This window comes from Flavobacterium silvaticum, from assembly GCF_012911565.1.
Lineage (GTDB): Bacteria > Bacteroidota > Bacteroidia > Flavobacteriales > Flavobacteriaceae > Flavobacterium > Flavobacterium silvaticum.
Window position 1 is genome coordinate 461,372 of the sequence record NZ_JAAMPU010000107.1, and the last position, 57,671, is coordinate 519,042.

At 44.6% G+C, this 57,671-nt stretch carries 45 protein-coding genes and 1 other RNA gene (2 of these 46 running past the window's edge); 21 read left to right on the forward strand and 25 right to left on the reverse strand.

The annotated features are described in order from the left end of the window. Positions 1-286, reverse strand: partial view of a 4-hydroxy-tetrahydrodipicolinate synthase gene (dapA, locus tag G6047_RS13890; protein WP_169528219.1) — the 5' end (the start) only. 617 nt of this gene lie to the left of the window's left edge; only the first 286 of its 903 coding nucleotides appear in the window; the start codon lies at positions 284-286; the stop codon falls past the left edge of the window. A 1-nt stretch (position 287) separates the two neighbouring features. Continuing rightward, complete coding sequence (locus tag G6047_RS13895) at positions 288-800, reverse strand: DUF6913 domain-containing protein (RefSeq protein ID WP_169528220.1); 513 nt, start codon at positions 798-800, stop codon at positions 288-290. 76 nt (positions 801-876) lie between these two features. On the opposite strand from G6047_RS13895, the gene G6047_RS13900 reads away from it, so the two are divergent. Further along, positions 877-1,626: a 5'-nucleotidase gene (locus G6047_RS13900; protein ID WP_317168289.1), complete on the forward strand. Its 750-nt coding sequence runs from the start codon at positions 877-879 to the stop codon at positions 1,624-1,626. A 4-nt stretch (positions 1,627-1,630) separates the two neighbouring features. Beyond that, positions 1,631-2,539: a bifunctional metallophosphatase/5'-nucleotidase gene (locus G6047_RS13905; protein ID WP_169528222.1), complete on the forward strand. Its 909-nt coding sequence runs from the start codon at positions 1,631-1,633 to the stop codon at positions 2,537-2,539. Here the strand turns inward: G6047_RS13905 and G6047_RS13910 are convergent. Genes G6047_RS13910 through ligA form a run of 3 tightly spaced genes read right to left on the reverse strand, consistent with a single transcriptional unit; the run spans position 2,510 to position 5,927 of the window. After that, a complete protein-coding gene (locus G6047_RS13910) occupies positions 2,510-3,211 on the reverse strand; it encodes a hypothetical protein (protein ID WP_169528223.1) in 702 nt (233 codons plus the stop codon). The genes G6047_RS13905 and G6047_RS13910 overlap by 30 nt on opposite strands. Positions 3,212-3,264: 53 nt before the next feature. Continuing rightward, positions 3,265-3,933, reverse strand: coding sequence for a lysoplasmalogenase family protein (locus G6047_RS13915; RefSeq protein WP_169528224.1), 669 nt, complete (start codon positions 3,931-3,933; stop codon positions 3,265-3,267). Then, positions 3,930-5,927 carry an NAD-dependent DNA ligase LigA gene (gene ligA, locus G6047_RS13920; protein WP_169528225.1) on the reverse strand — a complete coding sequence of 666 codons (1,998 nt, stop codon included), beginning with the start codon at positions 5,925-5,927 and terminating at the stop codon, positions 3,930-3,932. The genes G6047_RS13915 and ligA overlap by 4 nt, the downstream gene beginning before the upstream one ends. A 96-nt stretch (positions 5,928-6,023) precedes the next feature. Here ligA and G6047_RS13925 point away from each other — a divergent pair, with 96 nt between their 5' ends. Continuing rightward, on the forward strand, positions 6,024-7,007 hold the full coding sequence (locus G6047_RS13925; RefSeq protein WP_235946552.1) for an endo alpha-1,4 polygalactosaminidase: 984 nt from the start codon (positions 6,024-6,026) through the stop codon (positions 7,005-7,007). Here G6047_RS13925 and G6047_RS13930 read toward each other — a convergent pair. The 4 genes from G6047_RS13930 to rpsF all read right to left on the reverse strand — a co-directional run bounded on the left by G6047_RS13930 (position 7,004) and on the right by rpsF (position 9,307). Continuing rightward, positions 7,004-7,477, reverse strand: a complete 474-nt coding sequence (locus G6047_RS13930; RefSeq protein ID WP_169528226.1) for a DUF6495 family protein — start codon at positions 7,475-7,477, stop codon at positions 7,004-7,006. The two genes, G6047_RS13925 and G6047_RS13930, sit on opposite strands and share 4 nt — an antisense overlap. Before the next feature lie 656 nt (positions 7,478-8,133). Then, positions 8,134-8,583, reverse strand: a complete 450-nt coding sequence (gene rplI, locus G6047_RS13935; RefSeq protein WP_169528227.1) for a 50S ribosomal protein L9 — start codon at positions 8,581-8,583, stop codon at positions 8,134-8,136. Positions 8,584-8,654: 71 nt separating this feature from the next. Then, positions 8,655-8,951: a 30S ribosomal protein S18 gene (gene rpsR, locus G6047_RS13940; protein WP_169528228.1), complete on the reverse strand. Its 297-nt coding sequence runs from the start codon at positions 8,949-8,951 to the stop codon at positions 8,655-8,657. After that, positions 8,951-9,307, reverse strand: coding sequence for a 30S ribosomal protein S6 (gene rpsF / locus G6047_RS13945; protein ID WP_169528229.1), 357 nt, complete (start codon positions 9,305-9,307; stop codon positions 8,951-8,953). The genes rpsR and rpsF overlap by 1 nt, the downstream gene beginning before the upstream one ends. A 169-nt stretch (positions 9,308-9,476) precedes the next feature. On the opposite strand from rpsF, the gene G6047_RS13950 reads away from it, so the two are divergent. Beyond that, positions 9,477-10,172 carry a LytR/AlgR family response regulator transcription factor gene (locus tag G6047_RS13950; RefSeq protein ID WP_169528230.1) on the forward strand — a complete coding sequence of 232 codons (696 nt, stop codon included), beginning with the start codon at positions 9,477-9,479 and terminating at the stop codon, positions 10,170-10,172. Here the strand turns inward: G6047_RS13950 and priA are convergent. Further along, positions 10,169-12,622, reverse strand: a complete 2,454-nt coding sequence (gene priA / locus G6047_RS13955; protein WP_169528231.1) for a replication restart helicase PriA — start codon at positions 12,620-12,622, stop codon at positions 10,169-10,171. The genes G6047_RS13950 and priA overlap by 4 nt on opposite strands. 478 nt (positions 12,623-13,100) lie before the next feature. Further along, positions 13,101-13,413: RNase P RNA component class A (gene rnpB / locus G6047_RS13960), an RNA gene on the reverse strand. A gap of 152 nt (positions 13,414-13,565) precedes the next feature. Between rnpB and G6047_RS13965 the strand changes: the two genes are divergently transcribed. From G6047_RS13965 to G6047_RS16780, 5 genes are all read left to right on the forward strand, one after another. Beyond that, entirely contained in the window at positions 13,566-13,871 is a 306-nt protein-coding gene (locus tag G6047_RS13965; protein ID WP_169528232.1) for a hypothetical protein, read from the forward strand. A gap of 21 nt (positions 13,872-13,892) precedes the next feature. After that, the gene (locus G6047_RS13970; protein ID WP_169528233.1) at positions 13,893-14,966 is read left to right on the forward strand and encodes a DNA topoisomerase IB; all 1,074 of its coding nucleotides are present in this window, start codon (positions 13,893-13,895) and stop codon (positions 14,964-14,966) included. After that, a complete protein-coding gene (locus G6047_RS13975) occupies positions 14,963-15,610 on the forward strand; it encodes a hypothetical protein (protein ID WP_169528234.1) in 648 nt (215 codons plus the stop codon). The genes G6047_RS13970 and G6047_RS13975 overlap by 4 nt, the downstream gene beginning before the upstream one ends. 76 nt (positions 15,611-15,686) lie before the next feature. After that, positions 15,687-16,772 (forward strand): DNA polymerase III subunit gamma/tau, encoded by a 1,086-nt coding sequence (gene dnaX, locus G6047_RS13980; protein ID WP_169528235.1) that lies wholly within the window; start codon positions 15,687-15,689, stop codon positions 16,770-16,772. Between the two features lie 26 nt (positions 16,773-16,798). Next, positions 16,799-17,401 carry a DNA polymerase III subunit gamma/tau gene (locus G6047_RS16780; RefSeq protein ID WP_235946553.1) on the forward strand — a complete coding sequence of 201 codons (603 nt, stop codon included), beginning with the start codon at positions 16,799-16,801 and terminating at the stop codon, positions 17,399-17,401. Here G6047_RS16780 and G6047_RS13990 read toward each other — a convergent pair. The 4 genes from G6047_RS13990 to G6047_RS14005 are packed head-to-tail and all read right to left on the reverse strand — an operon-like array spanning position 17,398 to position 21,527. Beyond that, positions 17,398-18,006, reverse strand: a complete 609-nt coding sequence (locus G6047_RS13990; RefSeq protein WP_169528236.1) for a TMEM175 family protein — start codon at positions 18,004-18,006, stop codon at positions 17,398-17,400. The genes G6047_RS16780 and G6047_RS13990 overlap by 4 nt on opposite strands. Then, the gene (locus G6047_RS13995) at positions 18,003-18,893 is read right to left on the reverse strand and encodes a Ppx/GppA phosphatase family protein (RefSeq protein WP_169528237.1); all 891 of its coding nucleotides are present in this window, start codon (positions 18,891-18,893) and stop codon (positions 18,003-18,005) included. Before G6047_RS13995 ends, G6047_RS13990 begins: the two co-directional genes overlap by 4 nt. After that, positions 18,890-21,043, reverse strand: coding sequence for a polyphosphate kinase 1 (ppk1, locus tag G6047_RS14000; RefSeq protein ID WP_169528238.1), 2,154 nt, complete (start codon positions 21,041-21,043; stop codon positions 18,890-18,892). The genes G6047_RS13995 and ppk1 overlap by 4 nt, the downstream gene beginning before the upstream one ends. After that, positions 21,024-21,527 carry a SixA phosphatase family protein gene (locus G6047_RS14005; protein ID WP_169528239.1) on the reverse strand — a complete coding sequence of 168 codons (504 nt, stop codon included), beginning with the start codon at positions 21,525-21,527 and terminating at the stop codon, positions 21,024-21,026. The genes ppk1 and G6047_RS14005 overlap by 20 nt, the downstream gene beginning before the upstream one ends. 357 nt (positions 21,528-21,884) lie before the next feature. On the opposite strand from G6047_RS14005, the gene G6047_RS14010 reads away from it, so the two are divergent. From G6047_RS14010 to G6047_RS14025, 4 genes are read left to right on the forward strand one after another with little or no spacing between them, the layout of a single operon-like run. Next, positions 21,885-22,439, forward strand: a complete 555-nt coding sequence (locus G6047_RS14010) for a hypothetical protein (protein ID WP_169528240.1) — start codon at positions 21,885-21,887, stop codon at positions 22,437-22,439. 17 nt (positions 22,440-22,456) lie between these two features. Further along, positions 22,457-29,578, forward strand: coding sequence for a gliding motility-associated C-terminal domain-containing protein (locus G6047_RS14015; RefSeq protein ID WP_169528241.1), 7,122 nt, complete (start codon positions 22,457-22,459; stop codon positions 29,576-29,578). Positions 29,579-29,610: 32 nt separating this feature from the next. Then, positions 29,611-30,522, forward strand: a complete 912-nt coding sequence (locus G6047_RS14020) for a PorP/SprF family type IX secretion system membrane protein (RefSeq protein ID WP_169528242.1) — start codon at positions 29,611-29,613, stop codon at positions 30,520-30,522. Between the two features lie 12 nt (positions 30,523-30,534). After that, complete coding sequence (locus G6047_RS14025) at positions 30,535-32,478, forward strand: OmpA family protein (protein WP_169528243.1); 1,944 nt, start codon at positions 30,535-30,537, stop codon at positions 32,476-32,478. Between the two features lie 310 nt (positions 32,479-32,788). Here G6047_RS14025 and G6047_RS14030 read toward each other — a convergent pair whose 3' ends face one another. The 3 genes from G6047_RS14030 to G6047_RS16785 are packed head-to-tail and all read right to left on the reverse strand — an operon-like array spanning position 32,789 to position 34,504. Next, the gene (locus G6047_RS14030) at positions 32,789-33,205 is read right to left on the reverse strand and encodes a DoxX family protein (RefSeq protein WP_169528244.1); all 417 of its coding nucleotides are present in this window, start codon (positions 33,203-33,205) and stop codon (positions 32,789-32,791) included. 4 nt (positions 33,206-33,209) lie between these two features. Beyond that, positions 33,210-34,094 carry a sensor histidine kinase gene (locus tag G6047_RS14035; protein WP_235946554.1) on the reverse strand — a complete coding sequence of 295 codons (885 nt, stop codon included), beginning with the start codon at positions 34,092-34,094 and terminating at the stop codon, positions 33,210-33,212. 14 nt (positions 34,095-34,108) lie between these two features. After that, the gene (locus G6047_RS16785) at positions 34,109-34,504 is read right to left on the reverse strand and encodes a GAF domain-containing protein (RefSeq protein WP_235946555.1); all 396 of its coding nucleotides are present in this window, start codon (positions 34,502-34,504) and stop codon (positions 34,109-34,111) included. A 173-nt stretch (positions 34,505-34,677) separates the two neighbouring features. Between G6047_RS16785 and G6047_RS14040 the strand changes: the two genes are divergently transcribed. From G6047_RS14040 to G6047_RS14060, 5 genes are all read left to right on the forward strand, one after another. After that, positions 34,678-35,406 (forward strand): LOG family protein, encoded by a 729-nt coding sequence (locus G6047_RS14040; RefSeq protein WP_169528245.1) that lies wholly within the window; start codon positions 34,678-34,680, stop codon positions 35,404-35,406. 207 nt (positions 35,407-35,613) lie between these two features. Then, positions 35,614-38,430, forward strand: a complete 2,817-nt coding sequence (locus tag G6047_RS14045; RefSeq protein WP_235946556.1) for a gluzincin family metallopeptidase — start codon at positions 35,614-35,616, stop codon at positions 38,428-38,430. Between the two features lie 518 nt (positions 38,431-38,948). Beyond that, entirely contained in the window at positions 38,949-41,357 is a 2,409-nt protein-coding gene (locus G6047_RS14050) for an alpha-ketoacid dehydrogenase subunit alpha/beta (protein WP_169528246.1), read from the forward strand. Between the two features lie 99 nt (positions 41,358-41,456). Further along, positions 41,457-42,713 carry an NAD(P)/FAD-dependent oxidoreductase gene (locus tag G6047_RS14055; protein WP_169528247.1) on the forward strand — a complete coding sequence of 419 codons (1,257 nt, stop codon included), beginning with the start codon at positions 41,457-41,459 and terminating at the stop codon, positions 42,711-42,713. Positions 42,714-42,723: 10 nt separating this feature from the next. Then, positions 42,724-43,212 carry a hypothetical protein gene (locus tag G6047_RS14060; RefSeq protein WP_169528248.1) on the forward strand — a complete coding sequence of 163 codons (489 nt, stop codon included), beginning with the start codon at positions 42,724-42,726 and terminating at the stop codon, positions 43,210-43,212. 69 nt (positions 43,213-43,281) lie between these two features. On the opposite strand, the gene G6047_RS14065 is transcribed toward G6047_RS14060, so the two are convergent. Both G6047_RS14065 and rpsA read right to left on the reverse strand, forming a co-directional pair. Beyond that, positions 43,282-44,118, reverse strand: coding sequence for a CvfB family protein (locus G6047_RS14065; protein WP_169528249.1), 837 nt, complete (start codon positions 44,116-44,118; stop codon positions 43,282-43,284). A 380-nt stretch (positions 44,119-44,498) separates the two neighbouring features. Beyond that, positions 44,499-46,274, reverse strand: coding sequence for a 30S ribosomal protein S1 (gene rpsA / locus G6047_RS14070; protein ID WP_169528250.1), 1,776 nt, complete (start codon positions 46,272-46,274; stop codon positions 44,499-44,501). Between the two features lie 562 nt (positions 46,275-46,836). On the opposite strand from rpsA, the gene G6047_RS14075 reads away from it, so the two are divergent. Next, positions 46,837-50,196: a T9SS type B sorting domain-containing protein gene (locus G6047_RS14075; RefSeq protein ID WP_169528251.1), complete on the forward strand. Its 3,360-nt coding sequence runs from the start codon at positions 46,837-46,839 to the stop codon at positions 50,194-50,196. 62 nt (positions 50,197-50,258) lie between these two features. Here G6047_RS14075 and G6047_RS14080 read toward each other — a convergent pair whose 3' ends face one another. From G6047_RS14080 to G6047_RS14100, 5 genes are all read right to left on the reverse strand, one after another. Beyond that, positions 50,259-51,632 (reverse strand): nucleoside permease, encoded by a 1,374-nt coding sequence (locus G6047_RS14080; protein WP_169528252.1) that lies wholly within the window; start codon positions 51,630-51,632, stop codon positions 50,259-50,261. Between the two features lie 76 nt (positions 51,633-51,708). Continuing rightward, positions 51,709-52,392 carry a (d)CMP kinase gene (cmk, locus tag G6047_RS14085; protein WP_169528253.1) on the reverse strand — a complete coding sequence of 228 codons (684 nt, stop codon included), beginning with the start codon at positions 52,390-52,392 and terminating at the stop codon, positions 51,709-51,711. A gap of 3 nt (positions 52,393-52,395) precedes the next feature. Continuing rightward, the gene (gene porQ, locus G6047_RS14090; protein ID WP_169528254.1) at positions 52,396-53,427 is read right to left on the reverse strand and encodes a type IX secretion system protein PorQ; all 1,032 of its coding nucleotides are present in this window, start codon (positions 53,425-53,427) and stop codon (positions 52,396-52,398) included. A 127-nt stretch (positions 53,428-53,554) separates the two neighbouring features. Further along, on the reverse strand, positions 53,555-56,005 hold the full coding sequence (gene lon, locus G6047_RS14095) for an endopeptidase La (RefSeq protein WP_169528255.1): 2,451 nt from the start codon (positions 56,003-56,005) through the stop codon (positions 53,555-53,557). Positions 56,006-56,192: 187 nt separating this feature from the next. Further along, the gene (locus G6047_RS14100) at positions 56,193-56,963 is read right to left on the reverse strand and encodes a hypothetical protein (protein ID WP_169528256.1); all 771 of its coding nucleotides are present in this window, start codon (positions 56,961-56,963) and stop codon (positions 56,193-56,195) included. Positions 56,964-57,086: 123 nt separating this feature from the next. Here G6047_RS14100 and G6047_RS14105 point away from each other — a divergent pair, with 123 nt between their 5' ends. After that, on the forward strand, positions 57,087-57,641 hold the full coding sequence (locus tag G6047_RS14105; protein ID WP_169528257.1) for an RNA polymerase sigma factor: 555 nt from the start codon (positions 57,087-57,089) through the stop codon (positions 57,639-57,641). After that, positions 57,625-57,671, forward strand: partial view of a FecR family protein gene (locus tag G6047_RS14110; RefSeq protein WP_169528258.1) — the start only. 514 nt of this gene lie beyond the right edge of the window; only the first 47 of its 561 coding nucleotides appear in the window; its start codon is at positions 57,625-57,627; its stop codon lies beyond the right edge, outside the window. The genes G6047_RS14105 and G6047_RS14110 overlap by 17 nt, the downstream gene beginning before the upstream one ends.

Consider the following 57,671-nt stretch of genomic DNA (forward strand, 5'->3'; position numbering starts at 1 on the left):
AGTCGCGCGATTTCAATTCGTTTACGATCGATGCCGTATTGTTTCCGCCGACACCCAGCACCAAAGGCAACCTTCCGGTATTCGCGGATACGATCGTTTTGATGACCGCTTCTTTCTCTTCCGAAGTCAACGTGGCAGGCTCCCCCGTAGTTCCCAAAACCACGAGATAATCGATGTTGCCGTCAATCTGGAATTCGACGATTCGGGCGAGTGCTTCGTGGTCTACAGAACCGTCGGCTTTAAATGGAGTGACAAGCGCTACGCCTGTTCCGATAAGGGATTTCATATCAAATTCTATTAAGTATCTTCAAATATCGGAACAATTCCGACACAAAAAGCGATGGATTTTCAATTGGCGAATCGATTATCAGATGATTCAGTCTTTTATCTACCGAAGCAAAACCGACTTTGAACCTGGCTTTCGACGTTTCCGATGCTGCAATCAGCGAGGCCTTCTCATCAACGTAATAATTGATAAGTAAATCAAGATGCGGGCTCAATATAGGCTGCGAATTTTCTGAATCCAACGTCCCGTTCCAATTCAGGTCTTTTATGGAATAAGCCGGAAAACCAACATCGGCAGTCGCTTTTGAAACCAGTACCAAAGACCTGATGTTTGCCTGTTCGATACCGTATCTGGTCAATTCAGAAATCAACTGCGGCAATTTGTCTGCAAAAACTTCATCGGTTAAAATACCTATAATCCGAATCTTATCCACCGTTTGGGCAGCATAGGAATCAGATAACCGTTTTTTAACGATTTTTTTCGCAACAACGCCCTTCAGGTAATTTAAAAACATCCTAATTTTATGGCCTCCGCAAAGGTAAGAGATTACGTATTTGACTACCGCGGCAAACTTAAAAAACTATAACGTGGTGCTTAGGCGTTTTGTTTTATTCTTAACATTTGCTTCTTGTTGCATACTTTCTGGCTGCAGCAGTTCTGTTACCCAAATAAAAGGAAGCAATTTTGCGGTTACTGAAAAGGCGGGAAGTTCTTCCGAAATAGATAAATTCATCAAACCATATCGGGATAAGATCGATGCCGATATGAATACGGTTTTGGCTTTCGCGCCCCAAACCATTGACAAATCCGGCAAGCTGCAAACGCCAATCGGGAATTTATTTGCAGACATGACGCTTGAATCGGCCCGCTTCCTGTTGTCCAAAAGAGAAAACAAGACGGTTGATTTTTGCCTGCTGAATGCTGGCGGCGTGCGTTCCATCATCCCAAAAGGAAATGTAACGACGCGCGTGGCTTATGAAATCATGCCATTCGATAACAATCTGATCGTGGTCGAACTAAAAGGACAGCAAGTACAGGAATTACTGGAATACTTTGCTTCTGAAAAAAAGCCACACCCAATTGCCGGGATTCATTTCGACATCAAAGACGGCAAACCTGAAAATGTATTTATCGGATCTGTTCCTTTCGATAATAACCGGAATTATACGGTCGCTACAAGCGATTACTTGTATAACGGAGGCGACAATATGTTGTTTTTCAAAAAAGCGGTCGCCAAATACGATCTCGATTACAAACTGCGCAATGTGCTTATCGATTATTTCGAAAAGAACGATACGATTGTTCCCGATGCTTCGGAACGTGTCCACCTGATAAACTGATACTATGAAAAGACGGGATTTTTTACAACGTTCGATTGCCGGTTCTGCCGCGCTTACTTTGGGCGGGCTTTCATTGGAATCATTCACCGAGGCACCAAAACAACTGACGATACTTCATACGAATGACGTCCATAGTTATATCGATCCGTTCCCAATGGATCATCCGAAATTTCCCGGAAAAGGCGGCGTGGCCAGGCGAGCGGCAATCATAGAGCAAATCCGGGCGGAACAACCGAACGTGCTGTTGTTCGATGCAGGCGATATTTTCCAGGGAACGCCGTATTTCAATTATTACGGGGGCGAACTTGAAATGAAGCTTATGAGTATGATGAAATACGATCTCGGCACGCTCGGAAACCATGATTTCGACAATGGTGTCGAAGGATTTTACAAACAAATGCCCCACGCAGATTTTGGGTTCGTCAGCGCGAATTACGATTTTTCAAAAACGATATTGAAAGATTTGATCCCACCATATCATATCTTCAAAAGACACGGGATAAAGATTGGGGTATTCGGTCTTGGAGTTGCTTTCGAAGGTTTGGTCGATCCGAAAAATTACGGTCAGACGGTTTACATCGACCCACTTGGAGTGGCTAAAGAAATGGTATCGGAACTCAAAACGAACCAGAAATGCGATTTCATTATTTGTCTTTCACATTTGGGATATGACTACATAAACGAGCCGGCAAAAATATCAGATATTAAACTTGCCGCACAGACAAGCGGAATTGATTTGATAATCGGCGGACATACACATACGTTCCTCGAAAAACCGTCGATCGTGAAAAATCTCGAAGGCCACGATGTCGTCATCAACCAGACCGGATGTTATGGCGTAAACCTCGGACGCATCGATGTGTTTTTTGAAAAAGGGAAGAAATCAGTTCACGGACGAAGCATTATCGTCTGATTTTTCGGTAGAAATAACGAATTCATAAAACGTGTAGAACGCAAACACGTTAAGCCCCATTGCAATCGGCCGGAAAATGATAGGTGAATATTCCGATAGATAGAATTTTTCGACGAATACGATGAACTGGAGCGACCCGAAAAGAATCCCGCTGAGTAACAACCACGAATTGCGCTTGCTGTCATTCATGATATAGTGGGAAAAGGCGATTCCGCAAAAAATGGAAATCATCAGATTCTGCATGATGAGTAACAAGAAACTGCTTTCCGGTACTTCCGTCACCATAAAAAGATAGAAAAATACGATAAGGAAAGGGATCGTCGCAATAATCGTCGGAATGAAATCCCTGATTTTAAGCAGCAAAATCAAATAAATTATAATGAATACCCTGTGGATGAGAAAAACTTCAAGACCGTAATTCAGGGTTGTGATCGTTGAGGGTATAAATAACAGGTTCGTCAGCAATGAAAGCGTCATAATGACAAAATACAACCAACTGCGTCTTTCCGAAGCCAGGAAATAAATTGCCATCAGCGTAAAAGGCAATAGCGGTTTGAAAACGTAGATAAGCGGTTTGTACGCAAATAATTCCGCAATCACTTCAACTATCCCGATAAAAAAATAGATGACCGTGGTCCAATACACCGCCTTACTTCTTACATCTGAATTCATTTACTGGCGATTAGGTAAGTGTTAAAAATAAATTAAAATTAATAATTTTTAAATCACCTTTTTCTAAAAATGAAATATTTAATCACAAAATAATATGAAAAAACCTGGAGTGCTAAATCGACACCCAAATAGTGTTTGACGGATAATATCAGCGTAAACAACACATAGAAAATATCTGACACACAGTTAAATAAAGCCGTCATTGCCATATAAAAAGACATATTCGATGAACTGCCGTGAAAATGGTAGGCAGCCATAGCGCACTGAATTCCAAGGACCACACCATAACCGGCAACCGGAAGGACAAGCCCGGACCTACCTGGATCTAAGAACGATATAAGTGTGTAGGCGATAGCAACGATTAAAAAGAAAACGAATGTAGCCATGGCAAATCCGCCCCACCTGAATTTCAATCGGGCCACATCGCGCCCCATAAAAACCAACAACAGCGCATAAGACAGTACATAAGGCAGCATGATCACAAGAATTTCATTCTGGAAATGCATCAGGACTAACGTATCGCCAATGAACGTCAATAACAGGAAAACCCCATACCAAATATTGAACGGTTCTTTTTTCGCCGACAAATAATAAAACAAAATGGCTGGAATTATGACCGGTTTTGCGATGGTCATCAGTACATCATCATTCAAAAATCCGGCAAGTACCGTAAGGATACAAGCAGAGAAATAAAGCCATAATGCGGGTTTTCTTGCCCTCATGAAATCATATTTTGGAAATCGGTCTCAGACAGGATTGGAATATTCAGCTTTGTAGCTTTCTCCAATTTCGCAGGCCCCATATTATCGCCTGCAATCACGTAATCTGTTTTGGCCGATATGGAGCCGACAACTTTTCCTCCGTTATCTTCAATCGCGATCTTGATTCCGTCACGTGAGAAATGTTCAAATACGCCCGATACGACAAAGCTCTTGCCTTCCAATTTATTGGTCGCATTCGGATTGATGCGTTCCCGTATTTCGAGTTGGACTCCGTAATTTTTAAGCCTCTTGATGATTTCCAGGTTTTGGGGATTTTCAAAAAACGATACTACACTTTGGGCGATCCGCTCCCCTATTTCATCTACAAGGATCAAATCCATCAATGATGCGTGGGAAATGGCTTCGATGGATTTATAATGCCTGGCCAGTTTTTTTGCGACCGTTTCACCAACGTACCTGATTCCAAGGGCAAACAACACATTTTCAAACGGTATCGATTTGGACTTTTCGATTCCGTTGATCAGGTTTTCCGCAGATTTTTGCGCCATTCTCTCAAGCGGAATCACCTGACCGACTGTCAACTCATATAAATCGGCGTAATTGTGAACGAGGCCATTATTGAAAAGTAATGCGACGGTTTCGCCACCAAGGCCTTCGATATCCATTGCCTTCCGTGAAATATAATGCTGGATGCGCCCGATGATCTGAGACGGACAACCGTAAAAATTCGGGCAGTAATGCTGGGCTTCACCCTCAGACCGGACGAGCTCGGTTCCGCATTCCGGACAATGCGTCAGATAGACGACAGGTTCTGCATTTGCAGGACGCTTGGACAAATCGACAGCGATGATTTTAGGAATGATCTCGCCTCCTTTTTCTACAAAAACTTCATCACCAAGCCTTATATCGAGTTTCTCAATCTGGTCAGCATTGTGCAGGGACGCACGTTTGACGATTGTTCCGGCAAGTGAAACCGGCTCCAGATTCGCGACAGGCGTAATGGCTCCGGTTCGGCCTACCTGGTAGGAAATGGAATTCAGGCGGGTCGAAACCTGTTCGGCCTTGTATTTATAGGCGACGGCCCATCGTGGTGATTTTGCCGTGTAACCGAGTTCGTCCTGGTATTGGAATTCATTTACTTTGATTACCACACCGTCTGTTTCATACGGAAGGTTGTGCCTGTGTGTTTCCCAATAATCGACGAATTCGAAAACCTGATCCAAACCGGTACAAAGCTGTGTTTCTTTCGGTACTTTGAAACCCCAACCTCTTGCTGCTTCAAGGCTTTCGAATTGGGTTCGGAACGGAAGCCGGTCTGCGGCTATATTGTACAACAAACAATCAAGCGGACGTTTTGAGACTTCGGCACTATCCTGTAACTTGAGGCTTCCCGATGCCGTATTCCTTGGATTTGCATAAGGCGTCTCTCCTATTTCGATTAAAGCGGCATTCATTTTTTCAAAACCGGCAAGCGGCAATATGATTTCGCCTCTTATATCGAACTTATCAGGATAATCGCCTTTTAGTTTCAGCGGTACCGATTTTATGGTTTTGATATTCCGCGTTACGTTGTCGCCCTGGAAACCATCGCCCCGGGTTACGGCTTTTGAGATTTCGCCGTTTTCATAAGTGATGCTGATTGAAGCGCCGTCGTATTTAAGTTCACACGTGTAAACGATAGGAATTTCACCAAGTGCTCGTTTGATTCGTTTTTCCCATTCGACTACTTCATCTTTTGAATAGGAATTATCGAGAGAATACATTCGCCTTTCATGGACGACGGTTTCAAAATTCTTGGTGAGTCCGCCGCCGACACGTTGCGATGGGGAATTTTCATCGAAAAATTCAGGATGATCCGATTCCAATTGCTGAAGCTGCTTTAACTTCTGGTCGAATTCAAAATCTGAAATCGTCGGGTTATCGAGAACGTAGTAATTGTAATTGTGATGTTCAAGTTCGTCGCGCAGTGCGAAAATGGTTTGTTGGATGTCCATTGCAATTTTTGTTGGCCTTTGCAATTTAGCCAATTTTTGAAATCTGCCGGTTAAAATAAATCTGTCGGAATGTTGTTATCTGATAAAATGCGATTTATGAAAAAGATACTTCTTCTCCTGCTTTTTATACCGTTTTTTTCGTGTTCGGATTCCGATGATTCTTCAGGCAATAATTCAACTGACGGACAAAATTACAAACAGCTGATGCGGGATTTCGTGGTTTCGATCAGCCAGAATGCAAAAGCAGACAATCCGGGTTTTATCGTCATTCCCCAAAACGGAATCGAATTGGTCACCCAAAACGGTGAAGAAAATGGCTCGCCGGATTCCGCTTACCTCAACGCCATAGATGGCAATGGACAGGAAGATCTTTTCTACGGATATGACACTGACGACCAGGCAACACCAACCGAAACCAATGCATATCTTCGTCATTTCCTGGATATTTCAAGACAGGCAGGAAAGACGATCCTGGTTACCGATTATTGCTCCACACCTTCCAAAATGACTGATTCGTACAACCAGAATGCATCGGCTGGATATATTTCTTATGCCGCTCCTGAACGCGCGCTGAATGTGATTCCAACAACTGACATCCACAATGAGAATACGGTTGACATTACATCTCTTTCACTGGCAAAAAACTTTACTTTCTTTGCCAACCCCGAAGGTTTTTCTTCCAAAGCCGAATTTGTCTCTACGGTGGCTTCGACGAATTACGATGCCATAATCATCGATTTATTTTACGATGGGGAACAATTGACGGCTACGGATGTAAATCAATTGAAATACAAAGCCAACGGCGGAAAGCGTCTCGTGATTTGTTATATGTCGATTGGAGAAGCGGAAGATTACAGATATTATTGGGATACAGGCTGGACAACATCGCCTCCGTCATGGCTTGCTGCTGAAAATCCGGATTGGCCCGGAAATTTCAAAGTCCGTTACTGGGACGAAAATTGGCAACAGTATATTTTCGGATCGGCCGACTCTTATTTATCGAGGATCAAATCAAGCGGTTTCGATGGTGTTTACCTCGATATTATCGACGCTTTCGAATACTTTGAAAACAATGGTTAGGAATCCATTACGTTTTTTAACTGGCGATAAAATTCTCCGTCGCTTAAAATGGCACCTTGTTGAATCAAACCAAAAATATCGGCATTCCTATCACCTGAAAAGATTTTTGTCCCGATACGGATTTCAATGGCATCGGTGAATAAATTGTCTCCGAGGTATTTCATTCCTTCTATCGTCAGTAAATCGACTTTCGGATCCGGGCAATGCAAGACTATGGAATGCATTTCGGCCTCATCGCAATTAAAAAGAAAGCCATGGCTTTTGGAGAAATGTTCGAGGAATTGAGCCTGAGACAATACGCCTTCCCAAATTAAGTCGCTGAATACATCGAGTTCCTGTTCCGCTATTTGGGGCTGATTGGTTTTGATAGTATCCCACTCGTTTTTGTCGATGGATTGCGTCGCCAGGAAATTTATGAATTCTGTATGTAGGGCTTCGAATTGCTCTTTGGTGAGACGGGCGTATTTCATTTGGTTTATTGTTTTTCGCTTTGCCCAAAATTAGACACTAAGACCCGAAGACGCAAAGTTTTTTATTTTATCGAAGACGAAGATCATGCTTCGCATCTTTTGAAGGGACGGGTCATTTTATATTTTTTTTGCCACGAATACGCTAAGGCATGAGGAAAGTTCCTGAAATTTTCGAAGCCTAGCCGCACGTACCTATAGCTATAGGTACGTGCGGCTAGCTTTTGGCAGGTAAAGTCGATATTTTGCTGGTTTATGAGGGCGATTAAAAACCCGGGCAATGCGAATAGTGCTAAGCAAAAGCCAGGAGAAGTCTTGAAAAATACAATTTGCCGACAAAACTAATAGCGGGCAGCCGAAATATACTTCAAAAAACTGATGCATTAATTTGCTTAAAGATACATCCGGCTAACCTAATCCAAAAAAATCCAATTTTCCAATAAAAAGAAACTCCAATATTTAACATTTGGTACATAAAAAATGTATGCAGGATATTTCAGGATTTTGTAGGGACAACATTGGCCCCTCCCCGGTAGCAAGTTACCCATTCAACAAATACGCTGTTTACAGAAAAAATGCATCAAATCTTAAATTTCGATTTTGACCATAAAAAAACCTCTCCAAAATTGAAGAGGTTTTAATCTATAATCGAAAAAAGATTAAGCCTGCGCCTGCTCAGCTACGATCTCATAAGGAAGATCAACAACCACATCACGGTGCAAACGAACGCTTGCATTATATTTTCCAGTGCGTTTCACGATTCCGGAAGTGATGTATTTACGGTCGATGCTATGTCCTGCTTTTTCCAATTCCTCAGCAAGGTTAGCGTTAGTAACAGAACCGAAAAGTTTGTCACCACCAGCCTTAGAAGAAATTTTGATTTCAAGAGCTTTAAGCGCTTCTGCCAGTTTCTTGGCATCGTCAACCAATTTAGCTTCTTTATGTGCTTTTTGCTTCAGGTTTTCGGCCAATACTTTCTTTGCAGACGGTGTAGCCAAATGAGCAAATCCTTGCGGGATCAAAAAGTTACGACCGTATCCCGGTTTTACAGATACGATATCGTCTTTGAATCCTAAATTCTGAACGTCTTGTTTTAAGATCAATTCCATGTTGATGTCCTTTTTAAGAAGTTAGGCGCTTTAAGCAGCCAACAACTATTGTTTATTATATTTCTAATTAATTATTTAAGCAAATCGGCAACGTAAGGCATCAAAGCCAAATGACGTGCACGTTTTACGGCTACTGAAACTTTTCTCTGGAATTTCAGTGAAGTTCCTGTCAAACGACGTGGAAGAATCTTTCCTTGCTCGTTTACGAATTTCAAAAGGAAATCAGGATCTTTATAATCAACATACTTGATACCTGCTTTTTTGAAACGGCAGTATTTTTTCTGTTTGTTGGTCTCGATGTTTAGCGGTGTCAAATAACGGATATCTCCGTCTTTCTTACCTTTTGCAGATTGTTCGATAGTTGCCATTATGCGGTAGCAGTTGAGTTAGCGTTAGACTTTTGTTTTGCTCTTCTTCTTTCGGCCCATGACACAGCGTGCTTGTCAAGTGCTACAGTAAGGAAACGCATCACGCGCTCATCGCGACGGAACTCAGTTTCAAACGGCAACAGGATTTCTCCCGGAGCTGTAAATTGGAACAAATGGTAAAAACCACTTTTCTTGTGCTGGATCTCGTAAGCCATTTTTTTCAGGCCCCAATCCTCTTCGGCAATGAACTCGGCTCCTCTTGAAGTAAGAAAATCCTTGAACTTGCTTACTGTTTCCTTTACCTGGACGTCAGATAAAACGGGATTCAAAATGAAAACAGTTTCGTAATGATTCATAAAAACGATATTGATTATTTAAAAATGTCCGCAAAAGTAGTAATTCAATTTTAATATGCAAGCGAAAAAGCAAAATATTCGTTGTATCGCAAAAAAAGCCGATAAACATTAGGTGGCGAAGAAAAAACTATTTACTTTCGCCTTACCAAATCTATTAATAAATTAAAGTATGAAACTAAATTGTGTCGTTGTAGATGACAGCTCGATCCAGAGGATGATCATCGCAAAGTTAGTGAATAATCACCCCAACTTACATTTAGTGGGTGATTTTTCCAATGCAATTGAGGCTAAAAGCAGCATGTCGGTTCATACCGTTGACCTAATCTTCCTTGATATCGAAATGCCGGTTATTTCCGGATTCGACTTTCTGGATGGATTGAAAGTGAAACCCCAGATCATTTTCATTACATCAAAAGCCGAATATGCGATGAAGGCCTTTGATTATGATGCAACGGACTACCTACAGAAACCGATTGCTCTTGACCGCTTCAATGCATCTGTAAAAAGAGCTATGGATTTCCATATGCTTAAGAAAGAAAACCAGGAAGAAGACGGAGAACACATCTTTATTAAGAGCAATCTTAAAAAGCTGAAAATCTTCACCTCAAAGATCAAATGGATCGAGGCTTTCGGCGACTATGTCAAAGTGGTTACGGAAGAAGACAGCAACCTGGTATTGTCAACGATGAAGTCGTTCGAGAAGGAATTGTCAAAAGACAAGTTCATCCGCGTCCACAAATCGTACATTATCAATATTGATAAGGTCGAGCGTTTCAACAGCAAGTTCGCCGAGATTGGCCTGACCAAGATTCCGTTAAGCCGGAACAAGAAAGACGATCTGATCCGCGCGTTGGCAATCGCCTAATAAAAATCCACATTGACCGTAACCTTGACCGGCCGGAATTGTGAAATGGACTCAAAACTATCCAGTATGCGCTGGATAGTTTTTTTTGTGCCTGACAGTGGCGTTTCCTGCGGGATTTTTATCAGAATGTTCCTTATATATTCATTTCTGATCCTGGCAACTGTCGGTTCTTCCGGCCCAAGCACAGGAATATTGATTTGCTGGCGCAGTACGTTTGCCGTCCATTGTGCCGCTTCTTTTACTTTATCGTAATCCCGATGCCGGAACGTAAGCCTCAGCAATCGCGCATAGGGCGGATAATGATAGATATGCCGTTCGTGCAGCTGATCCCTATACATAGGAACATAGTCATTCGCCGTTACCTGACGCACAATCGTATGTGTCGGGTTATACGTCTGAATCAGAACCTTTCCCTGTTTTTGCGAACGGCCTGCCCTACCTGCAACCTGTGTCATCATCTGGAAACTTCTTTCGAGTGCACGGAAATCCGGATGATACAACATCGTATCGGCATTCATGATACCAACAAGGCTGACGTTATCGAAGTCAAGCCCTTTGGCCAGCATCTGCGTGCCGACAAGAATATCGATGTCACGTTCGCGGAATTCATGGATCAGTTTCTCGAAAGCGAATTTGCCACGTGTCGTATCCTGATCCATACGCGCCGTTTTAGCCGATGGAAAAATCTCCTTTAATTCCAGTTCTATCTGTTCGGTTCCAAAGCCTTTGGTCTGTAATTCCGGGCTATGACAAGCGTGGCAATGCGTCGGAAATGCCATGGACGAACCGCAATAATGGCAACGCAACTGGCCTTTCGCCTTATGGTAGGTAAGACTCACATCGCACTGGGTACAATGCGGGACATGACCGCAACTCATGCATTCCAAAACAGGCGAATAGCCGCGTCGGTTCTGGAAAAGAATGACTTGTTCCTTTGCATCGAGTGCCGATTTGATTCCTTCAATCAATTCCTGGCTGAAATGACCGGTCATTTTTTTACGGAAATAGGAATCCTTGAGATCGATGACACTGACTTCTGGCAAAGTGGCATTCCCGTATCGTTCCGATAATTCCACCAAACCGAACTTACCGCTTTTGGCATTGAAATACGACTCTATTGACGGTGTTGCAGAACCCAAAAGCACTTTCGCCCCAAAATATGTCGCGAGTACAATCGATGCATCACGCGCATGATAACGCGGTGCCGGATCTTGTTGCTTGAACGTCTGTTCGTGTTCCTCGTCAATGATAATCAATCCGAGCGATTTGAATGGAAGGAACAAAGCCGACCTTGCTCCTATCACGACCTGTGCTTTTTCTGAAGATTCCAAAATCTGGTTCCACACCTCGATGCGTTCGTTGGATGTATATCTGGAATGATAAACGGCGACCTTATTGCCAAAATGAGCCGTGAGCCGCATGACCAACTGAGCTGTTAGTACTATTTCCGGCAGCAGATACAAAACCTGTGAACCCGATTCTATGACGCGCTCGATGATTTTGATGTAGACTTCGGTTTTACCGCTTGACGTGACACCGTGCATTAAACTGACATCATGGCTTTTGAAACTTTCGAGGATTGATTCAAAAGCTTCATCTTGGGCCGGACTTAACTGCAGATCTCGATTTTCCTGTCTGTCCGAAAAATCGACGCGGTCACGTTGCAGGTAATATTCCTCAAAGATTTCTTTCTCTATCAAAGACTTGAGCTGTACCGCCGATGCGCCACTTTCCTCCAAAAGTCTGGTAACGGGAATGGCTTGCCTTTCCGAAGCCTTGAGTTGAAAATACTGCAATAAAATATCTTTCTGTTTGGGTGCATTTTTGAGCAGTTCCAACAGCATTTCAAGGTTGTCGCCATTTTCGAATTCAGGGAAAAGCCGGATGTATCGTTTAAGTTTGGGCTTGTAGTTTTCAGATACGATCTCTTCAAGCGAAACCAGTTTTTTCGCCATCATTTTCTTGATGACGGGAAATACGGTCTTCTTACCCAAAATCGTCAGTACTTCCTGGATTTTGATGGAACTTTGTTTTTTGAGCGCTTCGATGACAGCGGCTTCATCTGAATCCAATTCCATGGTTTCCGGCAAAACGTCCGGATTCAGCCGGATCAGTGTTTCGCTTTCGAGCAACAATCCGGATGGCATCGCGCTTCTGTACACATCCCCTATCGCACACATATAATAGGACGCAATCCATTTCCAGTGTTCGATTTGTTCCGGAGTTACCGTTGGCGTTTCATCAAGGATCTGGTCGATTGGTTTTGCCTCGTATAAAGTCGGCGCATTGGAATGCAATTCAATGGCAAGTGCCGTATAAATCTTGTTCTTACCGAAAGGTACAGCCAGTCGCATTCCGGGAACGATACGCCGGGCATCGTGTTCGGAAACCTCATAGGTAAACGTTTTGTTCAGATTGAGCGGAAGGATGACTTCGACGAATGCAGGCATTATGCAAAGTTAATCGACAAGGATCAATAGACAATAATCTTTTGTTTTAGTAGATTGTATTGATTCCCGTCAGGATGATAAAACTGTGGCAATTATATGTGTGGACTTTTAAATCTCCACAACATAATGTGCCACAATCGATCCGAAAGCTTTTATGAGCCGTAGCCCTGAATCGATCCGTTAGCTTTTTGAAATTGAGACCGATGTTTATAGTTTTGTGAGAGCGACCCAATAAGCCGAAAGAAATCCTGTAAAACACGGGCTAAACAAGAAATCCAGAAGCGGGCAGCAGGATCCGATCTTCTGCGAACCGGCAGTAGCCTTTAACTTTCCAAACCATCCTGATCCTTTGAGTCTTTTCCAACTTTCCCGACTTTCCCGACTTTCCCGACTTTCCCGACTTTCCGGACTTTCCCGACTTTTCCGACTTTTCCGACTTTTCCACTCCCGATCTCCCGATCTCCCGAACTCCAAACTAAAAAAAAGCAGGCCTGTAAGCCGGGTTCTGTACTCTCACGAGCCCTTATCATTTATCTGGACCGAACGTTGCCGTACGGTTCTATCTGCCTACCCTCCGTCAACGGACGAGCCGCCCTTAACTGACGGTATACTTGGCATTTCACCGCATAGAGTTTACCTGGTTTCACTACAGCCGAACTGTACTTGCTTTCTGTTGCACTTGTCCTCCATCAAATTGCTCTGACGTGACGGGCGTTACCCGCTATGCTGCCCTATGGTGCCCGGACTTTCCTCCGTTTCATTGCTGAAACAGCGATAAGGCGGCCTGCGGTGCAAAGCTACATCTATGTCGGTGCTTATCCTACAACTTTTGATATAAATAGTATAAGGGCAAAAAAGTGGCGGTTTTTTAATTTTCAACATAGAAATCCAATAGGTTTCGAAATAGTCAGAACAAAACAGTAAATTCTTAAACCAAACAATTATGGAACGTCAGATGTATCATTACGCCACCGTCTCAAAAGCCCTTGAAGAATTGAATGCCAAAGGGTTTACGATAGATTACAATTTGGACGAATCACGCATCGTAAATAATCCCGACGATTTTGAAATTGTCCATATCTACAGATACGAAGGCGAAAGCGATCCGGGAGATGAAGCCACAGTCTACGGCATCAAATCCAAAAACGGCGAAAACGGCGTATTCGTTGCCGGTGATTTATCGCTTGGAGAAACAAATGCTACGAAAGTACTACATGACCTGAGCATCAAAGGCCGTCAGGAAGCTTAATTCCCTGCTCCCAAAATCCATATGAACAGATTACAGGCCAAGCTTGAAAAAATAGGCCGCGATCCAGTCAGTACTGCAAAAGCGGCAGGTCTGCGCTATTATGAATCGAGCCGCGACGGGATTTATCGTGTTGGTGAACAGGGGAAATTCCATTATAAAGATGAAGATGGCAATAAAATCACAAATCGGGAAGATTTGGAACGGATCGCCTCTCTGGTCATTCCACCCGCCTGGAAAAATGTATGGATCGCGCCAAAAGCAAACGCCCATTTACAGGTAACCGGATTCGATGCAAGAGGTCGAAAACAATATAGATATCATCCGGATTGGAACAAACTCCGGAACCAATCCAAATTTTTCAGGTTGCGTGATTTTGCCAAGGCATTGCCTTCTATCCGAAAGCAAGTCAGCAAAGATTTGAACCGAAAAGGTTTGCCGGCGGAAAAAGTAAAGGCGCTTGTAGTCCAATTGCTCGAACATACGAATATCAGGATCGGTAACGATGCCTACAGTAAGTTATACGGTTCGTTCGGATTGACGACACTTCGTGACCGACACGTTTCAGGCGGAAACAACCAACTGTTTTTTGAATTCATCGGAAAAAAAGGCATCCGGCATAAAATAGCGCTTAAAAGCCCGAGGCTGATTCGATTGGTCAGAAAATGCCGCGAAATTCCCGGACAGGAACTTTTCCAATATCTGGATCACGATGGAAACCGGCACTCGCTCAATTCCGGCGACGTGAACGACTACATCAAAAGCTTGAGTGGACATGATTTCACTGCCAAGGATTTCCGGTGTTGGTTCGGATCGGTACTTGCTTTGGAACGTTTTCAGCAAATCGGCCCGGCAGAATCTGAATCGATTCTCAAAAAAAACATCAACCAGGTAATTGACGATGTCGCTGCTATTTTAGGGAATACACGAACGGTCTGCAAAAAATATTATGTGCACCCAACAGTAATTTCCGCTTACGAAAAAAACCATATCGGCAAGTATTACGTACCTCAATCCAGAAGCCATTCGGGATTGACGCCAGAAGAAACGGCTCTTGTAAAATTGTTGAACAAAGAAGCCATAGCCACTGCACTATGACCTACATCAAACACAAAATATTCATTCCTGCCTATAGCGTTTTGATTGTCCTTTACCTGTTATTGGGTGTTGCCGCCTGTACACGTATGCAGTCTGAACCTGCCCAAACCGAGAATTCTCCGAGTATGGTTCCGACCGATGAAAATACGGTTATCGATGCCGGCAAACGGATTGGAAAAATCAGTATCGGAATGCCTGCAGAAGAATTATCTTTTTTAGGTGATCCGGATTTAGCCGATTCTGCAATGGGAAAATCCTGGCTCACATGGTACAGCAAAAATTCACATGCCGTAAGCGGGAAGTACGAGCTCAACATCTTTACTTCATACAGCGATCCGCAACTGACGCACAAACAAGTGCGTTGCGCCAGGGTTACTTCTCCGGATTTTCGCACCGCAAACGGAATATCGACGAATATTGACAGTAGCGCGATCTTTAAATTAAACCCAAAATTGAGATTTGTCGGGACTTACACAGAAAAAAGAAGCCTGCCTCCTATTGCGGTTTATGAAGACGATGTATCCGGAATTGCAATCGAGCTCGACCGATCGACGCAGAAAACATCAGCTGTAATCATTTTTTCCCCAAATCGTGGACTCATGCCGGATTATGGATATTTCCGCCCCGACCTGAAACGTGGATAACTTTTCAAAACTGGTCCGCAAACACACTTTACTCCTACTTTATTAACTGTTATATTTGCGTTCAACTTTTGTTTGAATGGAACAATTCGTCGTTTCGGCCCGCAAATACCGCCCGCAGACCTTTAAGGATGTCATCGGCCAGAAAGCCATAACCAATACGCTGCTGAATGCTATCGAGAACAACCATCTCGCGTCGGCCCTATTGTTTACGGGCCCGCGCGGTGTCGGCAAAACGACCTGTGCCCGGATTCTCGCCCGAAAGATAAACCAACCCGGTTATGACGATCCGAACGAAGATTTTGCATTCAACGTTTTTGAACTCGATGCCGCTTCGAATAATTCGGTTGACGACATCCGAAGCCTTATCGACCAGGTTCGCATTCCGCCACAAACCGGACAATATAAAGTATATATCATCGACGAGGTGCATATGCTCAGTTCGTCTGCTTTCAATGCGTTCCTGAAGACGTTGGAAGAACCGCCGAAACATGCGATTTTCATCCTTGCTACGACTGAAAAGCATAAAATACTCCCTACGATTCTTTCGCGTTGCCAGATTTTCGATTTCAAACGGATTACGGTTACCGATGCCAAGGAATATCTGGCCGAAGTCGCCAAAAGCCAGGGAATCGAAGCAGATGACGACGCCCTTCACATCATTGCTGAAAAAGCCGATGGGGCGATGCGCGATGCTTTGTCCATGTTCGACCGGGTAGTTTCATATAGCGGCAAGAATCTTACGGTACAGGCTGTAGCCGAAAACCTCAACGTCCTCGATTACGAAACCTACATAAAAGCAACCGATCTGATATTAGCCAATGATATTCCCGGATTGCTGCTTTTCTATAATGACGTATTGTCAAGAGGCTTTGACGGACATCATTTTGTATCCGGTTTGGCATCGCACTTCCGCGATCTTTTGGTTTGCCAGACGCCAGCAACCCTTTCACTTTTGGAAAAAGGTGAAAAGGCACAAAAAAGCTACTCGGCACAATCTTTAAAGGCAAGCCGTGATTTTCTCCTGAAAGGAATCGAGATTGCCAATGAGTGCGATATGCGCTTCAAAGCCAGCCAGAACCAACGATTGCTTGTCGAACTTTGCCTCATGCAATTGGCCTCCATCACGTACGATGGAGAAAAAAAAAAGTTGACGGATTTATAATCCCACCTAAATTTTTCTACGACCGTGTGCTTGGAATCGCGGTAGATGCACCGGAAATACTCGATATTCCGCAGGCTGAAACTATTGTAGTTGTCGGATCAGATTCGCCTGAAAATACAGCTGCAGTATCGGAACCGGAACCGATTCCCAAACAGGAAACTCCCGAACGCACAGGTGTTTCTGCGTTTTCATTATCCGCCATACGCGCCAAAAAAGAAATTGAGCAACAGCAAAAAGACCGCGTCATTGAACAACGTGCCGCATTGGTGGAAGATTTTTCCGAGACCGATATGCTGATCCAATGGAATAAATATGCACAACGCATGAGCGACAAGGGCCAGAAAATCATGGAATCGCTGATGCTGCTGCAAGATCCGAAACTCGAAGGATACACCGTTATACACGAACTTCCGAATGAGAGTGCAAAAATCGACTTTGAAAGCGGGCTACACGATTTGACCGGATATTTGCGAGGCAAACTGCACAATCACGATATTGCCATAAAACTGATTGTCAATGAGTCGATCGATAACCGTATGGCTTTTACACCCCAGGACAGATACAATAGACTGACGCAAATCAATCCGGCGCTTGATGCTTTGAGACGGACGTTCGACCTTGATTTTTAGGGATTTTCCTTATGGTGTTTTTCTTCAATTGAGGCTGTAATCTGTCTTTCGATACGCGAATCCGGAATCAGCCACATCAAGGCCACGAATGCATACACTGAAAGCGAAAGCCATTCATTGTAAAAAGACAATACGATTCCAAGTATGTAAAGAGGTGGCGAAGAAAGTCCCTTATAATCTTTCCCGATAGCTTTTTTCAGTACCGAATCCTGGCCTTGGGATCTAATGATTACGGTCTGCAGGATCCAATACGCCAAACCAGCCATCAGTAACGGAATGCCGTAAACGGTTAACGTCGATTTGGCAAAATGATTTTCACCCATCCAATCTGTTGCGAATGGAACCAGGGAAAGCCAGAACAATAAGTGAAGATTGGCCCACAAAATCCTTCCGTTGACTCGCGAAACGCTGTGAAGCATATGGTGGTGGTTGTTCCAGTAAATTCCAACGTATATAAAACTTAGCACGTAACTGAGAAAAATTGGCGTCAGTTTGAGCAATGCCTCATACGTTGGTTCTTCGGGAACTTTCAATTCCAAAACCATGATGGTGATGATGATGGCCAGCACACCATCGCTGAACGCCTCTAACCTCGCTTTGTTCATATTTTATTGTAGTACATGGCTTTGATGATTCCGTCTGAAAGCCCGATTTTAGGTACATAAATATTTCTCGCACCGCTCCATTTCATCGCATTGATATAAATCTGGAGCGCCGGGATGATCACGTCGGCACGGTCGGCGTTGAGGCCAAGATCCATGATACGCTGTTCGTAGGTAAGCGAATTCAACTGGGCATATTGCGCATTCAGGTACATGTAAGACAGCGGCTTTTCCTGTGTCTTGCCTGACATCTTGAAAATCTTGTTGATATTTCCGCCGGAACCAATCATGCTGATGTGGTCGTAATCTTCGGTAACTTCCTTGATCCAATTTTCGATTTCATTCCAGATTTCAGCATCGACCATATTGTTGATGAAACGAACGGTTCCGATACGGAAGGAGCGTGAAGCCACAATCTTTCCGTTTGAGAACAATGAAAATTCGGTGCTTCCGCCTCCGACATCTACATACAGATAGGTCTGTTCATTCTTCAGCAGAAAATGTAGATCTGTAGTTGCGATGATGGCCGCTTCTTTTTTACCGTCGATGACCTCAATATCAATTCCCGATTCTTTTGAAATCCTGGCGATCACTTCGGACGCATTTTTCGCCTCTCGCATTGCCGAAGTCGCGCAGGCCATATACCGTTCGACTTTATGGACTTTCATCAGGAGCTTGTAAGCGGTCATGGCATCGATCATCCGTGTGATACTTTCCTCGGTAATATTTCCCGAGGTGAACACATCCTGTCCCAAACGAATCGGCACGCGGATCAATGAACTTTTGCTGAACTGGGTTTCTTTTCCTTTTTCCTCTACGATATTGGCAACCAGAAGTCTCATGGCATTCGAGCCAATATCTATAGCGGCGTATTTACGTATGTTGATCAATCTGTCTTTTCGGTTTTAGATGGTATAGATGTAGGGGTAAGTATTTGTGGGTCTATGACTTCGACTCTTTCGCAATAATAATTATAGGTTTCTACCTGAGCACGGAAAATAGGATTTTCACCTCTCGGACGATAGACGTTATCGAGTTTTTCCGAATGCAGGCGCGCCTTCACGTTTCCTTTCCAGCCGACTTCAAAGGTATCGATGATTTCCTTTTTGATGCTTTCGTCGTAAATCGGGCAGGTCACTTCAACACGGGCATCGAGGTTTCGACGCATCATATCGGCCGAACCGATGAATACATCCCATTTGTTGTCGTTACAGAAAATAAAGACACGCACATGTTCGAGATAATTATCTACTATGCTGATGGCTTCGATATTGTCACTCATTCCCGGAATTCCCGGTATCAACGCACAGATTCCGCGTACCTGCAAACGTATCTTGACTCCGGCTTTACTCGCATCGTAGAGTTTATCGATCATGGGGTAGTCGGACAGGCTGTTCATTTTCATGCTGATCGATGCCGGACGACCCAACGTCGCATTGAGTATTTCCCGATCGATCAGTTTATAGAATTTCGTACGTGTGTAATGAGGCGAAACGATGAGATGTTTGTATCTGTGGACGCGGTAATTGACATCGAAAAAATCGAAAACCTTGACCACATCTTTCAGAATTTCCTGATGGCTTGTAAATAAAGTGACATCTGTGTAAATCCGGGCTGTATTCTCGTTGAAATTACCTGTGGATATAAAACCGGAACGCTGCATTTTTCCTTTATCGACACGTTCGACAACACAAATCTTGCTGTGGACTTTGAGTCCTTTGATCCCGAAAATAAGATGGATGCCTTCGGTCTGCATCTGTTCGGCGTAAGAGATATTGCTGGCTTCGTCAAAACGCGCCTGAAGTTCGATCTGGACAATGACTTTTTTACCGTTTTTGGCGGCATTGATCAGGGAACTGATAATTTGGGAATTCTTGGCCAGACGATACAACGTAATCCGGATCGATGTGACTTTTGGATCCAAAGCCGCTTCACGCAAAAATTTTATCAGGTAAGAAAATGACTGATACGGGGCGTAGACCAAATAATCTTTCGCCTGTATTTTCTGCATCATGCTTCCGTCAAGGCTTAATCCGTTGACCGGAAGCGGTGTTTTTTGCTTGTACAACAAATCGAAACGCCCGAGGTTCGGGAAATCCATATAATCGCGACGGTTGTGGTAGCGCCCGCCGGGAATGATGCTGTCGGTGGTTTCGATTCCCATATTCGTGAGGAAATACTTGAGCGTATCTTTCCCGATACTCTGGTCGTAAACAAAACGTACCACTTCACCAATGCGTCTGTCCTTGACACTGCTCGCAATTTTTTCAAGCATACTCTTGCTCAGGTCGGAATCTATGTCCAATTCGGCATCACGCGTGATTTTGATCATATGGGCCTTGATGCTTTTGTAATCGAAGATGCTGAAGATGCTTCCGAGGTTATATCGGATCACATCGTCCAAAAGCATCACATATTGCTTATCGCCATCAGAAGGCAATACCACAAACCGATTGAGTTCGCGTGGCATTTCGATAATCGCGTAACGGACTTCTTTCCTCAGTTTTACGTGATCGAGAAGTGACTTTTTCTCTTCCGGGTTCAGCACAAGTTTGACGGCCAAATATCCGTAGTTATCCTTGAGCAACGGGAATTCGGCCAAATCGTTAAGGATAATGGTAACGAGCCTCGGGCTTACTTTCTGGATGAAATAGTCTTTGACGAAATGTTCCTGTGACGGACTGATTTCGTGCTCATTGACAATAAAGATATTTTCTTTGGCCAACTGGGATTCCACGACGTTAAGGATTCGGAGACTTTCTGATTGCTGGCGGATTACGATATCTGTAATATCGCGCATCAGCTGCTGTGCCGTAATCCCGACAAGCAATTTTTCACCGGTATCTCCGGACAGCACAAGCCTTCGGATGGCGGCAAAACGCACCCGGAAAAACTCGTCGAAATTGTTTGAGAATATGCCTATGAAACGAAGCCTGTCAAGCAATGGTACGGTTTCATCGGCGGCTTCCTGCAGAACGCGGGCATTGAAGGCCAGCCAGCTTTTCTCGCGGTCAATATACCTATAATGGTTTGTGGTCATGTTTCAGGTCTCTAGGGAAAACGACGTGCCGGGTGCTTCCTTTCCCGATATCGCGCCATTGGTCCGCGTCAAAAGTAAGTGACACGAGCCCGCAGGTCGCAACGTTTTCCACAAAAATATCCCCAAATTTATTCACAAAATCCGTAATAGCCTCATTGTGCCCGAAAAGCATAACATTATCGTAAATATTGCTGATCGATTTTATCTGTTCTTCCAGATTTTTACGCTCGAACGTATACAATCCGTCCTTGTAGATGATGCTTTCGAGCGGACAAGACAGGTTTTGGGCGAAAATCATAGCCGTCTCCATCGCCCTACGCGCCGGACTGCTATATATGACAAAGGTTTTTGGTAATTCTTCTTTGAGGTTGGACGATACCAGATGGGCATCATGTATACCTCTCGATTGCAACGGGCGGTCAAAATCCCTGAGCGGTGCTTCCCAACTTGATTTGGCGTGGCGGACAAGAATCAGTGTCTTCATTTTTTTATTTTTTCTATATCCCTGAATTTAATCGTTTTTAATGGTACAGAAAAATTTAAAACCTGTTTTTTTCAGCAAAAACCATTTATTGCCCAGTGTGAAAGTATTGTCCCGATAAATTATAAACCGATTCGTACAATATTGAATTTCAGGCATAAAACGAAAAACGATATTGAATTGACATCAAAATGTTCAAATAGGCTTAAAATTTTGGTTTTTGTTAAAAAAGTTCGTTTACCGATTTTATAGGCCATTGATAGAAAAAATAAGGTTTGCGGCACCCATTGTATTTACCTTTAGCAAGGTAACACCCAAAGCGTGTTGCGTTTAAAAAACTAAAAACAAAAACGTATTGATATGCCTCGAACTTTACATTCAATTTCGCGGGATAATTACATCAAAGCTGTAACAGGCCTTTTTGGATCCTATTTTCGGATAATGTTGCTGGCTGTATGTTGCGGATTATTCAACTCTTCCTGGTCACAAACCACTCCTGCCGCACTGCCTATCGAGGAATTCCTTATTCTGAAACATGCCGAAAATCCTGAAATCACCGGACTTCTTCCGGTTGAGAAATTAATATCGGAAGTTCAGCCGGTAATTTATGCCGAAAACGGTACCGTAAAAGTATTCGGATCTGATCCGGTTTGCCTGCAATCTTCGGCAGCACAACTTGCCTCTGTATTGCAAATGGGCCTTCCGGTTGAGAATGTAGAACTGATTACCGTTAAAATCAATACTATTTCAGATTTGAATACGCCGTTGAATCTTTCCTCCCTGGAAGGATTCGATTCGTTGAAATATGTCCATGTCCTCAGTGAAGTTGATGCTCCTGCATCTGCCCTCGCCGCTTATGTACAAAATGCAACGCCGCAAACAGCCGTATTCTATTCTACCAAACGCAATAATTAACTAGCTGCCATTGATTTATGCATAAACTATACGCTTCAAGAAAATTCCGGTCTGCGTTTGCATTAAGCCTTTTATCGATACTCTTATCGGGAATGCTCAATGCACAGGTAGTCAAGCCTTTTGTGCAGCGCAGCTCACAGTATACGCCCGAGAAAAAAATCTACAACATCAAGGGTGATTTCACCATGCTCGGCAATACCAACCTGAGCCTGCAGAATTACGGCAACCAGACCCAGAACGGAAACAACGTCATGCAATATGTAGACGTGGATGCAGCAAACCTCAACGGCCTTGGCGGGATCCCGACGTTCAACTCCTCATCGGCGACACTTACGCTTTCTACTGAAAATGGCGCTATTCCCGAATGTTCGAATATTATTTACGCCGGTCTTTACTGGACAGGCCGCGCCGCTACCGGTGCGCCAAGCGACCTTCAGTTCAGTGTCACCAAAGAAATCGTAACCGGAAGTACGCCTTTCTCTAACAATTATCCGGCACTTGGCCATGGTGAAGCAGTAACGGCAACTTCTTACAACCTGAGTGTTTCCCGTACAGGTACAGCGAATAATTACTCACCGAGATATACGTTTTCCGGAGGCGGTAATTTGTATCAGTTCAACTTTACCAATGCGGCCACGAACATGGTTTCCGTTTCTGTCAACGGAGGCACGGCAGTCTTTTTACCCGCTACCGTATCGACTGTCGGCTTCGTCAAGACAGCGACACTCACGACACCTTATTCGTTCACCAATGCCGGTCTTACCATTACGATCAATCAGCTGATCCGTGATTCGCGTACAGACAGAAGCGTGGTTGAAACCCAACAGACTTCAAAAGTGAACCTCACTGTTTCCGGAACCACTACGAACACCACATCGTACACCAAGAATTTCGATAAACGCAAATTGCAGTTCCGTGGCCCGGGTGCTACAGAATATACCGAAATCACCGCCAATAACAATGACATTTATTATCCGGTAGATTCAAACGACTTTATGTATTCCGCTTATGCCGAAGTGACCGATTACGTCAAACTTCACGGCCTTGGGGAATATTTTGCCGCCGATATGGCACTCGTAGAAGGAAACGGCGGCGGAACCGGATATTACGGCGGATGGGGTCTTGTCGTTGTCTATGAAAATACCAAAATGAAATACCGGGATGTCACGTTGTTTGACGGATATGCCTATGTCATTGGTGGAACCGCAAGCAACGAACTGCCTATTTCCGGTTTCAATACGGTACAATCAGGACAGGTAGGAATCAAGCTCGGTATCATAGCAGGAGAAGGCGATCGTGACATTACCGGCGATTATCTTCAAATCAAACGCAACAGCGACGGGGTTTTCCAGGATTTGAACCACACGGCGAATACACCGGATAACTTCTTCAATTCGAGCATACAGGTTCCCGGAACACGAAATCCGAACTTCCTCAACAATACGGGAATCGACCTGGACATGTTCACGGTTCCGAACCCGAATAACTCAGTCATCGCCAACAACCAGAACAGTACGACTTTCCGTTATGGTTCCATCCAGGACACATATATCATATTTGCTTTGGCGATGGCCGTTGATGCGTACATCCCTGAAATCGAAGGTGAACTTTCTGCAGTCAGCATCAATGGTTCCCCGGCCGGATCAGGTCCGTATACAGCAGAACCGGGTCAGGAGCTGGAATTCAAGATAAAAGTCAGGAACCGCGGAACGGAACCGTTGAACAATGCCAAACTCATCGTTCCTATTCCATTCAATACAGATTATGTTACGGGCAGTGCCCTCAATTCCATATTGTTCACACCGCTTCCCGCTCCGAACAGCCTGACTTTCGATCCGGCATTGGGGTCAAATGGATCTTTGGTCTGGGATATCGGATCTTTGCCGCTTCCCGCCAATCCCGATGTCGTATTGGGTGAACTCACCTTCAAACTCAAAGTTACCGAAGATTGTACGCTGTTGCAGCAAACCTGCGACAATATGATCCAGGTAAACGGATCTGTCAGCGCAACCGGTTCCATTACCGGAATCAGCGTCAACAACCTGAACCTGATATTAGGTTATAATCCGAACGGAAACTGTCAGGGGAATGCGCTTCCGGCACCGCTTAAAATCAATGTGGATGCTATCGATTATGTAAATGCCAACTGTCAGGGCGTTCCGGCTCCGGTCGCGTTTACATTCTGTACCCCGAACGCGACAATCCCAATAACAGAGGTTTCGGGAAGTTTCCCTCCGGGTTCCACTTTTTACAATGAATTCCCTGTCACGGCCGAAAGCATTCAATACACTATCAACAATCCGTTTCCTGCCACACCTGGAACAACCACGTACTACGCCGTTCCGCCACAAACGGCACAGGGATGTTTCTTTGCATTTACCATTACGGTAAACAGTGTAACCGAAACTCCGGTCGCAGGGCCAGGCATGACGTATTGTGTCGGTTCGGTTGCAAGTCCGTTGACTGCTACGGCTACGAATCCGGCCCACACCTTATATTATTTCAGTTCAATTAACGGAACGCCTCAACTTTCGATAACGCCTTCGACTGCAGTTGCCGGAACGTTCACGTATTATGTAGCTGAAGGAAACAGCTTTGACTGTTACGGCCCGAAAGTAGAAATCACCGTTACTGTTGTACCGGGAATCACCATTACAGCTCCGGCGAATGTACCTTTTGAAGGTTGCGGTACCGATGCCATTACCGGTCTTGCCTATAGCGAAACTCCTGTGGCCATTACCGTTTCACAATTCATTGCTGCCGGCGGATCTGTTTCAGATGCGGAATTGGCCGATGGAGAAGTGATTTTGTATTCCGATGTCAGAAGTGGAAACTGTCCTATTCTTGTCACCCGAACGTTTTCTATCGATGGTGCCTGCGGACAACAATCGGTTACGCAACAAATCACGATTCAGGATCTGACACCACCGGTCATTTCAACTTTACCTGCGCCTTCCGTTACTGACGGATGCACCGGTACTCCGGACTTTACAACCCCAACGGCATCTGATAATTGCGAAGGCCTTGTCACCTTGACATTTGCAGATGAAACAGTTCACAACGGTTGTGCAACCACCATCACACGTACCTGGACGGCTCTTGATCTTTGCGGAAATCCGGCTACGGCATCACAATCGATTACCTTCAATGACAATACACCTCCGGTTTTTGAAGTGCTTCCGGAACCATCGACTATTGGCTGCGGGGAAACACCATCTTTTGAAACGGCTGTGGCAACAGATTCGTGCTCACCAAACGTCACCTTGTCTTTTGTAGATTCACAGGCTCCGGGAACTTGTCCGGGAAGCATCGTTTACACACGTACGTGGACGGCTTTGGATGTTTGCCAGAATACATCGACAGCCCAGCAAATCATTACATCTATTGACGATGTGCCGCCGGTTATCACAACACAGGCACAGGATCTATTCCTTGAATGTAACGGAGAAGATACGACTGAGCAAATCCAGACATGGCTCTCGCAGAACGGTGGTGCTATTGCAACCGATGCGTGTTCCGATATTACCTGGACTAATGATTTCGATACTACCCCGACAAGTTGTTCCGATGCCGTTACCATCATTTTTGTGGCTACGGACAGCTGTGGAAATCAATCCTACAGCGAGGCTCATTTGCAGATAAACGACAACCTGCCTCCTGTTCTTCCTCAAATTCCAGGCAATCTTGATTTGACTTGCGATGATGCTATTCCGGCAGCACAACCTTTGACCGCCACTGATGCCTGTGTTGGAGCGATCACTGCAACTCCTGCAGAAACAGAAACACCGGGAGCATGCCAAGGCTCACGTATCATTACAAGAACATGGACATTTACGGATAGTTGTGAAAACACGGTATCTGCAAGCCAGACGATTACTATAAATGATACGACCGCTCCGGCCCTGCCTCAAATTCCGGGTAACCTGATTTTGAGCTGTGGGGATACGGTTCCATCGGCACAACCAATTACCGCAACCGATGCGTGCTCAGGAGACATAACCGCAACTCCGGTTGAAACGGAAACTCCTGGAACTTGTGAAGGTTCAAGAGTTATTACACGTACATGGACATTTACAGATGCTTGTGAGAATACGGTATCTGCAAGCCAAACCATTACCATAAACGATACGACACCACCGGTTCTTCCTGAAGTTCCGGCCAGTATCATACTAAGTTGCGGAGATTCAATCCCTGCCGCACAGCCATTGACGGCTACAGATGCGTGTTCAGGCGATATTACAGCAACCCCGACCGAAACAGAAACAGCAGGAACATGTCCGGGAACTAGCATCATTGCAAGAACATGGACATTTACCGATGCCTGTGACAATACTGTTTCCGCAACCCAAACCATTACCATAAATGATACTACACCACCGGTTCTTCCTGAAATCCCGGGCAGCGTCAATTTGAGCTGTGCTGCCGATGTTCCTCAAAATGTGACATTGACAGCAACAGACGAATGCAGCGGAGAAACCATATCTGCCACCGGAGTCGATGTGACCACAGCCGGAAGCTGCGCCAATTCATTTACCACCATCCGTACATGGACATTCACAGATAGCTGTAACAATACGATTTCTGCAAGCCAGACCATAAACGTCAACGATACGATTGCGCCTGTGTTTACATTCGTTCCGGAAAATACAACGGCTGAATGCGGCGACGAGCCTGTATTCGGAACTCCTGTCGTAACGGACAATTGCATTGGTGAAGTGACATTGACTTATGCCGATGAAACAGTTGCCGGAAGCTGCGTCGGTTCCTCTGTAATCACAAGGACATGGACGGCAACAGACGTCTGCAACAATCAATCGACGGCATCACAAAGCATCACGTTTACAGATACTGTAGCGCCGGTAATAACTACACAGGCATCGAACCTAAATGTGAATTGTTCTACGGCTGCGGACGCGCTTCAGGCCTGGCTTGATTCGAATGGGGGCGCCGCTGCAACGGATAGTTGTTCTGCCGTAACGTGGACAAATACCTATAACGGACAAACCGGTTCTTGCGGAACGGCAGTCGAAGTTATTTTTACGGCTACCGATGCCTGTCAGAATCAAACTACGACTACCGCTTCGTTCACTATTACAGATACCGAAGCTCCAGTAGCGCCTCAGGCTCCTGAAAATATCACTTTGAGTTGTGCCGGAAACGTGCCTGCTCCTTTGACTCTAATTGCAATCGATGCTTGTTCCGGTGAAATAGCTGCGACATCGACAGATACAGTAGTTACGGGCGAATGTGTAAATAATTTCGTTATCAACCGGACATGGACGTTTACAGATGATTGCGACAATAGCGTTTCGATCACACAAACCATTATAGTCAACGATACTGAAATGCCTGTTGTCCCGGAAGCACCTGCCGATGTTACTGTAAGTTGTACTTCGTTGGTTCCTGTCGGACCTGTACTGACAGCGGTTGACGGATGTGCAAACGAACAGATCGAAGCCACACCATTTGACGTAGTGACACCTGGAAGCTGTCCGAACTCCTATACCATTTTAAGGACATGGTCTTTTTCCGACACTTGTAAAAATGCTGTTTCGATACATCAGACGATAACTGTCAACGATAACGAAGCTCCGGTGTTTGCAACAGAAATCCCATCAGATGTTACGTTGAACTGTGAAGACATTCCATCGGCACCAATTATAATGGCTACCGATAACTGCAATACAACTGAATTTGCCGCTACGCTTACAGAAACGACGGCTACCGGAACATGCGCCGGAAACTACACCCTGACCAGAACCTGGACAGCTACCGATGCCTGTAACAATACGGCCACAGCTACCCAGGTAATCACAGTGCACGATGTTACCGGACCGGTTGCCACAGATGTTCCCGCCGATATTACGTTGGAATGCGGCGATACTGTTCCAACCGGCACCCCGCTTTCTGCAACGGATACGTGCAGCGGCGCAACAGTTACGGCAAATCCTGTTGACTCCATCGCTGCCGGAAGTTGTGTGAATTCTTACACCATTACGCGTACATGGACTTTCACCGATGCGTGCAACAATACGACCACAGCCACACAAATCATCAGCGTACAGGACAATCAGGCACCTGAGTTTGCGGTCGATATGGTTGGTGAAATAACCGTGAATTGCGGCGAAGTTCCTGTAGCTCCTCAATACACAGCAACGGATGCCTGTAACAACACGGTGATCGCCGCTGTCCTTACAGAAACGTCAGTCCCTGGAACCTGTCCGGAAGTCCAGACCATCACAAGGACATGGACGGCTAGTGATGCATGCAACAACAGCCAGTCGATATCACAGATTATTCACGTAATGGATTTGAACGGCCCTGTTTTGGATTCTCCTTTGGATTCGGTTGTCAATGTGACATGTGATGCGATTCCGGCTGTTCCTGAGCTGACGTTCAGCGATGCCTGTTCAGAAGTTGGTGCAGCGTTGTTCAGCGAGACATCTACTGATCCGGTTTCGGGAAGTTATACCATCACAAGGACATGGACGGCTACCGATAGCTGTAACAATTCAAGCATCTATACCCAGATCATCAACGTAACACCGTTGACCATATCTGTCCCAGCATCGGCTTACGCAGCTTGTAATGACGATACGAGCCTTATTCTCGACCTTACCGCATCGTTACCAGAAAATACTCCTGCGGGCGGAACTTTTGTCGATGTCGACAATACCGGTGCAGTCCAGGGAAGTTCTTTTGTACCAAACGGACTTAACGTAGGGGATTATCATGTAGATTATGTGACAGGAGATCAATCCTGCCCTTCGTCAATTGTCAGGATTACCGTATCTGTTGATGATGATTGCCAGGTACTCGATGAATGTGAGCCGGTCGTACACAATGCTTTCAGCCCGAACGGAGATGGGAAGAATGATATCTTCGTAATCGAAAGTTTCGACAACCTTGATTGTATTATCGATAACAATGTTGAAATTTACAATCGTTGGGGCGTGCTTGTCTTCGAAATGAACAAGTATGACAATAATACGCGTGCGTTCCGCGGATACAGCGATGGACGTGCGACCGTGAAGAAAGGTGACGAATTGCCAGCCGGAACGTACTTCTATATCATCAAGTACACCAAGGCCGACGGCACGAATACGACCAAAGACGGTTATTTATATTTATCACGATAACAAAGCCCCAATCCAGGAAATATCTATAGCGCATGAAAACAAAGGTTATCTATTTCGCACTGCTTCTCCTTCCGCTGCTATCAAGGGCACAGCAGGATGCGCAGTACACCCAGTACATGTATAACACCATCAATATCAACCCGGCCTATGCAGGTTCAAGAGGTGCGCTGAGTCTTTTCGGATTGCACAGGACGCAATGGGTCGGACTTGACGGAGCGCCGGTGACCAACTCCTTTTCGGTCAATACGCCAATCAACAATAGTAATTTGGGTGTCGGGCTTTCATTTGTGAACGACAGGATCGGTCCGACCAAAGAAAATCTGATTTCGGCAGATATATCGTACACCATCCACACTTCGGAACGTTATAAGCTATCATTCGGGATTAAGGCATCTGCGAATTTATTCAGCCTTGACCGTGACAAACTCAATCCGGAAAACCAAGATGATCCGAGCCTGTATGGATTTACAAATAAATTCTCGCCTGGGGTCGGAGCCGGGGTTTATTTCCATTCCGATAAAATGTACGTAGGTTTGTCTGTCCCGAATTTCATCCAGGATTACGCTTATGACGACAATGACGTGGTCGTGAACAAAGAAAAAATGAACTTTTACCTCATTGGCGGTTATGTGTTCGATCTGAGCCCGAGCCTCAAATTCAAGCCGGCCGTTCTGGGTAAAGCTGTTGCCGGAGCACCGGTACAACTTGATGTTTCCGCTAACTTTATGTTCAATGAAAAATTCGTCCTTGGGGCTGCTTACCGTTGGGATGCCGCATGGAGTGCGATGGCCGGTTTCCAGATCACTAACGGATTGTACCTCGGTTATGCCTACGACATGGAAACGACACGGCTCAGGAATTACAATTCAGGATCTCATGAGATTTTCCTCAGATACGAATTCCTCAATAATTTCAACCGCATCACATCGCCCCGATTCTTTTAATATCCGGACCACATGAAAAAAACAGTACTCAGTTTTCTTTTTGCACTTACGGCTTCGGCGACTTTTGCTCAGGCGCCGGGACAGAACAAGGCAGATAAACAATACACCAAATACGCTTACATAGATGCGACCGAAACGTACGAACGCATCGTGGAGAAAGGCTATAAATCTCCCGAAGTATTGACCAAACTGGCCAATTCGTATTACTTCAATTCCCAATTCGACAAAGCCGCCAAATGGTATGGGGAATTGTTCGCGATGACGAATGATGTGGAAGCCGAAGTCTATTATCGTTACGCCCAATCACTCAAAGCTACCGGAAATTACGCCAAGTCAAACGACATGATGAATGCGTTCACGGCTAAAACCCAGGAAGATCTGCGCGGTAAGAATTACACCGAGCACAAGGATTACATGGAAATCATCAAGGCAAATTCAGGGCGGTATGAGATTGGAGATGCCGGAATCAATACTGAATATTCAGATTACGGAAGCCATGTTTATAACGGAAAACTGTATTTCACATCGGCCCGCGATACCGGCAACTTCGTCAAGCGTGTCCACAAATGGTCGAACCAGTATTTTACCAATGTGTGGTCTGCGGAAGTTACAGCCGATTCTGTCGGGACACCTAAACGTTTTGCCCGAAGCATCAATACCCGTTTCCATGAAGCCACGCCCGTTTTCACCAAAGACGGCAATACGATGTATTTTACCCGCAACGATTTCACCGATGGAAAAAAAGGCAAAAGCAAGGACAGAATCACGCTGATAAAAATTTACAAAGCGACCAAAGTGGTCAAGGACAGCGTAGAAACGTGGGAGAATATCACGGAACTTCCGTTTGACAGCAAAGATTATACAGTGGCACATCCGGCTTTGAGCGCTGATGGAAAATGGCTGTATTTCGCTTCTGATATGCCCGGAGGATTTGGCCAGTCAGATTTATATAAAGTCTCGATCAGTGCCGATGGAACTTTCGGGACACCGGTAAATCTTGGAAAAGGAATCAATACGGAAGGCAAGGAAACATTCCCGTTCGCGACAGATGAAAACGAACTGTATTTTTCATCGGACGGCTATCCCGGAGTCGGCGGCCTCGATATTTACATGGCTAAAATCAAGGACGATGGAACTTTCGACGAACCCATAAACGTTGGCGAACCCGCGAATTCCAAGTTCGACGACTTTGCGTATTTCATCGATACCAAAACCCGGAAAGGCTTTTTGACTTCTAACCGCGAAGGTGGAAAAGGCCTCGACGATATCTACAAATTCCTTGAGACACGCAAACTTACCTGTGAACAGGAATTGTCCGGAATCGTGACCGACAAGGACACAGGCGAACCGATTGCAGGCGCGAAAGTGACGTTGTTCGACGATAAGTTCAATAAGATTTCAGAAGTCACTTCGGATGACAAAGGCTTCTATGATTTCGGCAAAGTCGAATGCGGAAAAGCCTATTATTTACGTGGCGAAAAAGACGGATACGAAACCAACGAACAACGCATCGAGATTCCAAAAACCACCGGAAAGACAGATCTTCCGATACAGCTGGAGAAGAAAGTCAAACCGATTCCTGTGGGCGGCGATCTGGCCAAGACATTCGGCATCAAGGAAATTTACTTTGACTTCGACAAATCCAATATCCGTCAGGATGCAGCCGTCGAGCTTGCCAAAATCCTTGACGTTATGGAACAATATCCAACAATGAAAGTCGATATCCGTTCCCATACGGACAGTCGTGGTTCCAAAGCATACAACGAAAAATTATCGGACCGTCGCGCGAACTCGACACGCGAATGGCTCATATCAAAAGGCATTTCTGCCGACCGTTTGACAAGCAAAGGCTATGGCGAGAACCAACTCGTGAACCAATGCTCGGACGGCGTGAAATGTACCGAAGACGAACACCAGATGAACAGACGTAGCGAGTTTATCATTATGGGAATGTAATCGACCGATGAATCGATGACTGCGTAAAAGCCGGGACAACTGTTCCGGCTTTTTTCATGGCAAACAGGTTGGATATGCCTGAAGAATTTTTGTTGTAAAATTTCTGTTGTAAAAAAATTACAACAAAAAAAATACAACACGATTTGTTGCAAAATCTCCGTTCAAAAATTTTTACAACAGCAAAGAAGAAACGACAAGGAAAAGAAGAAAAATGGTTTGCAAGCCTGTAAAATAACCTGAGTTCGATGGAAATCCATAAAAATGCGAATCCAATCCGATTCCGCACGCTAAAGTCAAACGTTATGGTCTTTCATCGCATCTTCCGCCATGATTGCCAAGCGCCTGTGCTCCATAAGGCCCAGGCGACCAGAACGGGCTGGAAAAACAGCCGCATCAATCGCTTCTTATCGGAATCAAGGCCGAATGCATCTGTGTGGTTCAGGTATTGAGCAATGTTTCCGGGAAAAACCAGCACGAAAAAAATGGCGGCAATCCAACCGATTCGGGTACGGTATTTTTTGGCGAAGATAAGCGACAACCCAAACGCAATTTCGACGATTCCGGAAAGGACGACCGTCACATCTTTATCAAGCGGAACCCAATTGGGAACCTGTGCCTGGAATTCATCACGGACAAAGGTAAGGTGCCCGATTCCTGCCCCAAACAACGCCAGGCCAAGAAGAATCCTGAAAACATTTTGGGTCGACGTGGTTTGTCTAATCTCCATATTTCTATTTTTCAGGGATATAAATATCGAAACGTGCGCCATGGTTGTGTTCGCCCCAGGCTTTGATATGCCCATTGTGGTTCTCGACGATTTTTTTGACTATGGCAAGCCCCACACCTGTCCCAATTTGAACCTGACGTGTTCCAAGTCGTTGAAAGAGTTCGAAAATCTTGTCGCTGTATTTGCTGTCGAACCCGATTCCGTTATCTGAAACAGAAATCACATGGTAATTCAAGCTGCTTTCGAGTTTTTCGTTATTGAAATCAGAACTGAAACCAAATTGGTAACTGACAGTAATTTTCGGGACGACATCTATACGCGAAAATTTAAGCGAATTTGACATCAGGTTGTATAATAACTGACGGAACTGGAACGGGATTACATTTAACTGAACATCTTTTGCCAACTCCATGACAGCTTGTTTGGAACTGATTTCATCTGCCAGATCAGAAGTTACGTCGTCAAAAAGCACCTTCAAAGTCGTGCTTTCAAATACGGAAATTGTGGTTGTAGCTCTCGAATAATTGAGCAGATCGCGTATCAATTGGCTCATACGGCCTGAGGCACGTTCGATTTTATTAAGGTACTCCTGCCCTTTTTCACTCAACCTTTCCGCTTCTTTTTCACTTAGCCAGGAAGTAAACGTCTGTATCTTGCGAAGCGGCTCCTGCAAGTCGTGGCTTGAAATATAGGTGAACGCCTGAAGTTCATTGTTCATTTTTTCGAGGACGATATTTTGCTCGGCGATTTCCTGCGTCTGGTCAAGAAGGCTTTGATCCATGCGGATTTTATTGTCGTTCAGGTTCTGATTCGCCTTTCGGATTTCCAGCAAATGCATCACCTGAGTGGCAAGAATCTGAAGACCATGAAGTTGGCTTTCGGAAAGCATTCTTGGTTTTTTGTCTATGACACAGCGCTTCCGAGGCCAAAACCACTTTCCGTAACCAATGGAATTCCCGCATAAAACACAATGCCGAATTCACCGGTTACCAGAGGATTGTCTTTGAAACGATCATGGAGACGCGCATCCGGCACTACAAAAGGTTCATACGGGGTTTCTATGGCATGGGAACAGAATGAATATTCTCGCGGAGTCTGGGAATCATCAAGACCGACTTTCGATTTAAACCACTGCCTGTCGGCATCTACAAAACTGACAAGTGCAACTGGAGTCTGGCAAATGATGGAAGCCAAACGGGTAATGTCGTCATACTCTTTTTCAGTAAGGGAATCAAGGATATTGTAACCGCGAAGTTCGTCCACGCGTTGTTCATCATCCGGAAATTGAGTGAAATCCATTTTAAAAAATAACTACAAGTTAAAAAAAGGTGTGCAAATAATAAAGTGCCCCGCAATTGTTTTTTTTGGATTTTTGGGCTTATTTTAGCCGGCTTTTCCTATTGGAAATCACACGGCCCAGCTGTCGGAAGCCGCCAAATAAATAATAACCAATTTCAATAAACAATAATCCCGTGAGATTAGAAGATTTTGAAAACGAAGACGAGCGCGTAATCCGCGACCGCATGAAGCAAAAAACCTGGAACGAGATCCGGTCCAACGATTCGTGGGCGATTTTTAAGATCATGGCTGAGTTCGTCAACGGATTCGAGACCATGGGTCGAATTGGGCCTTGCGTTTCTATCTTCGGTTCGGCGCGCACAAAGCCAGATCATAAACATTATCTGCTTACCGAGAAAATCGCCTACAGCATATCCAAAGCGGGTTACGGCGTGATTACAGGCGGCGGGCCTGGAATTATGGAGGCTGGGAACAAAGGGGCGCATGCTGGCGGCGGAACATCTGTGGGCCTCAACATAGAATTGCCGTTCGAGCAACATTTCAACCCGTATATCGACAGCGACAAAAACCTCAACTTTGATTACTTTTTTGTACGAAAAGTCATGTTCGTGAAATATTCCCAGGGATTTGTGGTGATGCCCGGCGGATTCGGGACACTCGATGAAATGTTCGAGGCGATTACACTCATACAGACCAAAAAAGTGGCGAAATTCCCTGTAATATTGGTTGATCGCGAATTTTGGAGTGGCTTGTTCGACTGGGTCAAGGCGACTTTGGTTGAAAAATACCAGACGGTTTCTCCCGGTGATCTGGATTTGATCCGAATGGTAGACACGGAAGAAGAAGTGGTTCAGGTGTTGGATAATTTCTATAAGAAATATACACTGAGTCCGAATTTTTAAGTTAACGGTTACAGTTAAGTATAGAATTAATTCTCTTTTTTTCTTTTTTAGATCTTTACTACTGAATTTACCATCTCGGAAACTAAAGAACCTAATTAGACGTATTTAACATAGCTACTCAAAACTGTTAACTGTTAACCGTTATCTGTTAACCACAACATTCACCAAATTCCTTCGTTATATCCTCGCTAAGAAATTGAATTACACTTGAGTTTTACCCGGTACTTTTTATATGCGACGTTGCTCGCATCATTATCTGTCGTATCCCAGCATACCAATCGTATTACTGCGCGGCTTGACAGTGACCGCAAAACAATTTCTGTCGAAGAAAAACTGACGTTCCGAAATGAAACCGGGCAGCCATTAAACGAGATTGTATTCAACGACTGGAACAATGCTTTTTCTACAAAAGATTCTCCTTTGGGCCGAAGATTTTCAGACGAATTCATTAAAAGTTTTCATTTAGCCAAAGAAAAGGAACGCGGTAGCAGCCAGAACCTTAAAATTACTTTTGCCGACGGATCTGAAGCGATATGGAAACGCCCCGAAGGCTCACCCGATTTAATTATCTTACAACTCCCGAATAAACTTTCTCCAGGGCAATCATTGGATGTATCGATTACTTTCGATTCTAAAATCCCATCGGCCAAATTTACCAGATACGGGTATACGGACGACGGAAATTACCAGTTACGGGATTGGCTCATCACTCCTGCCCGATTTGAAAACGGCGATTTTTTGCGTTACAACAACCAGAACCTCGACGACATCTCCAACGGTTTCAGTGATTATGAAATCGACCTCAGTATTCCGGAAAATCTCGATTTGGTCTGTGATCTTGATGTGATAAAAAATAGTCCCGGAACGTATCGCCTGAATGGAAAAAACAGGAATTCTTTTGGGCTGTATATTGGCGACAGAAGCAAATTCAATTTGTTCACCAACGACAACATCAATATCGAGAATGGGATCGACGGACGCAAAGTCACCGACATCCAGAAAGCGCTCATCGTAGATAAAATTTCCAAATTCGTTACGGAACGCATTGGCGATTTACCGCGGGGGAAAATCATGGTTTCGGAAGAAGATTACGCCCGCAATCCAGTGTATGGCCTGAATCAGCTTCCGGGTTTCCTCGCTCCTTTTTCCGATGCTTATTTATACGAACTTAAGTTCCTTAAAACCTATCTGCACAATTTCCTCCAACAGGGATTGAAGCTCGACCAACGCAAGGACAACTGGATTTTTGACGGCTATCAGGTGTATCTCATGATGGAATACATGGAGGAATTTTATCCGCAGGGCAAAATGATGGGTAACATCGCTTCCCTCAAATTGCTCAAAAGCTTCCATCTGGTCAATCTCAACTTCAACGAACAATACGCGTATTATTATATGCTGATGGCACGCCGAAACCTGGATCAGCCTATAGGATTCAGCAAAGACCGGCTTATAAAATTCAACGAACAGATTGCCGGAAAATACCGCGCCGGCCTTTCTTTCAAATACCTCGACGACTATTTGGGGAATGAAACCGTCCCGAAAAGTATCAAAGAATTTTATACACAGGCCAGCGTCAATACGTCTTCAAGAGCTGCTTTTGAAAACAAGCTGACGACCGATTCCGGAAAAAACCTCGATTGGTTCTTCGACACCATCATCGATTCGCGCGACATCATCGATTATACCTTCGAAGATGTGGAAAAAACCACCGACAGTATTTCCGTAAAAGTGAAGAACCGTACCGGAACGACCGTGCCTATTCCGGTTTTTGGCGTCAAAGGTCACAACATTGTCTATAAACAATGGATCGATAATATCGCTACCGATACCATTATAAAATTCCCTCGCAACGGAGCCGAGAAAATCGTCATCAATTACCAGAATGAAGTTCCGGAATTCAACATGAGGAACAACTGGAAATCGCTCAAAAATTTTCCGTCACTGAACCGTCCGCTCAAGTTCAATTTTATGAAAGACCTTGAGGATCCGTTCTATAACCAGGTCATGTATGTGCCTTCGTTTGAATATAATTTATACGACGGAATTGCACTCGGCCTCCGTTTCCATAACAAGACACTGCTTGAAAAACCGTTTACTTTTGATGTAAGCCCGAGTTTCGGCCTCAAATCCAAAACACTTGTCGGTAGCGGAAGTGTTGCTTATAACCAATATTTCCGCAACAGCAGATGGTACAACGCCCGCTATTCGTTAAGTGGTAATTACTTCCATTATGCGCCCGATGCGTTGTATTACAAAATCAATCCAATGCTTATCCTCAGGCGACGAGAAACCGATTTCAGGGAGAACAGAAAAGAGACGCTGTTGATCCGCGATGTCATCGTCCATCGTGAAGCCACGAATTATGTGATTGACGATGCCGACCAGAACGAAAATTACAACGTATTCAATCTGCGTTATTCCAATGCCTATATGGAAGCTATAAAAACCCTGAATTTCCAGGGCGATTTCCAGGTTTCCAAAAATTTCGGGAAGGTTTCAGGTGAAGTCATTTACAGACATCTTTTCCTCAACAACAGGCAATTGAACCTGAGACTATTCGCAGGTGCTTTTCTGTATAACGATACCACGAACGACTTTTTCAGCTTTGCGCTCGACAGGCCTACCGATTACCTTTTCGACTACAATTATTACGGACGCTCTGAAAGTTCCGGACTTTTCAGTCAACAGTTGATTTTATCCGAAGGCGGATTCAAATCGATGCTGCAACCTGCATTCGCCAACCGCTGGATTACTACTGCCAATGCCAGTTTTAACATCTGGAACTGGATCGAGCTTTATGGAGACGCCGGTTTTGTGAAGAACAAAGGCTTCAATCCGAAATTTGTTTATGACAGCGGTGTGCGGCTGAACCTTGTCACCGATTATTTCGAATTGTATTTTCCGGTTTATTCCAACCTGGGTTGGGAAGTCGGCCAACCGAATTATGGTGAAAAAATCCGGTTTATCGTGACGATCGATCCAAAAACACTCATCAGTTTGTTTACGCGCAAGTGGCTTTAGATTTTGGCGCGCCGCTGCATAACACCTTCGCTAAAAACAGTATCTAATAACAAGGCAATCTGTATCTTTTAATCATACGCATTCTGGTGAATTTTGACCTATCAAAACAATTCTTGATTCTAAAGTTATTTTGAACATATTCAAAACTGCCAATTCACATACTGGGCTGAAAATATTTCGACAATTCCGGGAATACTGAAATTTTAACAACTGATACATAAAAAATGTACTTTACTTAATTCCAAATTTTGTAGGGACAGCATTGGCTCCTCCCCAGTGGCAATCTAACTTTTATACCAATGCGTTAGGTACATAAAAACTACCGGAAGTGTTAAGACTTATACTTTTATCTCCCTGCATATGCTTATGTTTCAGGCTTAAATCCAAATCAATACACCTAATAAAAATTTAGGCCGGCAATATCAATTGTCAATTATCCAGTATTTATTGTCAATTATCAATTTCCATTTACGAATTCTCACCAAAAATCAGTTATTTTTGTGCAAAACCGAATTAAAATGACCCAGCCGGAAACCGCTCCCGTTCTCTCATTCGAAGATTTCAAGGCCGAAGTGCTTAACGATTACAAGCTTGCCGTAACCTCACGCGAATGTAGTTTGCTCGGGCGACGCGAAGTACTTACCGGAAAAGCCAAATTCGGGATTTTCGGGGATGGTAAAGAAGTGCCACAAATCGCTATGGCAAAAGCTTTCAGGAATGGTGACTTCCGTTCGGGTTATTACCGCGACCAGACGTTCATGATGGCAATCGGGCAACTTACACCCCAACAGTTCTTTGCCGGGCTTTATGGAAATACAGATTTAGATCAGGAACCCATGAGTGCCGGGCGCCAAATGGGCGGCCATTTCGCCACGCACAGCCTCAATCCGGACGGCAGCTGGAAAAACCTCACCGTCCAGAAAAACTCAAGCTCCGATATTTCCCCGACCGCAGGACAAATGCCGCGTTTACTCGGATTGGCTCAAGCTTCTAAAATCTACAGGAACGTCCAGGATATCAAAGATGCCACGAATTTTTCTATTTACGGAAACGAAATTGCCTGGGGAACAATTGGGAATGCGAGTACATCAGAAGGATTGTTCTTTGAAACCATCAACGCCGCCGGTGTTTTGCAGGTGCCTATGGTCATGAGTGTGTGGGATGATGAATACGGGATTTCGGTACACGCAAAATATCAGACCACTAAGGAAAACATCTCAGAAATACTCAAAGGTTTCCAACGTGACGAAGACAACAAGGGCTTTGAAGTGATCCGCGTGAATGGTTGGGATTATGCCGAACTTATCACTACATATGAAAAAGCGGCAAAAATTGCCCGCGAAGAACACGTTCCGGTACTCATTCACGTAATCCAACTGACACAACCGCAGGGACATTCTACTTCCGGTTCGCATGAGCGCTATAAAAATGCCGAACGACTGCAATGGGAAGCTGAATTCGATTGCAATGTTAAAATGCGCGAATGGATACTGTCATACAATCTGATCCAGAAAGACGCGCTTGATGAAATCGAGGAGGCAATCCGGAAAGAAGTGCTCGAGGCAAAAAAAGCAGCTTGGAAAGCCTATCTCGACCCAATCTTATCTGAACAGAAGGAACTTGTTTCATTTTTGAATGCGACTGCAGCTGCCAGTTCCAATAAAGTATTTGTTGAAAAACTCGCATCGGAACTATCGGAAATAAAGGAACCGATTCGCAAAGACATTCTGGTTACGGCACGCAAAGCCTTGCGACTGCTTATTTCAGAAGAAAACCTGAGAGGCGGATTGGCCAATTGGATCAAATCATATTCAGAAAAAACACAACAGCGTTTCAGTTCAAACCTGCATTCCGATTCCAATTCGAATATCAGTTCAATTACAGAAATAAAGCCTGTTTACAACGACGCATCAGAAGAAACCGACGCCCGCCTGGTGCTTCGGGACAACTTCGACGTATTGCTCACCAAATATCCGAATACCCTGATTTTCGGGGAAGATTCCGGAAACATAGGCGATGTGAACCAAGGTCTTGAAGGCATGCAGGAAAAGTACGGTGAGTTTCGCGTGAGCGATGCCGGAATACGTGAAGCGACAATCCTGGGACAAGGAATCGGGATGGCGATGCGTGGCTTGCGACCGATTGCGGAAATACAATATCTCGATTATCTTTTATATGCGATCCAGATCATGAGTGACGATTTGGCTACGCTACAATACCGAACGAAAGGCCGTCAGAAAGCACCGCTGATTATCCGGACGCGCGGCCACAGGCTTGAAGGAATATGGCATTCGGGATCTCCTATGGGAATGATCATCAATGCGATACGCGGTATCCACGTTCTGGTTCCGAGGAATATGACCAAGGCTGCCGGTTTTTATAATGCTCTGTTGCAATCTGATGAACCTGCATTATTGATCGAATGTCTGAATGGCTATAGGCTTAAAGAAAAAATGCCTTCGAACTTAGGCGAATTCACTACGCCTATCGGGAAAGTGGAGACTATTCGCGAAGGATCTGATATAACCGTCGTTTCTTACGGATCTACCTTACGCATCATTGAACAGGCCGCCAAAGAATTGAGCCAGGCCGGAATTGAATGTGAAATCATCGATGCCCAATCGCTGCTTCCGTTCGATTTGGATCACGACATTGTGAAAAGCGTGGCAAAAACCAATCGTTTGATTGTCATTGATGAAGATGTTCCTGGTGGGGCATCGGCTTACATCTTACAACAAATACTTGAAGAACAGGATGCTTATTCGTATCTGGACAGCAAACCGCAGACATTGGCAGCCAAAGCACACCGGCCCGCTTACGGAACAGACGGCGATTATTTTTCCAAACCTTCGGTAGAAGATGTGTATGAGACGATCTATGGAATGATGCACGAAAGCAATCCTAAAAAATTCCCGCCTTTATTTTAGAATAAAAGCATCAGTGGGAATTGTTATGAATTTTCTTATAATTCAACAAAACCCGACTTAAGTTGAATCGCGAAATTGCCGGTTGTTAAATCGACTGTCATGAAAGCATCACATTGGATTATTGGCCTTTTTGTAGTTTCGGGTGTCATATCTTGTAAAAAATCAGATCAAAACGACCCGAACTCAGCACCTGTTCCGCCATCTGAAGTTCCGGCAACGCCGCCTCCAGCTGTAGATCCTCCAGCTGTTCCTGAGCCACCAAAACCTGGCACTCCGGATCCAAAGGCGAATCGATTGCCACATCCTCCATTGCCACCACATCCTGCAAACCTGCCGCCACCGCCTCCTCCACCGCCACTTACTAAAAAATTACGCCCCACCCGCCCGTGCCTGCACCTCCACGACCGTAAACTCATTATGAATGTCGCTCCAACATATGATGTAATTATTGTGGGTGGAAGCCATGCAGGGCTTTCTGCGGCCATGACCTTAGGCAGATGTTTACGTAACGTATTGATTCTAGATGCAGGCTCGCCTTGCAACTTTGCATCGGAACACGCACATAATCTTTTGGGACATGATGGGGAATCGCCACAGGAAATATTGAATAAATCGCGCGAACAGGTATTAAAATATCCATCGGTAACGTATCAGCATTCAAAAGTGGAAGTGATTTCAGGAACCGATGGTGAATTTGAAGTCATATCTGACCAAGGGATATCGTTTCTGGCTTCGAAAATAATTTTAGCGACCGGAGTTTCCGATATTTTACCGGCGATAAAAGGTATTTCTGAATGCTGGGCAAAAACGGCCATTCATTGCCCGTATTGTCATGGTTATGAAATCAAGGGCCAGAAAATCGGGATACTTTCACACGGACAGGCTGCTTTGGATATGGCGATGCTGATGAAAAACTGGAGTGCGAATTTAACCGTGCTAAGCAATACCAACGAAGATATCGGATTTGACCAGCGAAGGATTTTCCGGGAGAATGAAATTGAACTGATCGAGACAGAAATAGAAGAAGTAGCCCATTCCAACGGCATTATCAATAGCCTATCATTTACAGATGGAACTTCCGTATCGTTCGAAGCGCTTTACATCAGGCCCGGGATAAAACAACCCGGAACTTTGGCACTCGACCTTGGCGTGGAACTGGATCATCACGGATTCATCATCACCGATCACGCCCAAAGGACAGCTATCAAAGGGATTTTTGCTGCCGGAGATTGTTGCAACCCATCGCGTTCCATAGCACTTGCCATCGGACAGGGAAATATGGCCGGCATGTGCCTCAATCACGAATTGATCGTCGAAAAACCCAAAGAAGAATTAATTGACCGAACCCATAGTTAAAATCACGCTCATGAGAACCATATTCCTTTCAGTACTTGTTGTTTTTGTTATGACCGGATGTAAATCCAAAAAATCGGCGGTGGCTGCAAAACCAAAAAATGAAATAGAGACCAATAAGCGTATCCCGATTTCAGAAGCCGATCCAATCCAAAAGCAACGCGCTTATGATTTTGGAACCCGAATCCTAAATGCCTGCAATACTTCGCGTTTCAGGCCATTCACTTCAAATGAAGCCACACCTGCGGTCATCAACAACATATCTGAATCAAAACTGACAAAAACCTGTCTGAAGTTCCGGCTCAAATATGGTGATTTCAAAGATTTGGATCTGCAGGAAATCATTCCAAACAAAAAAGAAGAAACTACCGTTTACCGATACAAAGCCGAATACACCAAGAAAATAGCCAATAAGGAATTACGTGTCGTGATGAATAAAGACAACAAACTCGTCGCCATCAAGTCAACCGATTGGAAGGACAAGTACGAACCTTTGAAGTAAGAAGTTGATTAAAATAAGATAATAACGATGCCACTAATCGTCCTTATTTTAATCGTTAATCATTAATTGTTACTTGTCAATTAAATAGATTCCGTCGTCTTTGATTTCTATCAGCCGCTGTTTGTACAAAGCGCCAATTGATTGCTTGAACGTTTTTTTACTCATCTGAAGCAATTCGCGAATGTCATCGGGCGAACTCGAATCTGTAAGACGTAAAAATCCACGACCCGATTGGAGTTTGTCGAGGATCTTTTGTGAATTCGGTTCTATTTTTTCATATCCGATAGCTTCAAGGCTCACATCGATTTTATGATCCGGACGAATATGTTTGATGAAACCCGTCATTCTGTCACCGGTGCGGATTTTATCGTTAAACACCTGATTCTGGTACAACAAGCCTTTATGTTTTTCATTGATGATCACATTGATGCCCGCATCGGTGATATGGGAAACAATCAAATCCACTTCTTCACCTTCCTTTACCGTAAGTTCCTCGTTGCTCAGGTATTGGTTGGTTTTGCTCGTGGCAACCAATCGTTTGGACTGTTCATCGAGATACATATATACTAAGTAGCGTTTGCCCTGTTCCATCTTTCGCGCTTGTTCGCGGAACGGAACGAACAAATCCTTTTCCATTCCCCAATCGAGGAAAGCCCCGAATTCATTGACGTAGTTGACCCGGAGCAAAGCGAATTCATATAAATAGATATACGGTTCAAGTGTCGTGGCGACTTTTCGGTGTTCGTGGTCGAGATACACAAAAACATCTACTTCCTGCAAAATTTCATATTGCAACGGCACATATTTGTTTGGCAGCAACACTTCTTCCTGACCATCGCCCAGATACAACCCTATGTTAGTTGACCGCAAAATTTTAAGCGTATTGTATTTTCCAATTTTAATCATGGTGCAAAAGTAAGCCAAATGTGGGTTTGGATGACATCTTGAATTCAGATGCAGCGGTAAATCGAGAAAGAATCGAAAGGAAAAGTGTAGGACGCAAACCCGACTTTTATTGGAACTTCACAAAAAAAGATTATGGCCACCAAGAAAAAGTCTACCAAGAAAGATCCATGCTGGAAAGGATACGAACGCATCGGCAACAAATGGAAAAACGGACGCGAAGTCCCGAACTGTGTTCCTAAGAAAAAATAAGGCACTCGACTACAAGGATTCCATTGATAATCGCGTCAAACTTTCAAAATGGAAATTCTTTTGAGCTAGTAAAGTGAAAAATAAAAAAGCCTCACATTTCTGCGAGGCTTTCTATCATTGACAAGAAAAAATTATTTCTTCTCGTTCTTCTCCATTTTGGCTTTCAATCCGGCAAGGATATCGTTATTGTCACCAAGGGTCGGAGCAGAATTACTGCTGTTGTTGCTTGCTGCAGCTTCAGCTTGTGCCTTAACCTGCTTCTCTTCTTCTTCACGGTAAGTTGCCGTGTGGGAAGCTACAACTCTCTTGAATTCCTTGTTGAACTCGATAACTTTGAAGTCGGCCACATCGCCTTTCTTCAATTTCTTACCGTCTTCTTTATCTAAATAACGTGCTGGGACAAAAGCGACAACATCATCACCGAAATCTACGGTAGCTCCTTTGTCGACAATCTCAGCTACAGTTCCGCTGTGGTTTGTTCCAACCGCGAAAGCTGCTTCGTGCTTATCCCAAGGGTTAGCTTGTGTCTGTTTGTGGCCAAGAGAAAGTTTGCGTCCGTCAACATCAAGTTCAAGAACAACAACTTCCAGTTTGTCACCAACATTCACGAATTCAGATGGGTGCTTCACTTTCTTAGTCCAAGACAGGTCAGAAATGTAAACCAATCCGTCGATTCCTTCCTCAAGCTCTACAAATACACCAAAGTTGGTGAAGTTGCGAACGATACCTGTGTGGCGTGAACCTACAGGATATTTAGCAGTGATATCAGTCCATGGGTCTGGAGTCAGTTGCTTGATACCAAGAGACATTTTGCGGTCTTCACGATCCAAAGTCAGGATTTGAGCCTCAACGACATCTCCTACTTTCACGAAATCCTGGGCAGAGCGCAGGTGTGTAGACCAAGACATTTCACTTACGTGGATCAATCCTTCAACACCTTCGGCTACTTCAATGAACGCGCCGTAGTCAGCGATAACCACTACTTTACCTTTCACTTTGTCACCCACTTTAAGGTCGGCACTCAAAGCATCCCAAGGGTGAGCGTTAAGCTGCTTCAGACCCAATTGGATTCTTGTTTTCTCATCATCGAAATCAAGGATAACGACGTTAAGTTTCTGGTCAAGCTCCAATACTTCGCTTGGATGGTTGATACGGCTCCAGGACAAGTCAGTGATGTGGATAAGTCCGTCAACACCTCCAAGATCGATGAATACACCGTAAGAAGTAATGTTTTTAACAACGCCTTCAAGGACTTGTCCTTTTTGCAATTGTCCGATGATTTCTTTTTTCTGAACTTCGATATCAGCTTCGATAAGCGCTTTGTGCGAAACGACAACGTTCTTGAACTCATGGTTGATTTTCACCACTTTGAATTCCATAGTCTTGTTCACATAGATATCATAGTCACGGATAGGCTTCACGTCAATCTGTGAACCCGGAAGGAACGCCTCGATTCCGAAAACGTCCACGATCATACCGCCTTTCGTACGGCATTTCACAAATCCGTTTACGATTTCGCCCGTGTCATGAGCGTTGATAACGCGATCCCATGATTTGATTGTTCTTGCTTTTCTGTGAGAAAGTACCAATTGTCCTGTCTTATCCTCGCGAACGTCGATCAAGACTTCTACTTTGTCACCAACTTTCAGGTTCGGGTTGTAACGGAATTCGTTCAGTGAAATAACACCTTCAGATTTCGCGTTGATGTCCACGATTACGTCGCGGTCAGTCATTCTAACGACAGTTCCGTCAACTACTTCTTCCTGATCTGTTGCGATGAAGGTTTTTGAAACCAGGTCCTCGAACTCTTTCAGGTTCTTGGCGTCTACCGCGTCGATACCTTCTTCGTAGTTGTTCCAGTTAAAATTGGTCAAAAAATCTTCTTGTGTTTTCAATAATTCAGACATGCTGATTTGTAAAATTTGTATCCTGTTTCCCCCGGGAATCGTAAACAGATGAAAAACAGAAGCTTGTTTTTATTTTTACAGATTGACCTTTTTGCATTCCCGTGTCCGTCAAAAAGGTGCGCAAAAGTACAACAAAGTTTTCAATTAACAATGATCAATTAAAAATTAACAATGTCTTTACGCTCAGATTATTCACTTCGATTCTATGTGTGCAAACCCGAAAACCATAAGGGTTTAGCCCAGTTGCGTAATTTTTAATTATTCATTGTTATTGTTAATCGTTAATTATTAATTGAAGCTGTTCCCGCTGCCCGCTATTAGCTGCCTCGTTCCGTCCGGTTTTCACAGCCTGTAAAAGTAGCTTCCGTTGGTCGCTCTTTTACAGGCGTAAAAACAAGGCCGCAACATAGGCAGGCTAACCACTCGCATCGGGGCTAGAACCAATTCACTGAATTTACATACCTTTCACTTAGGGTTTCACGCAATGAAACGGTTATATTATTAAAGCGTCACATCTGGATTTTTACTACCTTGACGCTCCCAAAACAACAGCAAATCAACCGTGGATAGAATTCCTCCGGTATACCGTTACTTTTATACTGACCTATTGACTTTCCAACGGGTAAGTCTGCTATTGGTTTTAGTGCTGTTTTCTTTTTCGGGCTTTTGCGCAAATACACTTCCGCCTCAACTCATAGTTACGCATACAGACGAAACCTGTTCCGGAGCCGGAAGCATCACCTGCAATCTTCAAAATCCGGACGGCACCAACATACAGTTTAAAATATACCTGCTGCCAGATACCGTCAATCCAATATCTGTACTCAACCCGACAAACAATACCGTAAACGTCGCAACCGGAACCTATCAGGTAATCGCTTCAGAAGTCGTGGGAGGCACAACCGTAACCTATCCGGCCCAAACCGTAACCGTCGGAAATACAGCCGCCCCACTTACATTTGATGTCACGCATACCGATGCGCACTGCGGAGATGGGACCATAACCATAACGGTCACCGGAGGAACGGGGCCATTCCAGTATGAAATCCTTGAAGGAGCCGAAACATTTCCGCTGCAAACCGCAAACACCTTTACCAATTTATCCGGAGGTATCTATAAAGTACGTGTTACCGACGGCTGTGGCGCACAACTCGCCCAAACTCATATCCTTCCGGTGCATCCCGTTGACTTACTTATCGGTTCTGTTTATTTTCCAGATGCCGAACTTCCATCATGTACAACCATTAAAGCGTCCAATAATATTACCCCTCTTCATCCCGGTGACGACATGTTATATCCGCTCCAGCTAACCTATACAGTACATCCGCCGGGGGGAGTGGGACCAGACACCGTAATCACGACTACCATTGCAGCTGGTCCCGCCGATGGTGTCATAGCACAGACCATAATTCCGTTCTGGTATGACCAGACGTACACCTACGACTTGGTTATTGTTGATCCATGCGGCGAGGTCTGGACCAAAAACAACATTTCTATTAACCAGGACATGATGGTTATTTTTGAGACGACGCCAGCCGATTGCGACGGTTATTTTTTTGGAATACGCCCTAAAAACTTCGTCAGTCCTTACACCATTACATTTACTGAAATGCCGGCCGAATTTGACCCCGTCGATTACAACTCAGGCCATCCGGGACCTTTCTACGGCGAAGTACAATCGTACGGAAACAGCACGACACCAGTTCCTTATGGTAATTACAATGTCTCCCTCACCGATGCCTGTGGACACACTGCAACCGTAACTCGCGAACTTGTAGACGTTCCGATAGAAGCTTTTGACCAACTCTCACCTCATCCCGGATGCCAGAGCAACATAAGCGACCTCGAAATTGTATGGCCCGGCCAGGTCATTGTTAGTGTCACATTAACCATCGCGCCCTCAACCTATCCGAATGTCGGCAACCTGCCGGAAGATTTATCATCCGGCATAGTAAATCCGGGACACTTTTTTATGATAAACCTCACCGCTGGCTTATATCACTTTGATCTTGTGAACGAATGTGGCGTCACTTTTCCGTTAGATGTTACGGTAGACGACCTAGCGGCCACTCTTCAAATGATTCCGAGCACACGTGCCGATTGCGAATTGGGCAAAGGCGGTCTTCGCATCCGCGGAACCCAATCGAGCATTGTCTCAATCACCATGACAGCCGCACCGACTGCTTTTGGCCAAACGATGCCTTTAGATGTAAGCAGTTACCTCACTATGGGTGGTGTTTTTTCTATGGGAGCTATGCCTCCCGGGTTATACAGTTTCATAATCCTTGACAGTTGCGGTGTCACACATATTATCACAGATACACAAGTGGTTCCTTATATCGTAGACCAGAACACTGTAACCGTAACAAAACATTGTAATTCATTTGAGGTTTTTCTGGATCATACCTCCCAGAATACGGTATCGGAAACATTCTGGCTTCAATCTTCCCTTGACGGCGGCATTACCTGGGGACATCCGGCAACGGGAACTCCATACCCTGAAGGGACGGTCCCAAATCTGGGTAACTCGGTTGAACTCGACAATCACGATGACAATATCAACCTCGATTTTCTGGGAACATTCCGTGTGGTAACTAGTTTCGTGGCATATGATGACGGTAATATCTCCCCCACTGCCTTCAAATTCTGCACAGAAGTCCTCGATACTTTTGACCATGATGGCCATGTTGAAATACTTGACGTAGTAAAACTGACCTGCGATGGCGCACTTTCGAGTGTAAAAGTTATTGCAGATGGAGTTGCGCCGTTCACATACAGCATTATCGAAAAAAACGGAGCTCCTTTTTATTTCGATAACGGAAACAATGATACATTCACTAACCTTGAACCTGCCATCTATACATTCTCGGCCCAACAAGCCTGTGGTGATACCGATCCGTATGTGGTAGATATTGCCAGCCTGCCTTCTTTGGTCGAAGCCTATCCACCACAACCCTATTTATACAGTTGTGAAAACCCTGCAGATGATGAAACCGGAACTTTCGATTTATCATCCCAGGACAGCTTTATTTTAGGTACGCAAGATGCTTCGTTGTTCAACATAACGTATCATCTTTCACAAGCCGATGCGGATTCCGGTGACAATCCTTTACCAACTTCCTATACCGGACAAAGCGGAACTCTTTACGGCCGTATCGCTTTTACAGGCGGAAGCTGTTATAAGACGGTTTCGTTTGATTTAATGGTGCATCCGATTCCTGAACTTGGCTTTTTGACACAAATCGGATTATGTCCGGGTGAAGGTAAAACACTGACAGCAACTCCTGGATACGACAGTTATTTGTGGTCAAACGGCGACACCGGCAACAGTATTTATGTAGATGAACCTGGAACGTATTCTTTGACCATTACCAAAAACAATCCACTGCCTTCAACCGTTCCGTTTTGTACGGCAACTTATGATATTGTCGTCGATCCGCAGCCGATTCCATCGATAAGCGAAATCCGTATCAGCGACTGGACCGACCATGACAATTCGATTACCATCATCCTGGATAATCCGCAAAATGTCGGATTTGAATTTTCCATAGATGGAAATACATGGCAATCCTCAAATGTTTTCGAAGGCCTGTATCCGGGAGCTTATACGGTACAGGTGCGGGATACATCTGGTTGCGGCGAAGATTTCCGGACCGTCAATTTACTTATGTATCCTAAATTCTTCACCCCGAACGGCGACGGATACAACGATTACTGGAAAGTGAAATTCTCGAATCTCGAACCGGGTCTGCAGACGTTTATTTTTGACCGGTATGGAAAATTCCTCAAACAATTGGGTTACGATTCAGAAGGCTGGGACGGAACTTACGTTGGCCATCAATTGCCTTCAACCGACTATTGGTTTTTAGTAAAACGAGCTGACGGAAGGGAATTTCGCGGGCATTTTACGATGAAGAGGTAGTTAATAACAGATAACTGTTAAAACAATATGCCTCAAAATTTGAGGAATAGTTCCGGCATGAATCAATGCTTAACAGATGCCACTTCCACCGCATTGTGCTTGTGTTTGAAAAGAACAGCAAATGCAATCGCGATCACTAAAGCATAAGCAGCAAACGCAAGCCAGATATGAGGCCAATCCTTCATGAATACAGGAGTGCTGAACGTTCCGTCTGCATCAATGGCAATCTTTTGGTTTTGGACAAATGCGGCCATAAGCGAATTGGAAGGTTCGGTTTGAAGATGAGCCGCGAGTTGAGTCGTATTGGTATAAGCAATCGTAAAATAATGCTCGATGACCCAACCGGCAATCACGCTTCCCAGCACGGCTCCTACTCCATTGGTCATCATCATAAAAAGCCCTTGTGCAGATGAACGCGTCTTTGCATCTGTATTCCCATCGACAAAAAGCGACCCTGAGATATTGAAGAAATCGAACGCCATCCCATAAACGACACACGAAAGGATGATCATCCACAATCCGCCGACCGGATCTCCGAATGCAAAAAGCCCAAAACGCAAAACCCAGGCAAGCATACTAATGAGCATGACCTGTTTGATCCCGAAGCGTTTCAGGAAGAAAGGAATCGCCAAAATAAAAAGTGTTTCCGAAATCTGTGAAATAGACATGATGATGGTCGACCTTTCCACTACGAACGAATCGGCGTACTTTGGAAAATCCTTGAATTCACTCAGGAACAAATCTCCATACGCATTCGTAAGCTGCAAGGCGCCGCCAAGGAACATCGCGAAAATAAAGAAGAGCGCCATTTTGTAATCGGCGAATAATTTAAAGGCAGACAGCCCGAATGTGTCCTTTGCCGAAGCACCATCCGTTTTTCCCTGTGGCGGGCATTTTGGCAATGTGAATGCATAAAGGGCCAACACTATGGCCAATACGCCAGCAATGTAGAATTGATTCGCATTGGCTTTGCTATCAGTCAGGTTCGTAATCCACATAGCGACTATGAAACCTATCGTTCCCCAAACCCGGATTGGCGGAAAATCTTTGACCACATCACTGTTACTTTGTTTCAGCACCGTATATGAAACCGAATTGCTCAACGAAATTGTCGGCATATAGCAACACATGGCCAGGAACATGACATAAATAAATGTGGTCGGATCATCTACAGTCGGCAGGTAAAATAACACCAACGCATATAAAATGTGCATGATGCCGTAAAGCCGTTCCGCATTGATCCATCTGTCAGCGATGATCCCGGTTATCGTCGGCATAAAAATCGACGCAAACCCCATGGTCCCGAAAACCAGCCCGAATTGTGTGTTGTCCCAATGTTTGGTTCCGAACCAATAATTTGCAATCGTAAGCAACCACGCTCCCCAAACAAAGAATTGAAGGAAGCTCATTAGGGTAAGGCGGAATTTTAAGGACATTCTGAAATTGAGTTAACAGTTAACGGTTAACAGATAACAGTTAACCAACAGGCAGTAAATCTAAAGAAAAAATAACTCAGAATTTATACACCAATTCCAAAACCGCATCGAGTTGTTCTTCGCGGCTCATGTGGGAGTTATCGATTTCTATGGCGTCTTGGGCTTTGCGAAGTGGAGAATCGGCGCGGTGTGTATCGATATAATCACGTTCTTCTACATTCTGCAGCACTTCATCATACGTAATCGACTGGCCTTTTGCAGTCAGCTCATCGAACCTGCGTTGGGCTCGTGTATGGGAACTTGCAGTCATGAAAATCTTGAGTTCGGCGTCCGGAAATACGACAGTTCCAATATCGCGTCCGTCCATTACGATACCCTTATCTTTGCCCATTTGCTTTTGCTGCTCGACCAATTTGCTGCGGACTTCGGAAACTTCTGCGATATGGCTGACGAAATTCGAAACTTCAAGCGTCCGGATTTCGGCTTCGACATTCACATCGTTGAGAAACATCTCGCCAAAACCCAATTCCGGATTGAATACAAAATGAAGTTTGATTTTCGGCAGATGTGCAACAAGTGATTCCCTGTCAAAATGAGCTGCATCGATCAAATGATGCTGCATCGCATAAAGCGTCACCGCCCGATACATGGCGCCTGTATCGGCATAAACGTATCCGAGTTGCCTGGCGAGCTGCTTGGCTAATGTACTCTTTCCTGTAGAGGAAAATCCGTCTATGGCAATTGTAATCTTCTTGTCCAAAATCTAGTAGTCTTCGTCCCCGAAATTGATCGTTAGCCCAAACAGGCTCGTATTGGCCGCTAAGGTATAACGCGAATATGAATAATCGAACTTGAGCCGGTTCAATTTCAATCCGATTCCTGCAGAAATTCCGGAAAAATTGCGTTGTTCCAATACCTTGAGTTCTTCTCCGCGACGGAAATTATAGCCAAGCCGGATGTTGATGCTTTTTTGAGGGAACAATTCCATCCCGACAATCACGTGGCGCAGGGCATTGTTGAAAAACGATACTTTTTCCGGTGTCGATCCGCCATCAAGCGTTCCTTCTGCACGTGCCGGATTTGAAAAAGCCACCTGCCATTGCTGCAGGTTTTCAAGTGTCAGGTGCCACCGGATAGGCACATTTTCCATTTCCTGGGAAACACCGGCGAGTATCTCAAGCGGCAAATTCTCCTGTGTTCCAGCGTACGTAGTGAATTGCATCCCGACATTGCGGATGGAAAGCGCCCAATTGATGTCATTATCTTCATCAATGTAAATGGCTCCGATATCCAAAGCACCGCCAAATGACGTGTAGCTTTCCAGTTTCGACGTGATCAGTTTTCCGGTTGCGCCAACATAAATATCGGTGTTCGGGACATTATAGGAATATCCGACAGCGAGTGAGACTTCGTTTCCGGTAAAATCAGAAGTGGCGACACCGTTTTCATCATAACCTTCAAACGTTCCGTAATTGACGTAGTTGACGCCGGCCCAGATGGTCTGCACATGTCGGTCGTAAACATAGGCATAGGAAGCCGTTCCGTATTTTACTTCGCCAAAATAACTTCCGTAATTGAGTGAAAAGCGATTGTCCATATCTGGATTGATGGTCGCCGGATTGTAGTGTGCGGTATTCGGATCTTTATCGAAAATGGTAATGATTTTACCACCAAGCGCCGCCTGTCGTGGAGATGTGACCAGATTCATAAACTGATAGACGCCCTTGCCGCCAATTTGCCCGTAAGAAAGCAATCCGGTAAGGAGCAGTAATACTAACAGTTTTGGTCGAAGCATGGGCAGTCGTGGTCGAGACTATATAACGGCGAGGCGAAGATATTATTTTCAAACCAAACCGCCCGAAGAATATATAAAGCAAACAGACTTTTTCATATGTGTTGAAAAAGTCTGTTTGCGTTTTTATTTAAAGGACTTTGGCATTCTTTACTTTTTGATCCGTAATGGCAAGGTCGATTACCTGGCTCATTTCGGTTACGTAATGAAAGGTAAGTCCCTGAAGGTAGTCTGCCTTGATTTCGTCAATATCGCGTTGGTTTTCGGCACAAAGGATGATTTCCTTGATCCCGGCGCGTTTGGCAGCGAGAATCTTTTCCTTGATCCCGCCGACAGGCAGCACTTTTCCGCGAAGTGTGATTTCTCCTGTCATTGCCAGGTTCTTGCGCACACGTTTCTGTTTAAGCAGGGAAACTAATGAAGTAAGCATCGCAATTCCGGCAGATGGCCCGTCTTTTGGAGTCGCCCCTTCCGGAATATGGATATGGATGCTATGCTTCGGAATTATCTCAGGATCGATGCCAAGCAACTCCGGATTTGCCTTGATATACTCCATGGCAATGGTCGCCGATTCCTTCATGACCGTACCTAAATTTCCGGTTAAGGTCATGTTTCCTTTCCCTTTGGAAATCAATGATTCGATAAACAGTATATCGCCGCCAACGGATGTCCAGGCCAATCCTGTTACAACGCCGGCGACATCGTTGCTTTCATATTTATCGCGTTCCATTCTTGGTGCGCCCAGAATTTCGACGACATCTTTTTCAGTAAGCTTTTTATTGTATTCTTCTTCCATAGCCACCGATTTTGCAGCGTGGCGGACAACCTGGGCAATCTTTGCTTCCAATCCGCGGACACCGGATTCACGCGTATAACCTTCGACGATTTTTTCAAAGATTTTTTTACTCAGCGTCAGATCTTTCGGGCCGAGTCCGTGTTCTTTTAACTGCTTCGGATACAAATGTTGTTTGGCGATTTCGACTTTTTCCTCTATGGTGTAACCGCTCATGCGTATGATTTCCATCCGATCACGCAATGCAGGTTGGATAGCCGACAAATTATTTGATGTAGCAATGAAAAGCACTTTCGACAAATCATAACCCATTTCGAGGAAATTGTCATAGAAAGCCCCATTCTGTTCCGGATCGAGCACTTCGAGCAAAGCCGATGACGGATCGCCCTGATTGCTGTTTGACAACTTATCGATTTCATCAAGTACAAATACCGGATTCGAAGTCCCTGCTTTTTTCATACTTTGCAGAATACGTCCCGGCATGGCACCAATATACGTTTTACGGTGTCCACGGATTTCCGCTTCGTCCCGTAACCCGCCGAGCGATATACGTACATACTCACGTCCCAAAGCTTCCGCAACAGATTTCCCGATAGACGTCTTCCCGACTCCCGGAGGCCCGGTCAAACAGATAATAGGAGATTTCATATCATTACGCAGTTTCAAAACCGCCAGATATTCTATGATGCGTTTCTTGACATCTTCAAGCCCAAAATGATCGCGGTCTAAAACGGCCTGTGAACGTTTGAGGTCGAAATTATCTACGGAATACTGGTTCCAGGGCAATTCAAGAAACAATTCGAGGTAGTTGCGCTGGATGCCAAAATCTGGAGATTGGGGATTGGTGCGTTGGAGTTTAAGCAATTCCTTTTCAAAGTGCTTTCCGGTTTTGTCGTCCCACGATTTTGACTTGGCTTTCAATCGCATGTCGTCGATTTCCTGTTCATAAGAAACACCACCAAGCTCTTCCTGTATGGTTTTCATTTGCTGGTGCAGAAAATACTCACGCTGTTGCTGATCCAAATCAAAACGAACCTTGGATTGGATGTCGTTTTTGAGTTCCAGCTTTTGCAATTCGAGGTTCATGTAACGCAGCGTCTCCAAAGCACGGTCTTTCAACGATCCGTTGATAAGAAGATTCTGCTTTTCATCCACAGAAAGATTCATATTGGACGAGACGAAATTGATAAGAAACGATTGGCTTTCGATATTTTTGATGGCAAAAGTTGCTTCAGACGGAATATTCGGGCTTTCCTTGATGATCTGGATCGCGAGTTCCTTTATAGACTCAACGATGGCAGAAAATTCAGTATCTTCTTTTGACGGACGCACTTCGGTGACTTCTTTGACAGACGCTTTCATGTAAGGCAACTCCTGTGTGACCGCATCGATTTCAAAACGTTTTTTGCCCTGAAGTACTACGGTTATGTTTCCGTCTGGCATTTTAAGGACGCGCAGAATCTGGGCTACAGTCCCGATCGTGTGGATGTCATTTTGGGACGGATCTTCATCCGCTTCATTCTTTTGGGCGACGACTCCGATGATTTTGTTTCCGGCATTCGCGTCGTTTATCAATTTAATCGATTTATCGCGCCCCGCAGTAATTGGGATGACAACACCCGGAAAAAGGACCATGTTACGCAATGGCAAAATGGGCAATGAAGACGGAATCACCTCCCGATTCATTTCTTCTTCATCTTCCGGTGTCAATAGTGGAATGAGTTCGGCATCGGAATCGAATTCCTGAAGTGACAGGCTGTCCAGTGTAAGGATCTTATTTTGTGACATAGTATATTGTTCGTGTCAAACTGACATTATTGGCAGAAAAAGGATAACAAAGGTACTTTAAGAAATGGTCATGTAGCGTTTAATTTCACATGAACATGCATTTTTTAGAGCGGTCGCCAGTTTGCCAAGTTTTATGCCAATAAAAAACCCGACACTTGGCCGGGTTATATTGTCAGTCTGAAAAATCTTAATTCAGCGTATATTCTACAAGGTCGGAAGTTGAAACCGTACCCAAACCTTCCGTCTCGAATTTAATCGGCCCAACATCTTTTGAAAAATAATAATACGATGTTGAAGTTCCGGCGGGCACGCCCATCATAACGGCATTGTTCACCACTTTGGTTTTGATTACATTGGAATAACTCTCTCCGTCAACTGTCACAGTTGCACCTTTTTCAACAATAGTACCGGTAATATTGTTCGTAATAGAAATTACAGGAAGAGATGAATTTGTATAAGTAGTGGTTTGAGTATATGATTGTGTCCAGGTTTGACCCACAGCAATATTGTCTTTGAGGATTATCACCTCTGACCCAGTGGTTGTCGATCCCGGAATTTCTCCTTCGGCAGCAATAACCACATCATCGTACTTATAATAGTAATTTCCTCCGGCTTTGCGCATACGGACAGTAGTTGTTCCTGTCATTCCGCTGCCACTTGTTCCCGTTTGCGGGTTGAATGTGTAATACGTGTAACCGTCAATGCTGTTGATGGAAACAATTTTCATGTCATATTCACCAGTTCCGTTATCAAAAGTCCAGGAATTATTCAGTGCAGCCGGCCAGTAATCTCCTTCAGATGGTGTATCGTCGCCCGGATTTGTCGGATTTGTGGGATCTGTCGGGTTTTGCGGAGTCTCAGTCAATACTGCCGGATCAAGCGGCTCAACTTCACACGAAGTAAACTGGAAAGCCCCAAGCAAAAGAATTAGGACAGAAACGGCGTGGATTCTTTTCATGATAAAAATTTTTCCCAAATATAACCAAATGAACGAAAGTTAAGAAATTGCGAAAATATTTTTCACCGAACTGTAACAGACAAAATAAAGTGGTGTCATTTGCTTAACATCCAGGAAAAATTGATGACCGATTCGCTTATCGAACTTTTATCCCGCTGCCGCCATCAGGACAGCCGGGCACAGACCGAAATATATCGGCTCTACTCCCGCGCTATGTACAATGTGGCTGTGCGGATTGTAAAGGATGCGCATTATGCCGAGGATGTCATGCAGGAATCTTTCCTTAAAGCTTTTTCCAAATTGAACGATTATCGTCAGGAAGTGGCTTTCGGGGCTTGGTTAAAACGGATCGTCATCAATCACAGCATCGATTTCTGCAAACGGAACAAGAAATTCCCGACACAGGATTTTGAAACGACGCTTATTCCCGTCCGCGATGATGCCGATGCATCCGATGCAGAAGATTTCAGCAAGATAAAAGCGGTAAAAGTGACACAGGCCATGCAGTCGATAAGGCCAGCTTATCAATTGATTTTGAACCTGTATTTTATTGAAGGTTATGACCATGAGGAAATTTCAGAAATCCTCGGAATAAATTATTCGAATTGCCGTACAACGTTAAGCCGGGCACGTGAAAGCCTGAGAAAAAAACTGAAAGAAGATGAAAGAGAATCCTGATTTAAAAGAACTTTTCGAAAGGCTGAATGG

Bases quoted from the DNA above. Each gene is read 5' to 3' on its own strand.
- G6047_RS14010 (WP_169528240.1), top strand. From the start codon at position 21,885: ATGCCTCGAACTTTACATTCAATTTCGCGGGATAATTACATCAAAGCT.
- priA (WP_169528231.1), bottom strand. From the start codon at position 12,622: ATGCCTGCATTCGTCGAAGTCATCCTTCCGCTCAATCTGAACAAAACG.
- rplI (WP_169528227.1), bottom strand. From the start codon at position 8,583: ATGGAATTGATCTTAAAACAAGACGTTCAGAATTTAGGATTCAAAGAC.
- rpsA (WP_169528250.1), bottom strand. From the start codon at position 46,274: ATGTCTGAATTATTGAAAACACAAGAAGATTTTTTGACCAATTTTAAC.
- G6047_RS13965 (WP_169528232.1), top strand. From the start codon at position 13,566: ATGGAACGTCAGATGTATCATTACGCCACCGTCTCAAAAGCCCTTGAA.
- lon (WP_169528255.1), bottom strand. From the start codon at position 56,005: ATGTCACAAAATAAGATCCTTACACTGGACAGCCTGTCACTTCAGGAA.
- G6047_RS14080 (WP_169528252.1), bottom strand. From the start codon at position 51,632: ATGTCCTTAAAATTCCGCCTTACCCTAATGAGCTTCCTTCAATTCTTT.
- ppk1 (WP_169528238.1), bottom strand. From the start codon at position 21,043: ATGACCACAAACCATTATAGGTATATTGACCGCGAGAAAAGCTGGCTG.
- G6047_RS14015 (WP_169528241.1), top strand. From the start codon at position 22,457: ATGCATAAACTATACGCTTCAAGAAAATTCCGGTCTGCGTTTGCATTA.
- G6047_RS13975 (WP_169528234.1), top strand. From the start codon at position 14,963: ATGACCTACATCAAACACAAAATATTCATTCCTGCCTATAGCGTTTTG.
- G6047_RS13950 (WP_169528230.1), top strand. From the start codon at position 9,477: ATGAAACTAAATTGTGTCGTTGTAGATGACAGCTCGATCCAGAGGATG.
- G6047_RS14105 (WP_169528257.1), top strand. From the start codon at position 57,087: ATGACCGATTCGCTTATCGAACTTTTATCCCGCTGCCGCCATCAGGAC.
- G6047_RS14020 (WP_169528242.1), top strand. From the start codon at position 29,611: ATGAAAACAAAGGTTATCTATTTCGCACTGCTTCTCCTTCCGCTGCTA.
- rpsR (WP_169528228.1), bottom strand. From the start codon at position 8,951: ATGGCAACTATCGAACAATCTGCAAAAGGTAAGAAAGACGGAGATATC.
- G6047_RS14030 (WP_169528244.1), bottom strand. From the start codon at position 33,205: ATGGAGATTAGACAAACCACGTCGACCCAAAATGTTTTCAGGATTCTT.
- G6047_RS14100 (WP_169528256.1), bottom strand. From the start codon at position 56,963: ATGAAAAGAATCCACGCCGTTTCTGTCCTAATTCTTTTGCTTGGGGCT.
- G6047_RS14025 (WP_169528243.1), top strand. From the start codon at position 30,535: ATGAAAAAAACAGTACTCAGTTTTCTTTTTGCACTTACGGCTTCGGCG.
- G6047_RS13925 (WP_235946552.1), top strand. From the start codon at position 6,024: ATGAAAAAGATACTTCTTCTCCTGCTTTTTATACCGTTTTTTTCGTGT.
- G6047_RS13970 (WP_169528233.1), top strand. From the start codon at position 13,893: ATGAACAGATTACAGGCCAAGCTTGAAAAAATAGGCCGCGATCCAGTC.
- G6047_RS14050 (WP_169528246.1), top strand. From the start codon at position 38,949: ATGACCCAGCCGGAAACCGCTCCCGTTCTCTCATTCGAAGATTTCAAG.
- G6047_RS14065 (WP_169528249.1), bottom strand. From the start codon at position 44,118: ATGATTAAAATTGGAAAATACAATACGCTTAAAATTTTGCGGTCAACT.
- rpsF (WP_169528229.1), bottom strand. From the start codon at position 9,307: ATGAATCATTACGAAACTGTTTTCATTTTGAATCCCGTTTTATCTGAC.
- G6047_RS13915 (WP_169528224.1), bottom strand. From the start codon at position 3,933: ATGAGGGCAAGAAAACCCGCATTATGGCTTTATTTCTCTGCTTGTATC.
- G6047_RS13905 (WP_169528222.1), top strand. From the start codon at position 1,631: ATGAAAAGACGGGATTTTTTACAACGTTCGATTGCCGGTTCTGCCGCG.
- G6047_RS14060 (WP_169528248.1), top strand. From the start codon at position 42,724: ATGAGAACCATATTCCTTTCAGTACTTGTTGTTTTTGTTATGACCGGA.
- G6047_RS13990 (WP_169528236.1), bottom strand. From the start codon at position 18,006: ATGAACAAAGCGAGGTTAGAGGCGTTCAGCGATGGTGTGCTGGCCATC.
- G6047_RS16785 (WP_235946555.1), bottom strand. From the start codon at position 34,504: ATGGATTTCACTCAATTTCCGGATGATGAACAACGCGTGGACGAACTT.
- G6047_RS14035 (WP_235946554.1), bottom strand. From the start codon at position 34,094: ATGCTTTCCGAAAGCCAACTTCATGGTCTTCAGATTCTTGCCACTCAG.
- G6047_RS13895 (WP_169528220.1), bottom strand. From the start codon at position 800: ATGTTTTTAAATTACCTGAAGGGCGTTGTTGCGAAAAAAATCGTTAAA.
- G6047_RS14005 (WP_169528239.1), bottom strand. From the start codon at position 21,527: ATGAAGACACTGATTCTTGTCCGCCACGCCAAATCAAGTTGGGAAGCA.
- porQ (WP_169528254.1), bottom strand. From the start codon at position 53,427: ATGCTTCGACCAAAACTGTTAGTATTACTGCTCCTTACCGGATTGCTT.
- G6047_RS14055 (WP_169528247.1), top strand. From the start codon at position 41,457: ATGAAAGCATCACATTGGATTATTGGCCTTTTTGTAGTTTCGGGTGTC.
- G6047_RS13930 (WP_169528226.1), bottom strand. From the start codon at position 7,477: ATGAAATACGCCCGTCTCACCAAAGAGCAATTCGAAGCCCTACATACA.
- dnaX (WP_169528235.1), top strand. From the start codon at position 15,687: ATGGAACAATTCGTCGTTTCGGCCCGCAAATACCGCCCGCAGACCTTT.
- G6047_RS13910 (WP_169528223.1), bottom strand. From the start codon at position 3,211: ATGAATTCAGATGTAAGAAGTAAGGCGGTGTATTGGACCACGGTCATC.
- ligA (WP_169528225.1), bottom strand. From the start codon at position 5,927: ATGGACATCCAACAAACCATTTTCGCACTGCGCGACGAACTTGAACAT.